The 56,778-nt window shown below is 71.9% G+C and carries 53 protein-coding genes and 1 pseudogene (1 of these 54 only partly in view); 28 read left to right on the top strand and 26 right to left on the bottom strand.

What is annotated here, in order from left to right; genetic code table 11:
• Both AC5P09_RS28125 and AC5P09_RS28130 read left to right on the top strand, forming a co-directional pair.
• A pseudogene (locus tag AC5P09_RS28125) lies at positions 1-330 on the top strand (heavy metal translocating P-type ATPase); the annotation flags it as partial.
• 342 nt (positions 331-672) lie between these two features.
• On the top strand, positions 673-1,455 hold the full coding sequence (locus tag AC5P09_RS28130; RefSeq protein ID WP_493876556.1) for a TSUP family transporter: 783 nt from the start codon (positions 673-675) through the stop codon (positions 1,453-1,455).
• A 147-nt stretch (positions 1,456-1,602) separates the two neighbouring features.
• Here the strand turns inward: AC5P09_RS28130 and AC5P09_RS28135 are convergent, their stop codons facing one another.
• Positions 1,603-2,136, bottom strand: a complete 534-nt coding sequence (locus AC5P09_RS28135; protein ID WP_493876557.1) for a TetR/AcrR family transcriptional regulator — start codon at positions 2,134-2,136, stop codon at positions 1,603-1,605.
• Positions 2,137-2,278: 142 nt separating this feature from the next.
• Here AC5P09_RS28135 and AC5P09_RS28140 point away from each other — a divergent pair, with 142 nt between their 5' ends.
• The 6 genes from AC5P09_RS28140 to AC5P09_RS28165 all read left to right on the top strand — a co-directional run bounded on the left by AC5P09_RS28140 (position 2,279) and on the right by AC5P09_RS28165 (position 9,449).
• Positions 2,279-3,694: an MFS transporter gene (locus AC5P09_RS28140; protein ID WP_493876558.1), complete on the top strand. Its 1,416-nt coding sequence runs from the start codon at positions 2,279-2,281 to the stop codon at positions 3,692-3,694.
• A gap of 627 nt (positions 3,695-4,321) precedes the next feature.
• Entirely contained in the window at positions 4,322-5,908 is a 1,587-nt protein-coding gene (locus tag AC5P09_RS28145) for an ABC transporter substrate-binding protein (RefSeq protein ID WP_493876559.1), read from the top strand.
• A 26-nt stretch (positions 5,909-5,934) separates the two neighbouring features.
• A complete protein-coding gene (locus tag AC5P09_RS28150) occupies positions 5,935-6,903 on the top strand; it encodes an ABC transporter permease (protein WP_493876637.1) in 969 nt (322 codons plus the stop codon).
• A gap of 5 nt (positions 6,904-6,908) precedes the next feature.
• Positions 6,909-7,805: an ABC transporter permease gene (locus AC5P09_RS28155; protein WP_493876560.1), complete on the top strand. Its 897-nt coding sequence runs from the start codon at positions 6,909-6,911 to the stop codon at positions 7,803-7,805.
• A gap of 56 nt (positions 7,806-7,861) precedes the next feature.
• A complete protein-coding gene (locus AC5P09_RS28160; RefSeq protein WP_493876561.1) occupies positions 7,862-8,785 on the top strand; it encodes an ABC transporter ATP-binding protein in 924 nt (307 codons plus the stop codon).
• Positions 8,778-9,449 carry an ABC transporter ATP-binding protein gene (locus tag AC5P09_RS28165; RefSeq protein ID WP_493876562.1) on the top strand — a complete coding sequence of 224 codons (672 nt, stop codon included), beginning with the start codon at positions 8,778-8,780 and terminating at the stop codon, positions 9,447-9,449. Before AC5P09_RS28160 ends, AC5P09_RS28165 begins: the two co-directional genes overlap by 8 nt.
• Before the next feature lie 174 nt (positions 9,450-9,623).
• On the opposite strand, the gene AC5P09_RS28170 is transcribed toward AC5P09_RS28165, so the two are convergent.
• The 6 genes from AC5P09_RS28170 to AC5P09_RS28195 form a co-directional block, all read right to left on the bottom strand.
• On the bottom strand, positions 9,624-9,959 hold the full coding sequence (locus AC5P09_RS28170; protein ID WP_493876563.1) for a hypothetical protein: 336 nt from the start codon (positions 9,957-9,959) through the stop codon (positions 9,624-9,626).
• 195 nt (positions 9,960-10,154) lie between these two features.
• Positions 10,155-11,825, bottom strand: coding sequence for an SWIM zinc finger family protein (locus AC5P09_RS28175; protein WP_493876564.1), 1,671 nt, complete (start codon positions 11,823-11,825; stop codon positions 10,155-10,157).
• Between the two features lie 866 nt (positions 11,826-12,691).
• Entirely contained in the window at positions 12,692-15,559 is a 2,868-nt protein-coding gene (locus AC5P09_RS28180) for an SCO1167/SCO6262 family helicase (RefSeq protein WP_493876638.1), read from the bottom strand.
• A 108-nt stretch (positions 15,560-15,667) separates the two neighbouring features.
• Positions 15,668-16,246, bottom strand: a complete 579-nt coding sequence (locus AC5P09_RS28185) for a sugar kinase (RefSeq protein ID WP_493876565.1) — start codon at positions 16,244-16,246, stop codon at positions 15,668-15,670.
• Positions 16,243-17,391, bottom strand: coding sequence for an ROK family glucokinase (locus tag AC5P09_RS28190; protein ID WP_493876566.1), 1,149 nt, complete (start codon positions 17,389-17,391; stop codon positions 16,243-16,245). The genes AC5P09_RS28185 and AC5P09_RS28190 overlap by 4 nt, the downstream gene beginning before the upstream one ends.
• A 147-nt stretch (positions 17,392-17,538) precedes the next feature.
• Positions 17,539-18,276 (bottom strand): GntR family transcriptional regulator, encoded by a 738-nt coding sequence (locus AC5P09_RS28195; RefSeq protein WP_266453009.1) that lies wholly within the window; start codon positions 18,274-18,276, stop codon positions 17,539-17,541.
• A 130-nt stretch (positions 18,277-18,406) separates the two neighbouring features.
• Here AC5P09_RS28195 and AC5P09_RS28200 point away from each other — a divergent pair, with 130 nt between their 5' ends.
• Positions 18,407-19,429, top strand: coding sequence for a Gfo/Idh/MocA family protein (locus AC5P09_RS28200; protein ID WP_493876567.1), 1,023 nt, complete (start codon positions 18,407-18,409; stop codon positions 19,427-19,429).
• Positions 19,430-19,466: 37 nt separating this feature from the next.
• Here AC5P09_RS28200 and AC5P09_RS28205 read toward each other — a convergent pair whose 3' ends face one another.
• Complete coding sequence (locus AC5P09_RS28205; protein WP_493876568.1) at positions 19,467-20,147, bottom strand: response regulator transcription factor; 681 nt, start codon at positions 20,145-20,147, stop codon at positions 19,467-19,469.
• Positions 20,148-20,234: 87 nt separating this feature from the next.
• Positions 20,235-21,494, bottom strand: a complete 1,260-nt coding sequence (locus tag AC5P09_RS28210; protein ID WP_493876569.1) for a sensor histidine kinase — start codon at positions 21,492-21,494, stop codon at positions 20,235-20,237.
• A 169-nt stretch (positions 21,495-21,663) separates the two neighbouring features.
• Here AC5P09_RS28210 and AC5P09_RS28215 point away from each other — a divergent pair, with 169 nt between their 5' ends.
• Entirely contained in the window at positions 21,664-21,858 is a 195-nt protein-coding gene (locus AC5P09_RS28215) for a hypothetical protein (protein WP_493876570.1), read from the top strand.
• Between the two features lie 7 nt (positions 21,859-21,865).
• Here the strand turns inward: AC5P09_RS28215 and AC5P09_RS28220 are convergent, their stop codons facing one another.
• Positions 21,866-22,261 carry a guanyl-specific ribonuclease gene (locus AC5P09_RS28220; RefSeq protein WP_493876571.1) on the bottom strand — a complete coding sequence of 132 codons (396 nt, stop codon included), beginning with the start codon at positions 22,259-22,261 and terminating at the stop codon, positions 21,866-21,868.
• 85 nt (positions 22,262-22,346) lie between these two features.
• Entirely contained in the window at positions 22,347-22,970 is a 624-nt protein-coding gene (locus tag AC5P09_RS28225) for a dihydrofolate reductase family protein (protein ID WP_493876572.1), read from the bottom strand.
• Positions 22,971-23,225: 255 nt separating this feature from the next.
• On the opposite strand from AC5P09_RS28225, the gene AC5P09_RS28230 reads away from it, so the two are divergent.
• Positions 23,226-23,975, top strand: a complete 750-nt coding sequence (locus AC5P09_RS28230; RefSeq protein ID WP_493876573.1) for an SDR family oxidoreductase — start codon at positions 23,226-23,228, stop codon at positions 23,973-23,975.
• A 410-nt stretch (positions 23,976-24,385) separates the two neighbouring features.
• Here the strand turns inward: AC5P09_RS28230 and alc are convergent, their stop codons facing one another.
• Both alc and allB read right to left on the bottom strand, forming a co-directional pair.
• Positions 24,386-25,516, bottom strand: coding sequence for an allantoicase (gene alc / locus AC5P09_RS28235; protein ID WP_493876574.1), 1,131 nt, complete (start codon positions 25,514-25,516; stop codon positions 24,386-24,388).
• An 81-nt stretch (positions 25,517-25,597) separates the two neighbouring features.
• A complete protein-coding gene (gene allB / locus AC5P09_RS28240; RefSeq protein ID WP_493876575.1) occupies positions 25,598-26,935 on the bottom strand; it encodes an allantoinase AllB in 1,338 nt (445 codons plus the stop codon).
• A gap of 281 nt (positions 26,936-27,216) precedes the next feature.
• Here allB and AC5P09_RS28245 point away from each other — a divergent pair, with 281 nt between their 5' ends.
• A complete protein-coding gene (locus tag AC5P09_RS28245) occupies positions 27,217-28,011 on the top strand; it encodes an IclR family transcriptional regulator (RefSeq protein WP_266449875.1) in 795 nt (264 codons plus the stop codon).
• Positions 28,008-28,718 carry a DUF6304 family protein gene (locus AC5P09_RS28250; protein ID WP_493876576.1) on the top strand — a complete coding sequence of 237 codons (711 nt, stop codon included), beginning with the start codon at positions 28,008-28,010 and terminating at the stop codon, positions 28,716-28,718. The genes AC5P09_RS28245 and AC5P09_RS28250 overlap by 4 nt, the downstream gene beginning before the upstream one ends.
• Here the strand turns inward: AC5P09_RS28250 and AC5P09_RS28255 are convergent.
• Positions 28,715-29,017, bottom strand: a complete 303-nt coding sequence (locus AC5P09_RS28255; RefSeq protein WP_493876577.1) for a DUF5955 family protein — start codon at positions 29,015-29,017, stop codon at positions 28,715-28,717. The genes AC5P09_RS28250 and AC5P09_RS28255 overlap by 4 nt on opposite strands.
• A 216-nt stretch (positions 29,018-29,233) precedes the next feature.
• On the opposite strand from AC5P09_RS28255, the gene AC5P09_RS28260 reads away from it, so the two are divergent.
• Complete coding sequence (locus AC5P09_RS28260; RefSeq protein ID WP_493876578.1) at positions 29,234-29,833, top strand: nucleotidyltransferase family protein; 600 nt, start codon at positions 29,234-29,236, stop codon at positions 29,831-29,833.
• A gap of 189 nt (positions 29,834-30,022) precedes the next feature.
• Positions 30,023-31,654 (top strand): malate synthase A, encoded by a 1,632-nt coding sequence (aceB, locus tag AC5P09_RS28265; protein WP_493876579.1) that lies wholly within the window; start codon positions 30,023-30,025, stop codon positions 31,652-31,654.
• A gap of 4 nt (positions 31,655-31,658) precedes the next feature.
• On the opposite strand, the gene AC5P09_RS28270 is transcribed toward aceB, so the two are convergent.
• The 3 genes from AC5P09_RS28270 to AC5P09_RS28280 are packed head-to-tail and all read right to left on the bottom strand — an operon-like array spanning position 31,659 to position 34,400.
• A complete protein-coding gene (locus AC5P09_RS28270; RefSeq protein ID WP_266449870.1) occupies positions 31,659-31,928 on the bottom strand; it encodes an Rdx family protein in 270 nt (89 codons plus the stop codon).
• Entirely contained in the window at positions 31,925-32,839 is a 915-nt protein-coding gene (locus AC5P09_RS28275; RefSeq protein WP_493876580.1) for a HipA family kinase, read from the bottom strand. Before AC5P09_RS28275 ends, AC5P09_RS28270 begins: the two co-directional genes overlap by 4 nt.
• Before the next feature lie 22 nt (positions 32,840-32,861).
• A complete protein-coding gene (locus AC5P09_RS28280) occupies positions 32,862-34,400 on the bottom strand; it encodes an IucA/IucC family protein (protein WP_493876581.1) in 1,539 nt (512 codons plus the stop codon).
• A 114-nt stretch (positions 34,401-34,514) separates the two neighbouring features.
• Here AC5P09_RS28280 and AC5P09_RS28285 point away from each other — a divergent pair, with 114 nt between their 5' ends.
• From AC5P09_RS28285 to AC5P09_RS28295, 3 genes are read left to right on the top strand one after another with little or no spacing between them, the layout of a single operon-like run.
• Positions 34,515-36,020 carry an IucA/IucC family protein gene (locus tag AC5P09_RS28285; RefSeq protein ID WP_493876582.1) on the top strand — a complete coding sequence of 502 codons (1,506 nt, stop codon included), beginning with the start codon at positions 34,515-34,517 and terminating at the stop codon, positions 36,018-36,020.
• 45 nt (positions 36,021-36,065) lie between these two features.
• The gene (locus tag AC5P09_RS28290; RefSeq protein WP_493876583.1) at positions 36,066-37,334 is read left to right on the top strand and encodes a VWA domain-containing protein; all 1,269 of its coding nucleotides are present in this window, start codon (positions 36,066-36,068) and stop codon (positions 37,332-37,334) included.
• A complete protein-coding gene (locus AC5P09_RS28295) occupies positions 37,334-38,143 on the top strand; it encodes a hypothetical protein (protein WP_493876584.1) in 810 nt (269 codons plus the stop codon). The genes AC5P09_RS28290 and AC5P09_RS28295 overlap by 1 nt, the downstream gene beginning before the upstream one ends.
• Positions 38,144-38,236: 93 nt before the next feature.
• Here the strand turns inward: AC5P09_RS28295 and AC5P09_RS28300 are convergent, their stop codons facing one another.
• Entirely contained in the window at positions 38,237-38,875 is a 639-nt protein-coding gene (locus AC5P09_RS28300) for a winged helix-turn-helix transcriptional regulator (RefSeq protein ID WP_493876585.1), read from the bottom strand.
• Between the two features lie 86 nt (positions 38,876-38,961).
• On the opposite strand from AC5P09_RS28300, the gene AC5P09_RS28305 reads away from it, so the two are divergent.
• The 6 genes from AC5P09_RS28305 (at position 38,962) to AC5P09_RS28330 (ending at position 45,758) form a co-directional block, all read left to right on the top strand.
• Positions 38,962-40,170, top strand: coding sequence for a pyridoxal phosphate-dependent aminotransferase (locus AC5P09_RS28305; RefSeq protein WP_493876586.1), 1,209 nt, complete (start codon positions 38,962-38,964; stop codon positions 40,168-40,170).
• Between the two features lie 173 nt (positions 40,171-40,343).
• Positions 40,344-41,579, top strand: a complete 1,236-nt coding sequence (locus AC5P09_RS28310) for a glycosyltransferase (protein WP_493876587.1) — start codon at positions 40,344-40,346, stop codon at positions 41,577-41,579.
• 67 nt (positions 41,580-41,646) lie between these two features.
• A complete protein-coding gene (gene helR / locus AC5P09_RS28315) occupies positions 41,647-43,851 on the top strand; it encodes an RNA polymerase recycling motor ATPase HelR (RefSeq protein ID WP_493876588.1) in 2,205 nt (734 codons plus the stop codon).
• A gap of 103 nt (positions 43,852-43,954) precedes the next feature.
• The gene (locus AC5P09_RS28320; protein WP_345567459.1) at positions 43,955-44,554 is read left to right on the top strand and encodes a histidine phosphatase family protein; all 600 of its coding nucleotides are present in this window, start codon (positions 43,955-43,957) and stop codon (positions 44,552-44,554) included.
• Between the two features lie 82 nt (positions 44,555-44,636).
• The gene (locus AC5P09_RS28325; RefSeq protein WP_493876589.1) at positions 44,637-45,269 is read left to right on the top strand and encodes a hypothetical protein; all 633 of its coding nucleotides are present in this window, start codon (positions 44,637-44,639) and stop codon (positions 45,267-45,269) included.
• A gap of 66 nt (positions 45,270-45,335) precedes the next feature.
• Positions 45,336-45,758 (top strand): acyl-CoA thioesterase, encoded by a 423-nt coding sequence (locus AC5P09_RS28330; protein ID WP_493876590.1) that lies wholly within the window; start codon positions 45,336-45,338, stop codon positions 45,756-45,758.
• Positions 45,759-45,840: 82 nt separating this feature from the next.
• Here AC5P09_RS28330 and AC5P09_RS28335 read toward each other — a convergent pair whose 3' ends face one another.
• Entirely contained in the window at positions 45,841-46,695 is an 855-nt protein-coding gene (locus AC5P09_RS28335; RefSeq protein WP_493876591.1) for an NAD(P)H-binding protein, read from the bottom strand.
• 96 nt (positions 46,696-46,791) lie between these two features.
• On the opposite strand from AC5P09_RS28335, the gene AC5P09_RS28340 reads away from it, so the two are divergent.
• Positions 46,792-47,589 carry a helix-turn-helix domain-containing protein gene (locus AC5P09_RS28340; RefSeq protein ID WP_493876592.1) on the top strand — a complete coding sequence of 266 codons (798 nt, stop codon included), beginning with the start codon at positions 46,792-46,794 and terminating at the stop codon, positions 47,587-47,589.
• A 6-nt stretch (positions 47,590-47,595) separates the two neighbouring features.
• Here the strand turns inward: AC5P09_RS28340 and AC5P09_RS28345 are convergent, their stop codons facing one another.
• The 7 genes from AC5P09_RS28345 to AC5P09_RS28375 form a co-directional block, all read right to left on the bottom strand.
• Entirely contained in the window at positions 47,596-48,978 is a 1,383-nt protein-coding gene (locus tag AC5P09_RS28345) for a nucleobase:cation symporter-2 family protein (protein ID WP_493876593.1), read from the bottom strand.
• A 225-nt stretch (positions 48,979-49,203) separates the two neighbouring features.
• Positions 49,204-50,583, bottom strand: coding sequence for an 8-oxoguanine deaminase (locus tag AC5P09_RS28350; RefSeq protein ID WP_493876594.1), 1,380 nt, complete (start codon positions 50,581-50,583; stop codon positions 49,204-49,206).
• A 134-nt stretch (positions 50,584-50,717) separates the two neighbouring features.
• Positions 50,718-51,647: a factor-independent urate hydroxylase gene (gene pucL / locus AC5P09_RS28355; protein ID WP_493876595.1), complete on the bottom strand. Its 930-nt coding sequence runs from the start codon at positions 51,645-51,647 to the stop codon at positions 50,718-50,720.
• Positions 51,648-51,653: 6 nt separating this feature from the next.
• Positions 51,654-52,052, bottom strand: a complete 399-nt coding sequence (gene uraH, locus AC5P09_RS28360; protein WP_493876596.1) for a hydroxyisourate hydrolase — start codon at positions 52,050-52,052, stop codon at positions 51,654-51,656.
• A 15-nt stretch (positions 52,053-52,067) separates the two neighbouring features.
• The gene (gene uraD / locus AC5P09_RS28365) at positions 52,068-52,577 is read right to left on the bottom strand and encodes a 2-oxo-4-hydroxy-4-carboxy-5-ureidoimidazoline decarboxylase (RefSeq protein ID WP_493876597.1); all 510 of its coding nucleotides are present in this window, start codon (positions 52,575-52,577) and stop codon (positions 52,068-52,070) included.
• 144 nt (positions 52,578-52,721) lie between these two features.
• Positions 52,722-53,090, bottom strand: coding sequence for a helix-turn-helix domain-containing protein (locus tag AC5P09_RS28370; RefSeq protein WP_493876598.1), 369 nt, complete (start codon positions 53,088-53,090; stop codon positions 52,722-52,724).
• Positions 53,087-53,383 carry a YkoF family thiamine-binding protein gene (locus AC5P09_RS28375; RefSeq protein ID WP_493876599.1) on the bottom strand — a complete coding sequence of 99 codons (297 nt, stop codon included), beginning with the start codon at positions 53,381-53,383 and terminating at the stop codon, positions 53,087-53,089. The genes AC5P09_RS28370 and AC5P09_RS28375 overlap by 4 nt, the downstream gene beginning before the upstream one ends.
• Positions 53,384-53,567: 184 nt before the next feature.
• Between AC5P09_RS28375 and AC5P09_RS28380 the strand changes: the two genes are divergently transcribed.
• The 3 genes from AC5P09_RS28380 to AC5P09_RS28390 all read left to right on the top strand — a co-directional run.
• Positions 53,568-54,542 (top strand): lytic transglycosylase domain-containing protein, encoded by a 975-nt coding sequence (locus AC5P09_RS28380; protein WP_493876600.1) that lies wholly within the window; start codon positions 53,568-53,570, stop codon positions 54,540-54,542.
• 548 nt (positions 54,543-55,090) lie between these two features.
• Positions 55,091-56,167 (top strand): RNA polymerase sigma factor, encoded by a 1,077-nt coding sequence (locus AC5P09_RS28385; protein WP_493876601.1) that lies wholly within the window; start codon positions 55,091-55,093, stop codon positions 56,165-56,167.
• 109 nt (positions 56,168-56,276) lie between these two features.
• Positions 56,277-56,778 carry the 5' portion of an ABC transporter ATP-binding protein gene (locus tag AC5P09_RS28390; RefSeq protein WP_493876602.1) on the top strand. 446 nt of this gene lie beyond the right edge of the window, so the window shows 502 of its 948 coding nt (coding positions 1-502); the start codon lies at positions 56,277-56,279; its stop codon lies off the right edge, out of view.

Below are 56,778 nucleotides of genomic sequence, written 5' to 3' on the forward strand. Positions count from 1 at the left end.
GCCATGGTCGGCGACGGCGTCAACGACGCGGCCGCACTGGCCACCGCCGACCTGGGCCTGGCCATGGGCACCGGCACCGACGCGGCCATCGAGGCGGGCGACCTGACCCTCGTACGCGGCGACCTGCGCGTGGCCGCCGACGCCATCCGCCTGTCCCGCCGGACCCTGGCCACCATCAAGGGCAACCTCTTCTGGGCCTTCGGCTACAACGTCGCAGCCCTGCCACTCGCCGCCCTCGGCATGCTCAACCCGATGATCGCGGGGGCGACGATGGCCTTCTCATCGGTGTTCGTCGTCACCAACAGCCTGCGGTTGCGGTCCTTCAGATAGAAACGCCGAGAGGAGCATAATCAGCGGCCCGAAGAGGCTGACCAGGAGTGCACCTGTGCACCGTTGCGAGGTTGACTCCCACGGCACTCCTTGAGGCACTGGCACCCCACGTCAGCCACAAGGGCGGTTGCCAGGGCCTGTCCGAGGTCGTGTGTTCGCCCGCGTGCCCTACGAGGCGACCATTCGCCAGGTGCATAACCCCTTGTCGTACACCGTCATTTGCAACGTCTTGATGCGTGATTGCAGCCAACCTCACGCGCCGGTACGAGTGCTCGGCCACATCTCGTGGTGGTGGCAGTCCATGCGGCGATACTGGCCGGACGTTCGAAGCAGGGGGATGAAGTGGCGTGGTCAACAGGACTGCCCGGTCTGGCCGTCGGCCTGTTGATCGCGGCGGTGACCGCGCCGGTGGGAGTCTCCGGAGCGGTGTTCCTGCTGCCCGTACAACTGAGTGTGCTCGGCGTGCCCAGCCCGGCGGTCACCCCCACCAACCTGCTGTTCAACGTGGTGGCCGGACCGGGTGCGCTGCTGCGCTACCGCCGTACGGGCCTGCTGAACAGCCCGCTGACCCGCCGCCTGGTGGCCGGCACCCTGCCCGGCGTGGTCGTCGGCGCCGTGGTGCGGGTCTTCGCCGTCCCAGGGCCGGCCGCCTTCCGCCTCCTGGTCGCCGGCCTGCTGATGCCATTGGGCCTCTGGCTCATCAACCGCACCCTCCGCCCCGCCCGGCCCAATCCGAGAGCGGAACCGTCTCCTCGCACGATCACCGGCCTGGCCCTGGCCGTCGGGATCGTCGGCGGAATCTACGGAATCGGCGGCGGCTCCATCCTCGGCCCCATCCTGGTCGGCCGCGGCATGCCTGTCGCCCAGGTCGCCCCGGCCGCCCTCGCCTCCACCTTCGCCACGTCCCTGGCCGGCGCTGCCGCCTTCGCGCTGCTGTCCGTGACGAGCTCCAGCGATGTCTCCCCCGACTGGTACCTCGGCCTGGCCTGCGGCCTCGGCGGACTCATCGGCGGTTACCTCGGCGCATACCTCCAGCCCCGCCTGCCGGAGACCGCCCTGCGCCTACTGCTCGGCGTCCTCGCGGCCGCCCTCGGCGCCGTCTACGCCGTGCAGTCATTGGGCTGAAGCAGCGCCATTGCCCGACACCATGCCACGCGGCCGTCCTCAGTCTCGCCCTGACCGCTCGCTCCGACAGCGAGCGAGCGAGCGACGGCACGGACGCTCCACAACCGGGTGCCGGAACCGGCCTCATGGTGAGCAGTGCGTGTCGCTTCAGGCATGGGGGGTGTAGGCCGCCAGAACGATCTCGGTGACGAAACGGGGGGCATCCTCCGGATCCAGCGCTCCGTTGGCCACGTCTGCCGCTGTGCCTTTGAGAACGTGATGGAGGGCGCTCGCCAACCAGCTCGCGGGGAGGTCGTCACGGAAAACGCCTTCCGCCTGGCCGCGAGTGATCAGGTCGCGGACACGCTGCTCGGGCCTGGCGTGAAGGGCGTGAATCCGCCCTGAGGGCAGCACCGCCTGCGCCGCTTCGAGGACAGCACTCGCCTGCGCGATCAGGAGCCAACTCGACCTGATGAGGGCGTCCAGCGCGGTGCGTGGATCACCCGTGAGGTCGAGGCCCTCCAGCACCTCGTCGCCTTGGGCGAGCAGGCGTGTCAGCGCCGCCTCGACCAGGCTGTCCCGGGAAGGGAAGTGGCCGTAGAGGGTGACTCGGCCCACCCCTGCGGCGTGTGCGATCTGGACCACGCTCGCGTCGGAGTTGCGGCTGAGGCAGTCGATCGCCGCGTCGAGGATCTTCTCCACATTCTGTTGGGCATCGGCTCTGCGGGTGGCTCCGGGAACTGAGCGAGACATGCAACCCCTAACTCAAACAGTGGTGTACGGGTTAGAGTAGCGCCTACAACTCGAACACTACTGTTTGACTTACCGTGAAGGGGTGACCGTCATGACCGAATCGATGGCCTCCACCAGCTCCACCGTCAGTCCCAACCCACGCCGTTGGAAGATCCTGGGACTCGTGGGCGTCGCGCAGCTGATGCTGATCCTGGATGTCACCGTTGTCGCCATCGCTCTGCCGCACATGGGCGCGGACCTCGGCCTGGAGCGCGAGGCGCTCACCTGGGTCGTGAGCGGCTACACCCTCGCGTTCGGCGGCCTGCTCCTGCTCGGAGGCCGCGCCGCCGACCTGTTCGGGGCCCGGCGCCTGGTCCTGGTGGCTCTGCTGCTGTTCGCCGGCGCCTCGCTGCTGGCGGGCCTGGCCACCTCCGGCCCAATTCTGCTGGGGGGACGCGTGGTGCAGGGCCTTGCGGCGGCCATGCTCTCCCCTGCCGCCCTGTCACTCATCGTCACCCTGTTCGACGGCGAGGAGCGGAACAAGGCGCTGGGAATCTGGTCGTCACTGGGCGGCACCGGAGCGGCGTTGGGCGTGCTCCTGGGAGGGCTGCTCACCGCGGGCCCCGGGTGGCCGTGGGTGTTCTTCATCAACGTCCCCGTGGGCGTGGTGGTCTTCGTCGCCCTGCGCACACAGCTCCCGCCGCAGCCGCGCGCGGCCACGCGGGGCCGGCTCGACGTGGTGGGCGCGGTGCTGGTGACCGCCGCCACGGGCACCCTGACCTACGCCTTGATCAGGGCCGGCGACAAGGGATGGGTGACGATGGCGACAGCCGGTCTGGTCGCCGCCGCGGCTCTCCTCTACGGGGCCTTCGTCGTCCGTCAGCGCCGGGCGGCGTCTCCGCTGATGGACGTCAGGCTTCTGGTCCGCCGGCCGGTCGCGACGGGAACGCTGCTGATCCTCGTGGCCACCGCTTTGATGATCATGGTGTTCTTCCTCGGTACGTTCTCCCTGCAGGACCACCGTGGACACGGGGCGCTCGCCACCGGCCTGCTCTTCCTGCCCGTCGCGCTGGCGACGATGGCCGGGGCGACCGCGGCGGGCCGCGTGATCGGGAGCACCGGACCCCGGGCACTGGGGGTGTCCGGTCTCCTCCTCGCCGCCGCCGGCATGTCGATCCCCGCGCTCTGGGACAGCACCCCCGCTCTGGTGACCGGCATCGCAGTGGCTGCCGCCGGCACCGGAGTGCTCTTCGTCGTCGCTTCCGCCACCGCGCTGGGGCAGATCGAACCGCACGAGGCCGGCCTCGCATCCGGAATCGTGAGCACCTTCCACGAGTTCGGCGCCTCGCTGGGCGCCGCCGTCGTCTCCAGCATGGCCGCGGCGAGCATCGCCGGAACCGACGAGGCGGGCTTCTCACGCGGCTTCGCCACCGGCGCCGTCGTGGCTGCCGCAGCAGCGGTCCTGGCACTGGTCCTGACGCCGGGCCGCGCTCCCCGTGAGCGCGCCCAACAGCCGGACCCGGTGTGACGTGACGGGCTGAGCAAACGCCGTAAGCCCCGCCCTGCTGCATTGCAGCAGGGCGGGGCTCCGACTGTTCGCGGCGCGGCTGAGGTGCCGACGGTAGGAAGAGCCATCCCTCGGGAGGGATCCCGGCCTCTCCGGAGTTGCCGATCGCCCCGTCGAGGCTCCTGGATTACGCGGCTCGGCACCAGTGTCGCCGCCACGGCACAGGCCGCCTGATGCACACGGATCCGCCTCTTCACAGGCGAGGAGCTGCCTGGCGCACGCCGTGTACGCCGACGCCTTCTGCGCCCCGCCCCGGCAAACTCGGACGTTACCGGCCTTCGCCACGGCCTGGACCACCCACGCGCCCTTCCCCACGGACCACTGCCACCCCCAGGCCGCCGTGTCCGTGCGCCGAGGGCCGTCGCCTTCTACCGCCGCCAGGGCTGCCGAGCGCGGCGGAACCGTCGCTCCGAGAACTGACAGAGCCGCACGGCTGACCTCCTGACCAGCAACCGCCATATCCATGCGATGAGCCGCACAGGCAAAGCTCGCCGATCGGCAACGGACTGATGCGCGGGCCGCCTGGGTAATCCTCCAATCGCACATAAGATGCAACAGCAATATCCAAGCAATAAGAGCGTGAGGCTGATGAGGACCCGTCGAATACGAAGTGCCGCCATCGCGGCAGCGGTTGTGGTGGCCGGAGGGGCCGCCTGTTCCGCACCCAGCGGCGGCAGTGACGGCGAGGCCGCCGACTCCGTCGTGATCGGAGTGGCCTCCGAGCCCGACACCCTCAGCCCGCTGCTCGGCTACGGCAAGGACGGCAATTCCAAGGTCTTCGACGGACTCCTCGCCCGCGACGCGGACCTGAAGCTGGGACCCGCACTGGCCACGGCCCTGCCCGAGGTCGACGAAGACGGACTCACCTACACGTACACCCTGCGCGAGGGCGTGAAGTTCAGCGACGGCGAGCCGCTGACGGCCGACGACGTGGTCTTCACCTACCGGACCGTCCTGGACGAGAAGACCAACAACACCTCCCGGAGCGAGCTGGACGCCGTCAAGGAGGTCCGGGCGAGCGGTGAGGACGAGATCGTCTTCACGCTCAAGTACCCCTACGCGCCCTTCGCCGGGCGCACGGTCCTGCCCATCGTCCCCGAGCACGTCGCCGGCGAGCAGGACCCCAACACGGGCTCGTTCAGCACCAAGCCGGTCGGCACGGGCCCGTACATCCTCTCCACCTGGAGCAAGGGCGAGAAGCTCACCTTCAAGGCCAACCCGCACTACTGGGGCGGCGCGCCGAAGATGAAGACGTTCACCATGGCGGTCATCGCGGACGACAACGTGCGCGCCACCCGGCTGCGCTCCGGCGACCTCGACGGCGCGGTCCTCCCGCCCAACCTCGCCGCCACCTTCAAGAACGACGACGGGGTGAAGACGTACGACGCGAAGTCCTACGACTTCCGCACCGTCACCCTCCCCACCGCCGACAAGGTCACCGGGGACCGTGCGATCCGGCAGGCACTCGACGCCGCCGTCGACCGCGAGGCCATGGTGGACAAGGTCCTCGACGGCGCGGGCAGGCCGGCGTACGGACCGCTGCCCGTCGACGACCCCTGGTTCGCGAAGGGCATCGAGCGTACCCAGGACCTCGGAAAGGCCAAGCAGATCCTGGACCAAGCCGGCTGGCAGACCGGCGAGGACGGCATCCGCGCCAAGGACGGCCAACGGGCCACGTTCACCCTCCTCTACCCCTCGGGCGACAAGGTCCGCCAGGACCACGCCCTCGCCTACGCCTCCGACGCCAAGAAGGCCGGCATCGACGTGAAGGCGGAGAGCGCCACCTGGGAGGTCATCGAACCGCGGATGAAGAACACCGCGGTCCTCGCGGGCTTCGGCAGCACCGGCGACCCCGACTTCGGCCTGTACACCCTGTTGCACTCCTCCCTCGCCGGCGATGGCTTCAACAACATGGCCCGCTACGACAACCCGACCGTGGACCAGGCACTCGACACCGGCCGCCGCAGCTCGGACACGGCGACCCGAAAGGCGGCCTACGACACGCTCCAGCGCGCCCTGGCGAAGGACCCCGGCTACACGTTCCTCACCCACATCGACCACCTGTACGTGCTCGGCGACCGCTGGGACGAACTGACCACCCAGCTCGAACCGCACGAGCACGGCTTCGCCAGCGGCCCCTGGTGGAACATCGAGGACTGGCAGCCGAAGAAATGACCGGAACATCCCTGCCCTGGGGAGCGATGGCACGCCTGGCGGGACGGCGGACCCTGTTCGCCGTCCCCGTCCTGCTCGTCGTCACCTTCGGTGTCTTCGCCATCGCCGCCGCCTCCCCCTTCGACCCCGTCAGGGCGTACGCGGGCACAGCCGCCCTCGGCGCCGACCAGGAGACCCTGGACCGGCTGCGGGACAACCTCGGCGTGGGCCAGCCGTTCACCGCCCGCTGGTGGGACTGGCTGGGCTCCGCTCTCGGCGGCGACCTGGGCCAGTCCAGCGTGCTGCGGCAGCCGGTGGCGCAGGTCATCGGCGAACGCCTCGTGTGGTCCTCGCTGTTGTGCGCGGTCGCGTTCCTCGTCGCCGTGCTGGCAGGCACCCTGCTGGGGGTACTGGCCGCCCGCCGCCCCGGATCGTGGCTCGACCGGATCGTCAGCTCGCTCGCCTACGCCCTGGAGGCAGCGCCGGTCTTCTGGATCGCTCTGCTGGCCATCTGGCTGTTCGCTCTCCAGCTGGACATCCTGCCGGCGGGCGGCCTCACGGACACGGCCAGCGAGCACATCACCCCAGGGCAGGTGGCGAGCCATCTGGTCCTGCCCGCCGGCGTCCTCGCCCTCTCCCAACTCCCCTGGTTCACCCTCTACGTGCGGCAGGGTGTCGGCGACGCCCTGGCGGAGGACCCGGTACGCGGCGCCCGCGCGAGGGGCTTGAGCGAGCGCACCGTCCTGCTCGGGCACGCCCTGCGCTCCGGCCTGCTTCCGGTCCTTACCCTGGTCGGCTCCCGCGTCCCCGAACTCATCACGGGCGCCCTGCTCGTGGAGAGCGTCTTCAGCTGGCCGGGCATCGCGGCGGCCACCGTCGAGGCGGCCACCGCCGTCGACTTCCCCCTGCTCGCCGCGCTGACGGCGCTGGCCACCGCCGCCGTCCTCGTCGGCAACCTGCTCGCCGACCTCCTCTACGGACTGTTCGACCCGAGGGTGAAGCTCAGTGAAATGTGACTCCCATGGCTGAGGCCGCAGTCGAGACCGAGAAGCGGTCCAGGACGGCGTGGCGCTCCCCCGGCGCGAGCCGCCGCTCCACCCGCACACTGCGGGTGCGCACCTCGGTGGTCCTGGTGACGGTGACCGTGCTCGCCGTGCTGCTCGTGCCGCCCTTCGTCCAGCTCGACCAGCAGGCTGTCGACTTGGCGGCCAAGCTGCAACCGCCGTCCTGGGCGCACCCGTTCGGCACCGATGACGTCGGCCGGGACCTGCTGTTGCGCTGTGTCTACGGGCTGCGGGTCTCACTGCTCGTCGGTCTGGCCGCCGCGCTCACGGCAACGCTGATCGGGACCGCCATCGGGGCCACCGCCGGAGCGCTGGGCGGCTGGGCGGACCGTGGCCTCATGCGGGTGGTCGACGCCTTCTCCTCCGTACCCCACCTACTGCTGGGCATCTTCATCGTCGCGATGTTCCGGCCGGGCGTCTGGCCGGTGGTGGTCTCGGTCGCGCTCACCCACTGGCTGTCGACCGCCCGGATCGTCCGCGCCGAGGTCCTCTCCCTGCGCTCCCGGCCGTACATCGACGCAGCCGTCTCCGGCGGCGCGTCCCGGTGGCGGGTCGCGGTACGGCACCTGCTGCCCGGTGTGCTGCCCCAGGCCGTCCTCGCCGCCGTACTGATGGTGCCGCACGCCATGTGGCACGAATCAGCCCTGTCCTTCCTCGGACTCGGACTGCCCACCCACACCGCGAGCCTCGGCACCCTCATCCAGAGCGCACGGGGCTCGCTCCTGTCCGGACAGTGGTGGCCGACCCTCTTCCCCGGCCTCTTCATCATCGTCCCCACCCTCGCCATCGCCGGCCTCGCCGGAGCCTGGCGGGAGCGGATCAACCCGCGCCGCCGATCGGAGCTGATGCTGTGACTCTCACCAAGCGACAGCCCGTGCTCTCGGTACATGGACTGTCCGTACGATTCCTGATGCCCGGCGGACGCCGCATCGCCGCCGTCACCGACGCCCACTTCGACGTGGCAGCCGGCGAGTGCCTCGCCCTGATCGGCGAGAGCGGCTGTGGCAAGTCCGTCCTCGCCTCCGCCCTCCTCGGCCTGCTCCCTGCCAACGCCCAGACCGCCGGCGAGGCCCTCCTCGGCGACCTCGACCTGCTCGCCGCCGACGAACGCACCCTCGCCCGCACCGTACGGGGCCGCCGGATCGGCCTCATCCCGCAGAGCCCAGCCGCGCACCTGACCCCCGTCCGCACCATCCGCTCCCAGCTGGAGGAAACCGTCACCGCACTGACCGGCGTACGAGGCCGCCCAGCCGTGCGTGCCGCTGCCGAAGCGGCGGCCGAACGCACCGCGTTCCCCGCCGACCACCTGGACTGCCACCCCCATGAGCTCTCCGGCGGCCTCGCCCAGCGCGCCGCCACCGCCCTCGCCCTGGTCGGCAACGCACCTCTCCTGCTGGCCGACGAACCGACCACCGGACTCGACCGCGACCTCGTGGAGCACACGGTCGACGAACTACGACGCCACATCGACGACGCCGACGCCGACCGAGCCCTGCTGATGATCACCCACGACCTTGCCGCCGCCGAACGCATCGCCGACCGCGTCGCCGTCATGTACGCGGGCCGCATCGTCGAAATCACCGACGCAGCCGCCTTCTTCGGCACCCCCGGCCCCCGCCACCCCTACAGCCGCGGCCTCCTCCAGGCCCTCCCCGACCGTGCCTTCACACCCATCCCCGGCATGCCTCCGGAACTCGGCGACCTGCCCGACGGCTGCGCCTTCGCGCCGCGCTGCGATTGGGTCACCGACGCCTGCGCCACACTGCCGAGCCTGGCTGGCGCCGTCACCGTCGCATGCCACCACCGGCACGTACCCAAGGACGCCCGTGCTTGAACTGCGCGCCATCACCGCCGGATACGACAGAAGCACTCCCGTCGTGCGTAACGCTTCCCTCACGGTCGAGCCGGGCGAAGCCGTCGGCCTGCTCGGCCCCAGCGGCTGCGGCAAGTCGACCCTGGTCCGCGTCGCCGCCCTGCTCCACCGCCCAGAGTCCGGAACTCTGACCCTCGACGGCACCCGCGTACACCGCTGGCGACACCGCGCCCCACGCGAACTCCGCACCGCCATCGGCGTCGTGTTCCAGCAGCCCAGACTCTCCGCGGATCCCCGACTACGGCTCACCGACCTGATCGCCGAACCACTCCGCGCCACCGGCCGCCGCGACGCACTACCCGAGCGGGTGACCGAGCTCGCCACAACCGTCGGCCTGACCCCGGACCTGCTGGACAGACGCCCCCACGAAGTCAGCGACGGCCAACTCCAACGCGCCTGCCTCGCCCGCGCCCTCGTGCTGCGCCCGCGCTGGCTGATATGCGACGAGATGACCGCCATGCTCGACGCCTCCACCACGGCCGCCCTCGTCGCCGTCGTCGAGGACTACCGCCATACCACCGGCGCGGGCCTGCTAGCCGTCGGCCACGACCACACGCTCCTGCACCGCTGGTGCGACCGCACAGTGCACTGGGAGACGCTCCGCGATTCACCGTCGATCGCCTGATGGGCGCAACGTACACGAGCGGACACGTCGGCTTCGACGCCTCCGGAGGGCGAGAGGCCCTACGCGTCGCGTTCCAGGTCCGGGCGCTGCCTGAAACCGGTACCTCCACACTCCTTGCGGCAAGAGCGCCGCAGTGGGGCCGACCGGCAGGTGTGATGAAACTGCATCAGCTCATCAGAACGGCGCTTCCGTGGTACCGCCAGACGGCATTGCACCTGTCAGCGGCACACCTGCGGGAAGCGGCAGGTTGCTCACCACGAACTGGTTCAGGATGTCGTCGCGATCCATGAACATGATCTGGCTCCGCTTCGCGGCATCCAAAGCGTTGCCAAGCCAGTTACGGGCAGCCTTGGTGATCTCCCCGCCAGCCACGATGAACGCATGGTCGACGAGGACGCGCCGATTGGTCTCAGGGTCGAAAATCTCGTGCGCCAGCATCATCAAAGCCTGATTGTGGATCTCCGGACCGTCGAAGCGGTACTGGAGGGCAGGGGTCTTCGCCTCACTCACCGCTCCACGCTAACCGCCTCTTCTTACGGGCCGACCGCTGGGCCCCAACTCCCCACACCTGCCTCCCGCACATCAGCGGGGAACTCTCACGCGGCCTTCACAGGAGGGCGGGTGTGGATCGCTGTTCCGCCCCTTCGTGCCGTGCGGAAACAGTACGGAGGCGGTGCGGAGGCAATGCGGAGGCATTGGTCGGGGTCACAGGTCGCTCGGTGTGCCGAGGCCCGTGAGGGCGCCGACCGGGTCCAGGTCGGGGGTGCCGCGGGGCCACCAGTCGTCGTGGCCCGGCTCGGACTCGTAGGCGTACCACAGGCCGTCGCGGCCGAGGCGGAGCTGGACATGGCCGCGGGGGTGGGTGAGGTGGCTGTGCCAGGGGCGGAAGGCGGGGAGGTCGGCGGCGAGGAGGAGGGGGCGGGCACGGTCGAAACGGCCGGCCGGCGGGTCCCAGGGCTCTTCGAGGACGGCGAGGCCCTCCAGCCCGCCCTGCCGCCAGGCGGCGACCGCGCGGGCCAGTTCGGACGGGGTACGGCCGGCGGCGGAGGCGAGTGCCGCGTAGAGGGCGCGGGTGCCGGCGGTGAGTCCGGAGCCGGGGCGGGCCGCGGCGAGCCGTACCGCGTCCTGCCACAGGGTCAGTTCGCCGACCGGGTCCCGGCCGGTGGCGAGCAGCGCGTGGGCGCGGGCCGCCGCGTCGGTCGCCAACTGGTCCAGCGCGAAGGGGTCCGGGCCGCCCGGGGCCGCGGGATACACCGGGGGCTGCTCGGGATGCGGGGGCGGGGGCAGGGGCGTCGGGAGGGGCGGGAGCCTGCGGGGCGCGAGAGCGTCACTGGCCCGTACGCCGGGCAGCGGAGCCGGTCCCTGGTCCTGTGCGGCACGGGCCGCGCGGGTGGCGCTCAGCCGGGACAGGGCGTCGAGCAGGTCCCGTTCGCCGCGGCCGCGCAGCAGGAGCAGCACGAAGGGGTCGGCGTCGAGCAGTCGGGCGGTCTGGTAGCAGAGCGCGGCGGCGTGCTTGCAGGGGTGACCGCGGTCCGGGCAACTGCACTGCGGTTCGAGGTCGCCGGGGCCCGGGAGCAGCCGCACGCCGCTCTCGGCGAGCGCCTGGGGCATCTCCTTGTCCAGCAGCGCGGCGATGTGTCCCGGCCGCTCGGCGGCACTGTCCAGGAACCGCTCCCAGTCGGCGTCGTCGAGCGTGCGCAGTCGCACCTGCACGCGGTACGGCCGGGGGCGGCTGCCCTGCACGTACGCGAGCACCAGGCCGGGAGTCACCGTGATGGCGTCCACGTTCCCCTGCTCGGCGTATCCCCTGCCGCGCGCCAGCCGCTTGGCATCCAGCGCCCCCTCTTCCAGCGCGGCGACCCACGCGTTGCCCCACCAGGTCTCGGCGAATCCGGTGCCGTCCGAGGGGCGGGGCGCGAAGGCGGGGAAGGTGCGACGCAGGTCGCCGTCACGGCCGGGGGCGGCCATGGAAGGGGGGCGGTGGGGTGGTGGTGCGGGCGGGGTCGCGGGGTTGGGGGCGGGGAGCGGCGGGGGCGGGGTGGGCCTCGTCGTGCCGTCGGCAGAGTCCGCCGGGCTCATGGCGGTTGAGGGCGAGGGCGATCCTGCGCTGTCGGTGCCCTCTTCCGTGAAGTCGCTGTCTCCCGGCTCCTCGGCCGGCATCCGGAAAGCGTCGGCCAGCAACTCCCGTACGTCACGTGCCCGGCGGTCGGCGGCCCGGCCGGACGCGGCGCCCCGAGCCGGGGAGGCGGCGGGCGGGGTGCTGCGGCCCGCTCGTCGTGCGGTCTCCTTCTCCTGGGTCACGGCGTCCGCCCGAGCCCGCCGCGCCGTGTCGCGGGCCGCACGCAGCGCCTCGCGCGCGACGTCCGCGGGACGCATGCCCCAACCGTCCGCTTCGCCACCGGCAGACGTCTCCTGCGCCGAGCTGCCTGAAGTACCGCCGTCGGCACCGGCGAACGGGTCCCGGGCCGGCACATCGGCCTCGCTGTCGGACGCGCTGCCGGTGCCCGCCTCCGGCGTTGCCCTGTCGTCGACTCGGTCTGCGTCATCGGCGTCCGCGGTCCCACCGCGCCTGGCGGCGATCGCCCTCCGAAGCGCCTCGCGGGCCACGTCACCCGGCCGCGCCTGAGCCGCCGGAGCCTGGTCGGGAGCCGCCTGCGCCCCAGGCACCGTCTGCGTCCCCGGACCCGCCTCCCTCCCGGGCACCGTCTCCGCCCCAGGCACCGTCTGCGTCCCCGGACCCGCCTCCGCCCCAGGCACCGTCTCCGCCCCGGGCACCGTCTGCGTCCCCGGCACCGTCTGCGTCCCCGGACCCGCCTCCGGCCCAGGCACCGTCTGCCTCCCGGGACCCGCCTCCCTCCCGGGCACCGTCTGCCTCCCGGGCACCGTCTCCGCCCCGGGCACCGTCTGCGTCCCGGGACCCGCCTCCGGCCCAGGCACCGTCTGCGTCCCCGGACCCGCCTCCGCCCCAGGCACCGTCTCCGCCCCAGGCACCGTCTGCGTCCCCGGACCCGCCTCCGGCCCAGGCACCGTCTGCGCCCCAGGCACTCCGGCGTCCGCCGGCGCCGCAGCGTCCTGCTCCCCAGCCCTCCCGTGTTCCCCCGCCTCCTCGGGTGCCGTACCTTCCTCGGGCAGCCCGGCCTCCCCCGGCGCCCGTCGCCGCTCGGCATCCGCCGCCCCGCGGTCGGCGGCGCGCTCCCGGGCCTCTTGGAGTGCGCGCCGTGCCCGGTCGGCGGGAGTGGGGGTCATTGGGGCCTCCGGAGGGAGACCAGGTCGGTGAGTTCGCGGTCGGTCAGTTCCGTGAGGGCCGACTCGCCGGAGCCGAGGATCGCGTCGGCGAGGGCGCGCTTGGCCTCCAGCATCTCGGCGATGCGGTCCTCGACCGTGCCCTCGGTGATGAGGCGGTGGACCTGGACGGGCTGGGTCTGGCCGATGCGGTAGGCGCGGTCGGTGGCCTGTTCCTCGACGGCCGGGTTCCACCAGCGGTCGAAGTGGACGACATGGCCCGCGCGGGTGAGGTTCAGGCCGGTGCCGGCCGCCTTCAAGGACAGCACCAGGACCGGGGTCTCCCCGTTCTGGAAGCGGTCCACCATGCGTTCGCGCTCGGGCACCGGTGTGCCGCCGTGCAGGAGGTCCACCGGGACCGCGCGGGCGGTCAGGTGGGAGGTGATCAGGCGGGCCATGCCGACGTACTGCGTGAAGACGATCGCCGACCCGTCCTCGGCGAGGAGCGTGTCCAACAGCTCGTCCAGCAGGGCCATCTTGCCGGAGCGGGCGGCCAGTCGGTCGGTGGCCGTCGTCGGGACGTCCTCTTTCAGGTAGAGCGCGGGGTGGTCGCAGATCTGTTTCAGCGCGCCCAGCAGCTTCAGCACCAGACCCCGGCGGCCGATGCCCTGCGCGGTCTCGATGGCCAGCATCGACTCGCGCACCACCGCCTCGTACAGCGCGGCCTGTTCGCGGGTGAGGGGGACCGGGTGGTCCGTCTCCGTCTTGGGCGGCAGCTCCGGGACGATGCCGGGGTCGGACTTCTTGCGGCGCAGCAGGAAGGGCCGGACGAGGCGGGCCAGCCGGGCGACCGCCTCGTCGTCCTCGCCGTTCTCCACCGCGCGCGCGTGGCGGGCGCGGAAGGACTTCAGGGGGCCGAGGAGTCCCGGTGTCGTCCAGTCCAGCAGGGCCCAGAGCTCCGACAGGTTGTTCTCCACCGGTGTGCCGGTGAGGGCCACGCGGGCGGGGGACGGGATCGTGCGCAGGGCCTTCGCCGTGGCCGAGTACGGGTTCTTGACGTGCTGGGCCTCGTCCGCGACGACCATGCCCCACCGCTGCTCGGCCAGTCGCGGGGCCGCCGACCGCATGGTGCCGTACGTCGTGAGCACGAAGCCGCCGTCGAGGTCGTCCAGGGTGCGCTCGGGGCCGTGGAAGCGGCGGACGGGGACGCCGGGTGCGAACCGGGTGATCTCCCGCTGCCAGTTGCCGAGCAGGGAGGCCGGGCAGACCACCAGTGTGGGTTCGGCGCGGGCTCGGCGCAGGTGCAGGGCGATGAGGGTGATCGTCTTGCCGAGTCCCATGTCGTCGGCGAGGCAGCCGCCGAGGCCGAGGGAGGTCATGAGGTCCAGCCAGGCCAGGCCGCGGAGTTGGTAGTCACGCAGGGTGGCGTGCAGGCCGGGCGGCGGCTCGGCGGGCCGGACCCCGGCCGTCAGGCGGTCGCGCAGGGTGGCCAGGGCGCCGGCCGGGACCGCTTCGACCGTCTCGCCGTCGACTTCCGTACTGCCGGTGAGGGCGACGGACAGCGCGTCGACCGGGTCGAGCAGGCCCAGTTCGCGCTTGCGGGCCTTGCGGACGAGGGCGGGGTCGACCAGCACCCACTGGTCCCGCAGGCGGACGACGGGGCGGTGGGCCTCGGCGAGCGCGTCCATCTCGCCCTCGCTGAGCGGGTCGCCGCCGAGCGCCAACTGCCAGCGGAACTGGAGCAGTTCCTCGCTCTCGAAGAAGCCGGTGCCGTCGGTCGCCGAGCCGGGTGCGGGCCGGACCACCGCGGCGGCGGTCAGGTCCTGCGCCAGGTCCCGGGGCCAGTGCACGGCCACTCCGGCCGCCGCGAGCCGGGTCGCGGCCACGCCGAGCAGATCGCCCAACTCCTCGTCGGACAGGGCCAGTACGTCGGGCACGTCCTGCTCGGCGAGGCGGTCCAGGGGCGGCCACACGCGGGCCGCGCGGCGCACGGCGAGGGCCGCGTCCACGCGCGCGCGGGGGCCGAAGGCGGCGTCCGCGTCGCCCGCCCACAGGGCCGCCGCGTCGACCACGAGGGTGGGGTCGGCGAGGCTGTGCACCTGGACGATCGCCGCGCCCGCGTGGCGCGCCCCGTCGCCGCTGTCGTCGAACAGGTTGTACGCCGCCAGGTCCAGGCGGAGTGAGATGCGCACGCCCGCGTCCATGCCGGCGGCGACCTCGGCCGCCCAGTCGGCGGCGCCGGGCAGGCGCTGCGGCTCGCGCGCGGCGAAGGGCTTGCCGGAGGCGTACGCGGCGGCCGGGGTGCGGGGCAGGGTGTCCGCGACCGCGTCCAGGAAGGAGCGCATCAGCGCTTCCGGTTCCGGCAGCCGGATCACGCCCGGGCCGGGCAGCGGGACCGCGTGCCCTTCGCAGGGCAGGGCGGCCGCCACCGCGCGCAGGTGGGCGATGTCGTCCGGGTCGAGGGGGCCGGCCCGCCAGGCGTCGTGGCCGGTGGCTGTCAGGCCGGGCAGCAGCCGGCCGCGGGCGGTGAGCCGCAGCGCGTGCAGCGCGGCGGCGCCCCAGCAGGCGGTGGCGGGGTGGGCGGCGGGGTCGCGCCGGGCGCGGACGAGCAGCGGCAGGGCCTCGCCGAGGGGGAGCGAGAGCGCGGGGGCGGTCCTGCGGCGTACTCCGGCGCCGTGTCGTCGTACGACGGTGAGTTCGGTGTCGGGGGCGGGCAGCTGTCCGTCTTCCGGGTCCCAGAAGGCGATCCGGCCCTCGCGCGGGAGGGGCGCGGGCAGGAACACGGCCGCGAGGCGGAGGGGGACGGACTCCGCCGCTCGCCCTTCCGTCAGGAGCGCCCCGTCCGTCGGGAGCGCTCGGCCCGCGCTGCCCGGCGCCGTCGTCGCCATGCCGCTCATACGTCCTGTCACCTCCCGCCCGTGTGTCGGATCAGTCGTCTTCGACTCTACGGGCGGGGTCTGACAATCGGCCCCGCCGACCGGCCGGGGCCCGTCGGCCTAGGGAACCGTGCGCGAGACGACGTAGACCATGGGGCTGGCCGGGACGGACAGGTTGACGACGATGTCCTGGCTGGGGGCCGGGTTCTTCTGCGTGTGGACGAGGCCCCACCACGGACCGGGGCCCTTGAAGGACCAGCCGATGATGCTCTGGTCACGCGTACTGATGGTGATCTCGCCCTGTTCGAGGTCCTCCCGGTTGACGCCCACACCGGTGAGGAAGGCGTCGAGGCCGGCGTCGCTGGTCCGGAACTGGACGTAGAGGCGGCTGGTCTTCCAGTTGTTGGTCTCGTAGTAGGCGACGTGGTCCGCCGGGTGCGGGACCGGCACCTGGTAGAGGCGGCGCTGGACCTTGGACGGCCAGCCCTCGCTGAGGCCGGTGGCCGAGTACTTCGCCTCCTTGTCCTTGCCGCTGTTGCGGCTCTGGTTGGCGGAGATCACGAGGTAGCCGGCCGGCACGCCGATGAGCAGCACGATGATGATCAGCGTGAGCGCCCGGCGGCGGATCCGGTGGCGTCGGTCCTCCGGCGGCCGGGGTTCGTCCGAGGCCGCGGCCGAGCGCGGCAGCGACGCCGTCACGCGGTGTCCTGGGACGTACGGCGGGCCTCCGCGTACCGCTCGTAACGCTCGTAGCGCTCCACCCGGCGCCGCTTGGCGCGGCGGAAGCGGCGGGCGACCAGGCGGGAGAGGTCGGCGGCGCCGACCATGCCGGCCTCGGGGCCGAGCTGGGCACGGACGATCCGGGCCTCGGGGCGGTAGCCGCGGCCGGTGAGCTGCCGCTTGAAGGCGTCGCGCGCGGGCCCGATCAGCAGGTCGTCGGCGGCCGAGACGCCACCGCCGATCACGAAGCAGGACGGGTCGAGGGCGGCGGCCAGGTTGGCGATGCCGACGCCGAGCCACTGGCCGATGTCCTGGAGCAGCTCGATGCACATCGCGTCGCCCTCGCGGGCCAGTTCGGTGATCATCGGGCCGGTGATGTCGGCGATGTTGCCCTTGACGTGCTCGATGATCCCGTACGCCACCGGGGAGTCGGCCGCGGCCAGTTCCCGCGCCTCTCTGACCAGCGCGTTGCCGGAGCTGTACTGCTCCCAGCAGCCGCGGTTGCCGCACGGGCAGCGGTGGCCGCCGGGCACGACCTGCATATGGCCGAACTCGCCGGCGACGCCGTACTTGCCGCGCTTGACCTGGCCGTCCTCGAGGATCGCGCCGCCGATGCCGGTACCGAGCGTGATCATGACGAGGTGGTCCTCGCCGCGGCCCGCGCCGAAGCGCCACTCCGCCCAGGCGGCGGTGTTGGCGTCGTTGTCGACGAGGACGGGCACGGAGAGCCTGCTCGTGATGCGGTCCCTGAGGGGCTCGTTGCGCCAGGACAGGTGGGGCGCGAAGAGGACGCGGTTGCGGTCGGCGTCGACCCAGCCGGCCGCGCCGATGCCGACCGCGTGCACGTCGTGGCGGTCGGAGAGGTCCAGGACCAGTTCGACGATCGTGTCCTCCACGACCTTCGGGCTCTTGGACTTGTCCGGGGTCTCCGTGCGGAGCTTCTCCAGGATGTTGCCGTCGGCGTCGACGACGCCCGCCATCACCTTTGTGCCGCCGATGTCGATCCCGACGGTGGGCACGCGGGGTGCGGTCAGGTGCGAGCGGCGCTCCCTGGTGCCGACCGTGCGGAGCGCCGGCGCGCGGCGGGAGCCGATGGGGGCGCTGAAGTTGCCGTAGGTGCTCATCGGGGCCGATTCTGCCTCACCGTAGGGGTGGATGCCGTACAGGGTGGCAATGGATCGGTTCCTGTTCGTGTGCCGTGCGGGTAAGGGTGATGTGGGTTGTGGGCCGGTCGCATTGTCCTGACATTGCGACGAACCGGAACGCCGGCTTCAGGGGCGTACGAGCAGCTGGAACTCGAAGGAGTAGCGGCTCGGCCGGTAGGTGTGGCTGCCGAACTCGACCGCGCGGCCGGTGTCGTCGAAGGTCGTGCGCTGCATGGTGAGCAGCGGGGCGCCCTCCTCCTCGGCGAGCCGCTCGGCCTCGGCGGCGGTGGCCGCGCGGGCGCCGATGGACTGGCGGGCGCTGTGCAGCGTGATCCCGGCGGCCCGCATCATGCGGTACAGGCCGGTGGCCTCCAGCTGCTCGGTGTCCAGGTCGAGCAGTCCGGGCGGCAGGTGGTTGGAGAGGTACGCCATCGGCTCGCCGTGCGCGAGGCGCAGCCGTTCCACCCGGTGTACGTCGCTGTCCTCGGCCACACCGAGGGCAGCCGCGATCTCGGCGGTCGCCGGGACGACGGTGTTGACCAGGACCTTTGTCGCCGGGCGCTGGCCTGCCGCCTCCAGGTCGTCGTAGAGGCTGCTGAGCTCCAGGGGGCGCTTGACTTGGCTGTGCACGACCTGCGTGCCGACTCCGCGACGGCGCACCAGCAGGCCCTTGTCGACGAGCGACTGGATGGCCTGGCGGACGGTGGGCCGGGACAGGCCGAGGCGGGCGGCGAGCTCTATCTCGTTGCCCAGCAGACTGCCGGGGGTGAGTGCGCCGTGCTCGATGGCGGCCTCCAACTGCTGGGACAGCTGGAAGTACAGCGGCACCGGGCTGCTGCGATCCACACTGAGCTCGAGCGTCACGGACGGATGCACTTCTGGTTTCGGCACGGGGCCGAGCGTAGCTCTGTGGATGGTTGACGGGAAGTTGTGTAGTTCGATTGTCCGGACATACGCATTGACAGCGTGGCGGGTCGGACCGCAGTTTGGTCCCATGCGCATCGGAGTCATCGGTACGGGCCGCATCGGCACCATCCATGCGAACACCCTCAGCCGACACCGGGAGGTCGGCTCACTGATCCTCACGGATGTGGACCCCACGCGGGCCCAGGATCTCGCGCACCGACTGGGCGAGACGGCGGCGCCGGGCGTGGACGAGATCTTCAAGTGGGGCGTGGACGCGGTGGTCATCACGACGGCGACGTCGGCGCACGCCGAACTGATCGGTCGGGCAGCACGCTCGGGGCTTCCCGTGTTCTGCGAGAAGCCGATCGCGCTGGATCTGGCGGGCACATTACAGGCGATCGGTGAGGTCGAGGCAGCCGGAACGATCCTGCAGATGGGGTTCCAGCGCCGCTTCGACGCGGGCTACACGGGCGCGCGGGACGCGGTGCGCTCGGGGCGGCTCGGGAGGCTGCACACCGTGCGGGCGCTGACCTCCGACCAGGCGCCGCCGCCGGCGGCGTACCTGCCGCAGTCCGGCGGGCTCTACCGGGACACCCTGATCCCCGACTTCGACGTCCTGCGCTGGGTGACCGGGCGCGAGATCGTCGACGTGTACGCGGCCGGGTCCGACGCGGGTCCCGCCATGTTCCGCGAGGCGGGCGACGTCGACACGGGTGCGGCGCTGCTCACGCTCGACGACGGCACGCTCGCCACGGCCACCGCGACGCGGCTGAACGGGGCGGGGTACGACGTGCGCATGGAGCTGGCCGGGGAGCTGGACCAGATCGTGGTCGGGCTGGACGACCGTACGCCCATCGCGTCCACCGAGCCGACGGGGCCGCCGGCCGCGGACAAGCCGTGGACGGGGTTCCTGGAGCGGTTCGGGCCGGCGTACGAGGCGGAGCTGTGTGCGTTTGTCGACGTCGTACGGGGTGAGCGGGCGAACCCTTGTGACGGGCGCGAGGCCTTGCAGGCGCTGCGAGTCGCCGAGGCGTGTGAGGTGTCCCGGCGGGAGCGGCGGGGTGTGTGGCTGGCGGAGATCGCGGGCGCGGCCGGCGCCGCGGCCATGTGAAGGGGCTCCGCCCCTTCGCGCTGTCCGGTCAGCACATCTAGGGCCCGCTCTCCTCGGCTTCGTCGAGCAGTCCCGCGTCGTACGCCAGCAGCGCGATCTGCACCCGGTTGTTGAGGTCGAGCTTGGCGAGGATGCGGGAGACGTGGGTCTTGACCGTGGCGACGCTCATGTAGAGCGCCGCCGCGATCTCGGCGTTGGAAAGGCCACGGCCGACGGTGACGGCGACCTCGCGTTCGCGGTCGTTGAGGGCGGCGATCCGGGCACGCGCGCGCGTGCGGCGCGTGTCGGCGGCGGTTCCTGCCGCGTGCTGCATCAACTGGCGGGTCACGGTGGGCGACAGCACGGGGTCACCGGCCGCGACCCGGCGCACCGCGTCGAGGATCTCGGCGGGCGGGGTGTCCTTGAGGACGAATCCGGCGGCGCCCGCGCGCAGGGCCCACAGCACCTGCTCGTCCGCGTGGAAGGTGGTCAGGACCACGACCTGCGGGGCCTCGGGCCGGCCGCGCAGCCGCTCGGTGGCGGTCAGCCCGTCCACCGACGGCATCCGGATGTCCATGAGGACGACGTCCGGGCGGGTGCGGTCGACCATCTCCTCGACCTCGCTGCCGTCGGCCGCCTCGCCGACGATCTCGATGTCGTCGGCGCCGCCCATCATGAAGGACAGGCCGGCCCGGACCAGCGGGTCGTCGTCGACGAGGAGCAGTCTGATCGCAGTCATGGGCTCACGTAATCATGGTTGTGCGGCGGGCGAATCACCGTTGTGCCGCGCGAGTTGGGGCGGCGGCCGCACCGCCCGCCGTGTGAGTCACCTCCATGGCAGCCACGCCCGCACCCGGAAGCCCCCGTTCGCCTCCGGCCCGTGCTCCAGGCGGCCGCCGGCCAGGGTGGCGCGTTCGGTCAGGCCGATCAGGCCCTGGCCGGAGCCGGGGACGTGGGGGACCTCGCCGTCGGGCGGCGGGTTGCGGACGGACATCGTCAGGCCCTCAACCGGGGCGCCGCTGACGGACACCGTGACCTCCGCGCCGGGGGCGTGCTTGCGGGCGTTGGTGAGGCCCTCCTGGGCGATGCGGTAGACGGTGCGGCCGACCGAGGCCGGGACGGTGTCGGCGTCGGTGACGCGGCTGTCGAGGGTGACCTTCATGCCGGCCTCGCGGGACTCGGCGACCAGCATGTCCAGGGCGGCGAGCGTCGGCTGAGGGCGGCCTGCGTCGTCGGAGTCGCCCGTGCGTAGGACGCCGATGATCTCCCGCAGGTCCTGCAGGGCCTCGTGCGCGCTCTCCCGGATGACGCCGGCCGCCCGGGCGACCTCCTCGTGGGGCGCGTCCGGGCGGAACTCCAGGGCGCCGGCGTGCACGCTCAGCAGCGTCAGCCGGTGCGCGAGCACGTCGTGCATCTCCCGGGCGATGGCCTCGCGGGCGAGCCGCTGCGCCTGCTCCGCGCGCAGCCGTGCCTCCGTCTCGGCGCGCCGGGCGCGGTCGCGCAGGCTCAGCATCAGCTGCCGCTGGGACCGTACGAGCAGGCCCCAGCCGACCACGGCGGCGGTCATGGGCAGGAAGATGGCGATCCCCAAGCCGAACTGCAGCTCGGGGTCGGGGCGCAGCCAGAGGTAGACCGGGATCAGCGCTAGGTTGATGCCGCCCACCCAGGCCACGTACCGGAAGGGGCGGTGCACGGCGAGCGTGAACAGGGCGATCATGCAGGCACCGCCCGCGGTGTCCGAGACCATCCCAAGGGGGATCGTCGCCACGGCCAGTCCTACCGGCCAGCGGCGGCGCAGCCAGATCGCGGCGCAGGCGAGCGCGCCGAGCCACTGGTCGAAGACGGCGAGGGCGTGCGGGACGTTCGGATTGGAGGTCACGGCGTCCGCGCCGACCAGGCCCACGAGGACGGCGATCAGGAAGCAGGAGAAGTCGACGATCCAGTCGCGCGCGGTGCGCCGGGGGCGTCTGCCGGGCCGCCGCGTGTCCGGGTCGAACTCGTGGATCACTGCGGACGGCAACAGCCAGCGCCGCCCGGGGAAGGCGGGCGTTTCGGGCACCGTCACGTCGTCGCTCACGGTCGACAAATCTATGCGCTGGCAGCCCGCGCCACTGCCCCGCGCACCGGATCGTCGACCAAAGTCGCGGCACCGGAGACTTTCGGCGCGGCAGGCCCGGCGGGACGGGGACTTCCGTCGGACGTGCCTCGCCCCGCGGCCGATGTGGGTGGGGGGTCCGCGGGGCGAGGGTCTTTCTATGAAGCAGCTGCTGGAGCTACTGGGTTTTGTTGCCCTGGTGCAGGGCGTGATGGGCCTCTTGCACGAGTTCACCGACTGGCACGTGGGGCTCGTGCAACGAGTCGGTCTCCTCGACGGCTACGAGATCTACGCGAGCGTCACCTTGGTCGTGCTGGCGTTCGCGCTGTTCGCCGTCGCCGAGAGCCAGAAATGACGCCGGCTCAGCAGCCGTAGTCGACCAGGTCGAACGAGGCGTAGTGGTCGGCCGTGTAGTAGTCCTCCTGGTTCTCCACGCCGGTGACGATGCGGCGAGCGCCGCGCGTGGACGAACCAGGCGTGATGACCGTGTACTCGTGGTAGTAGCCGGTCGGCTGGCCGGGCAGGATGCCTTCCCGGTTCTGGAAGACGGTCCCGTCCTGCGAGTACGGGTAGGGACCGCCCTGCTCGATCAGGTCGAGCGTGTCGTGGGCCTGGGAGGGCAGGTCGCCGTAACAGATGCTGCCGACCGCCGTGGCGGCCGCGTTCGCCGAGGTGGCGGTGACGGTGCCGCCCACGAGGAGGGCGGACATGAGAGCTGCTGCGGCGCCGATCCGGGTGGCGCGTGGGGGGAATCTCATGGCTCCATGATGACGCGCGTAGACGATGGCATGTCAATGACAACTCCGAGGATTTTCCCGTCAAGTCCGATGAGTTTTCGGGAAGTTAACCTGCGGGGAGCTCGTAGGAGCCGTACTCCGGGCGGCCCGTCACGTCGTACGTCTGGATGGACACGCCCGCCCCCGTGACCTGCCCGTCGGTGTGCCGGAAGGCGGTCGGTACGGCGCCCTCGGCGAACAGGCGGCGGCCGGCGCCCAGCGCGACCGGGAAGGTCAGCAGGTGGACGGTGTCGACGAGGTCGAGGGCGAGCAGGGACCGGGCGAGGGCGCCGCTGCCGTGCACCTGGAGCTCGCCGTCGGTGCGCTCCTTGAGGGCGGTGACCTCCTTGGCCAGGTCGCCGCCGATCACGGTGGTGCCGGCCCAGCCGGGGTCGGTGAGGGTCGCGGAGGCGACGTACTTCGGCAGGGCGTTCAGCTTCGAGGCGACCGGGTCGGCCGGGTCGGTGTTCTTCGGCCAGTACGCGGCGAAGATCTCGTACGTGCGGCGGCCGAGGAGGAAGGCGCCGACGCGTCCGAAGACCCCGTCGACGAACCGGCCGAAGTCGTCGTCCCAGTACGGGACGGTCCAGCCGCCCTGCCGGAAGCCGTCGCGGGTGTCCTCCTTGGGGCCGCCGGGGGCCTGGTGGACGCCGTCGAGGGTTACAAAGGAGGTGAGGACGAGCTTGCCCATGGCGGGTGCCTCTTCTCTTGGGGGCTGTTCCGGGTGGTCTGTTCTGGGTGGTCTGTTCTGGGTGGTCTGTTCTGGGTGGTCTGTTCTGGGTGGTCTGTTCTGGGTGGACCTGTTTCAGGTGGGGTCTGTTTCATCAGGGCAGACCCCACCGGCACCCGCAACTCATCGGCGCCGGCGGAGATCGGTGTCCGTTCGCCGCCAGCGTCCGGGGGCGCCGGCGGCTGGGATGGGGCCATGACTACTTCCAACGGATCCATGACTACTTCCAACGGATTCCTGAACGGCAAGGTGGCCCTCGTGACCGGCGGCAGCCGTGGCATCGGTGCGGCGACGGCTCTGCGGCTGGCCCGGGAGGGCGCGGACGTCGCTCTCACGTACGTGAACGACAAGTCGGCGGCCGAGGACGTCGTACGGTCCGTCGAGGCGCTGGGGCGCCGGGCCGTCGCCCTGCGGGCGGACTCCGCGGACGCGGAGGAGGCGGCGGGGGCGGCGGCGCGTACGGCGGAGGCGCTCGGGGGGCGGCTCGACGTGCTGGTGAACAATGCGGGCGTGGGCCTGCTCGGGCCCCTGGAGAACCTCTCGCTCGCGGAGGTGGACCGGGTCCTGGCCGTCAACGTGCGCGGTGTCTTCCTGACCTCGCAGGCGGCCGCCTCACGGATGGGTCCCGGCGGCCGGATCATCACCATCGGTACCTGCATGACCCAGCGCGTGCCGGGGCCCGGCGGCACGCTCTACGCGATGAGCAAGTCGGCCCTGACCGGTCTGACGAAGGCCCTCGCCCGAGAGCTGGGCGGGCGTGGTATCACGGCGAACATCGTGCATCCCGGGCCGATCGACACGGACATGAATCCGGCGGACGGGCCGTTTGCGGCGGGGCAGGCGGGGATGACGGCACTGGGGCGATTCGGCCGTGCCGAGGAGGTGGCGTCCACGGTCACCCATCTGGCGGGGGCGGACTACGTCACGGGCGCGGAGTTCTCGGTGGACGGGGGGCATGCGGCGTGACGCGGGGGCCGGGGGCGAGTTCCTCGCCCCCGCCGCCCCTACCCGTCCCATCCCCAGGGGCTCCGCCCCTTCGACCCCGGCCGGGACTGCGCCCCCTGCACCCCTCGCGGGGAGGCTGCCCCTACCGACCCCCGCAGGGGCTCGGCTCCGCCCCGACGACCCCGGCCGGGACTACGTCCCCTGCAACCTCGCGGGACTCCACCCCCGCACCCCTCTGGGTCTTCGCCCCAGCCCCCCGTCGCCCTGAAGGGCCTCCTCCTCCAACGCCTGACGGGCTGAAGGACGCGGGCCGGCGGTGGATGTGTACGCCGGACCGGTTGAGGGTGGTACCGCACCCCTCAAAGCGACCGAGTCGGGTGGTGGGCGGGCAAAGGTCGGGGTTCAGGGGGGGGAGCCCGCTGGTGAGGGCGTCAGGTGCCGAGTTCCTGGTGGCGGGCGGTCAGGGTCGACGCGCCCCACTGCGTCAGCGAGCCGAACAGCCGCAGGCGGGAGATGCCGCCGTCCGGGAAGATGTCCACGCGCGCGTGCGTGCCGACGGCAGGTGTCGGGAGGACGAAGCGGTGGTTGGTGTCGGGCTGGAGGCGGGTGCGCGGGAGGATCTCGGTCCAGGCGCCGTCCTCGCCGTCCCGTACGGACACCGACGCCCAGCCCGCGCTGTTGCCCTTCAGGTACGCCGTGTCGATCTCCAGCGCGCGGATCTGGGACTGCGCGGCCAGGCGGTAGCGGATCCAGTCGTTGCCCTGGTCGCGGCGGCGGCGGGTCTCCCAGCCGTCGTCCATCTTGCGGGAGCGGCCCGGCTGGATGGTGTTGGTGGCGGGCGAGTAGAAGAGGTTGGAGGCGTCCTCGGCCTGGCCGCCGTTCTCCAGGGCGACCACGTCGAAGGTGCCGAGGACCTCCAGCCACTTCGGGTCCGGCACGACCTCGCCGTACACCCGCAGGCGCGCGATGCCGCCGTCGGGGTGCTGGTTGACGCGCAGGTGTGTGAAGCGCTGTTCGACCGACACCGTGAAGCCGTTCGCCGCGTGGCCGCCCACCGCCGTGCGGGGCACGAGCGTCGTCCACTTCACGTCACCGGACAGCAACTCCTCCGGTGAAGGGGAGCCCGGCACCGACGTGGCCTCGACCGACACCGCCTGCGGGTAGTTGCCGCGGAAGTGGGCCGTGTCGACGACGATGCCGCGGACGACGCCGGGCGCGCCGAGGCGGACCAGCGCCCAGTCGTGGTCCTCGGCCGTCGGCCATGGATGGTCGGCGGAGGCCCCGCGGCGTCGCCTGGTCTCCCAGCCGTCCATGATCTTGCCCTTGTGCCCGAAGTGCTCGGGGTCGAACTCCGCGGGCCCGGGCACCAGCAGGTTCTCCCGCTGGGCGAAGAACTCGTCGTTGGCGGCGATCACTCCGGCGCCGAGCTGCCGGTCGGCGAGGTTGGCGTACTGGACGAAGGGGAAGTCGGCGGTGCGGTAGTCCGCGTACGGGTCACCGCCTCCGTAGGGGTTCGCGTCGCCGGTGAAACGAGCCGATGGAAATTCGGGCTGCGCCGTCACGAGGTGTGCCTTTCGGAGTCGGCCGCTGCGGGTGCGGGTGCGGGTGCGAGTGCGAGTGCGGGTGCGTTTACATGCAGTGGATCAGGGGGTTCTGGTGAGCAGTTGGCCCTTCGGAGTCGTGAACTCGCCGTCCTCGACGATGCGTTCGCCGCGCAGCCACGTGGACTTCACGACACCGGACAGGGTCTTGCCCGCGTACGCCGTGACACGGTTGCGGTGCTGGAGGGCCGCCGGGTCCACGGTGAACGTCTCGTCGGGTGCGAGGACGGCGAAGTCGGCGTCGCGGCCCGCCTCGATGGCGCCCTTCTGACGCAGGCCCACCAGGTCGGCCGTACGCGTGGACATCCAGCGGACCACGTCCTCCAGGCCGTGGCCGCGCTTGCGCGCCTCCGTCCACACCGCCGCGAGGCTCAGCTGGAGGCCGGAGATGCCGCCCCACGCCGTCGCGAAGTCGTCCGTCTTCAGGTCCGCCGTCGAGGGCGAGTGGTCGGTGACCACGCAGTCGATCGTGCCGTCCGCCAGCGCCTGCCAGAGCAGGTCCTGGTTGGCCAACTCGCGGATCGGCGGGCAGCACTTGAACTCGCTGGCGCCGTCGGGGACTTCCTCGGCGGTGAGGGTGAGGTAGTGCGGGCAGGTCTCGACCGTGACGCGGACGCCCTCCGCCTTGGCGGCCGCGATCAGCGGCAGCGCGTCGCTCGACGACAGGTGCAGCACGTGCACGCGCGCGTCGAGGCGCTTCGCCTGGGCGATGAGCTGGGCGATCGCCGTGTCCTCGGCGTCCCGCGGGCGGGAGGCCAGGAAGTCGGCGTACTTGGGGCCGCTGTGCGGCGGGGCGGCGTCCAGGTGGTGCGGGTCCTCGGCGTGCACGATCAGCAGGCCGCCGAAGGAGGCGATCTCGGCGAGGGACTGGGCCAGTTGGTCCTGACCGAGGTGTGGGAACTCGTCCACGCCGGAGGGCGACAGGAAGGCCTTGAAGCCGAAGACGCCGGCCTCGTGCAGCGGGCGCAGGTCCTTGACGTTGTCGGGCAGGGCGCCGCCCCAGAAGCCGACGTCGATGTGGGCCTTGTCGGCGGCGACGTCCTTCTTCGTACGGAGGTTGTCGACCGTCGTGGTGGGCGGGAGGGAGTTGAGCGGCATGTCGACGAGGGTGGTGATGCCGCCGGCGGCCGCGGCGCGGGTGGCGGTCCAGAAGCCCTCCCACTCGGTGCGGCCGGGGTCGTTGACGTGCACGTGCGTGTCGACCAGGCCGGGCAGCAGGACGTGGTCGCCGACGTCCTCCAGGCGGGCACCGGCCGGCACCTCGGCGTCGTACGGCAGGACGGCCGTGATCGTCCCGGCAAAGACCGCGACCGAAGCGGCGCGGGTCCCTTCCGGGGTGATGACGCGCGTCGAGCGCAGTACCAGTTCTACGTCGGACACCCGGACCCCTCTCGCTCTGCCTGTGGTGACGTTTTACTTCCGGGAAACGGGATTTACTTCCACGTAACGGAATTCAACGTTCTGTTGAAGGAGTCTTCACTCCAGCCCACGCGCCGTCAAGGGCACACCCCTCCAGGGGACCACAGAGGCGCACACTCTGGACGTTTCCACAAGACGGAATTAGTATTCCGGTGGACAGAACGTAGCTACGCACCATCAGGGAGTCAACCGACCGACGGGTAGGCTTCTGCTCTTCCCGCCTGTCCCGAAAGGAACGCGCCGTGCCGACGTCCAGCGCCAGCACCACCGACTCCGCGAAGTCCGCCAGCGGCGGAGTCCAGTCCCTCGAGCGCGCCTTCGATCTGCTGGAACGGATGGCGGACGCGGGTGGCGAGGTGGGTCTGAGCGAGCTCTCCGCGAGCAGCGGCCTGCCCCTGCCGACCATCCACCGTCTGATGCGCACGCTGGTGGTCTGCGGATACGTACGCCAGCAGCCCAACCGCCGTTACGCGCTGGGCCCGCGCCTGATCCGCCTCGGCGAGTCCGCCTCCCGCCTGCTCGGCACCTGGGCGCGCCCTTACCTCGCCCGCCTGGTCGAGGAGACCGGCGAGACCGCGAACATGGCGCTGCTGGACGGCGACGAGATCGTCTACGTGGCGCAGGTGCCGTCGAAGCACTCGATGCGCATGTTCACCGAGGTCGGCCGGCGCGTCCTGCCGCACTCCACGGGCGTAGGCAAGGCCCTGCTCGCCAACACGCCGGACGCCGAGGTGCGCGCCCTGCTGGCCCGCACCGGCATGCCGGCCGCGACGGAGAAGACGATCACCACGCCGGACGCCTACCTCGCGGCGCTGGAGGACGTGCGGCGTCAGGGATACGCGGTCGACGACAACGAGCAGGAGATCGGCGTCCGCTGCCTGGCGGTGTCCGTGCCCAACTCCCCCACCTCGGCGGCCATTTCCATCTCGGGCCCGGCGGGCCGGGTCACTCAGGCGGTGACGGAGCGGATCGTGCCGGTGCTCCAGCAGGTGGCGGTGGAACTGTCCCAGGCGCTGGCGAGCCAGAACCCGGCATGACGGCCTTACAGCGCTGGCCGGGCCGGTACACCGACCGGCACGGCTCGGAGCAGGTCGTCTTCGAGTCGGACGGCCGGGAACTGATCCGCACCACGATCAGGGGCGTCCGCTTCGAGGGCGACACGATGGACGATCTCGGCGCGCTGGGCGGTGAGTTGCCCGAGGCGATGTTCGCCTTCTTCGACGGGGCGCTGTGCTCCTGCCTGCTGGAGTGGGAACTGCCGATGCCCGTCGCGGTCGAGGGGCGCGGCATGCTGACGGGCGTGCTGCACTGCGCCCTGCGGCTGGGCGGACCGGCGGGCCCCGGCCGTGACCTGGACCGGGAGCCCCTGACCGTCACCTTGCGCCTCGACGGACACGAGTACCGCACCGCCGAAGACCACGCCGACTTCGAGGACGCCCTGCACGACCTCCAGCGCGGACTGCCGCACGGCTCGCGGATCAAGGCGTGCATCGCGTGCGCCTGGTCCGACTACAACCCGGTCGGCCACAGCCTGATGGCCGGGCTGGCCTGCTTCCGGGACGCCAAGGACATCTACCGGCGGGTGGACGGCAAGCACGGACCGTGGGGCATCTTCACGCACTGGCGCGCGCTCACCGAGTTGGTCCAGGAGACCTGGCTCTGCGACCAGTTCGAGCACCGGACCTCGGACCAGGGCTACCGAGGCGCGTTCCCTTACCTCGGGTGGGCGGCGGACGGCTCCTAGAGGGCCTGGCCCCGCCGGCCCGGCGGTTCGCCGAACAGGTCCACGGCCGCCCTGACGTCCGCCAGCCCCCGGGACAGCGCGCTCACCGAGCCGATCGCGCCCGCGATCAGCAGCAGGGACCTGCGCAGCCGTGGCACGTCGGGCGCCCCCTCGATCGTCATGGCGGCCAGCGCCGCGAGTTCGTCCTCGGCGATGCCACGGTCGCGGAACTCGGCTCGGTGCGCGGCGAGTTCGCGGCGCAGCCGGGACACCGCGGTCCGCAGTTCCGCCACTCTCAGGTCCTCGTCGCTGCCGCTCACCGGTCTCTGCCCCAAGCCCTGCAACACAGCCCTCCCCGTCGCACGCCGTTGTGCGCCTGCACGCGCTTCGAACCCTCCGCGCCGTCCCGCGCGCTGGTCGGGCGCCGGGAGACGCGGGTCAGTAAACGCCACCCCACGCCGGGTGCGCCACTCCTCTGACCGAAATTCAGCCCATGGAAGCCGGGCGCTTCCCGGAACGTCGGGTATGCAGGACGCATGACGCAGAACGCACAGCAGGTGGCCGGGCTGCTCCTCGCCGCGGGAGGCGGGCGCCGGCTCGGCGGCCACCCCAAGGCACTGCTCGAACACCGGGGGCGACCGCTGGTCGAGTACGCGGTCGGCGTGCTGCGCGCGGCCGGCTGCGCCCGTGTCCACGTGGTCCTGGGGGCCGAGGCCGCCGCGGTACGGGAGCGGGCGGAGCTCGGTGACTGCGTGCTCGTGGAGAACCCCGGCTGGGCCGACGGCATGGGCTCGTCCCTGCGGGCCGGGCTCGACTCGCTCACCGGCACCGGCGCAGGGGCCGCGCTCGTGTCGCTCGTCGACCAGCCCGGCATCGGGGCGGAGGCGGTCGGCCGTGTACTCACGGCCTGCACGTCACGGGAGTCGCTGGTCTCGGCCGCCTACGACGGCGTACGCGGCCACCCGGTCCTCTTCGGCGCCGCCCACTGGGCGGGGATCGCCGCGGCTGCGACCGGCGACCGAGGGGCACGCGCCTATCTGAAGGCGCACGAGGAGGCGATCACGCTCGTCGAGTGCGGGGACGTGGCCGAGCCGTACGACATCGACACGGCCGCGGACCTGAAGCACCTTGAGTGATTGGGGTGGCACTGAGCGCCACCTTCCCTCGACTCGGAGAATCTCGACATCAACAAACCATTGAAGTTCCACAATGAGGAAACTAGTATCCACTGTTCAGAAGCGCCCGCCTGCTCCCTGGGCGTCCACCGCCGTACCGTGGTCGACTGGCACCCGGTGCCACGCTCGCTGAAGGAAGTGACAGCTCTTATGTCCGCACCAGCGCCGTCCCCGCTGGCCATCGTCGACGCCGAGCCCCTGCCCCGGCAGGAGGAGGTCCTCACCGACGCGGCCCTCGCCTTCGTGGCCGAGCTGCACCGCCGGTTCACGCCCCGGCGTGACGAACTCCTCGCCCGCCGCGCGGAGCGCCGCGCCGAGATCGCCCGCACTTCCACGCTCGACTTCCTCCCGGAGACCGCCGCCATCCGCGCCGACGACTCCTGGAAGGTGGCCCCCTCCCCGGCGGCCCTGGACGACCGCCGGGTCGAGATCACCGGCCCCACCGACCGCAAGATGACCATCAACGCCCTGAACTCGGGCGCCAAGGTCTGGCTCGCGGACTTCGAGGACGCCTCTGCGCCGACCTGGGAGAACGTCGTCCTCGGTCAGATCAACCTGGCCGACGCCTTCACCCGGAACATCGACTTCACGGATCCCGGGTCCGGGAAGACGTACGCCCTCAAGGACGACAGCGAGCTCGCCACCGTCGTCATGCGCCCGCGTGGCTGGCACCTGACCGAACGGCATCTTCAGCTGGACGGGCAGCAGGTCCCGGGCGCGCTCGTCGACTTCGGCCTCTACTTCTTCCACAACGCCCAGCGGCTGCTCGACCTCGGCAAGGGCCCGTACTTCTACCTCCCGAAGACCGAGTCGCACCTCGAAGCCCGCCTGTGGAACGACGTGTTCGTCTTCGCGCAGGACTACCTCGGCATCCCGCAGGGCACCGTCCGCGCCACCGTACTGATCGAGACGATCACGGCCGCGTACGAGATGGAGGAGATCCTCTACGAACTGCGCGACCACGCCTCCGGGTTGAACGCCGGGCGTTGGGACTACCTGTTCTCCATCGTCAAGAACTTCCGTGACGGCGGCGCCAAGTTCGTCCTCCCGGACCGCAACGCCGTGACGATGACGGCCCCGTTCATGCGCGCGTACACCGAACTCCTCGTCCGCACCTGTCACAAGCGCGGCGCGCACGCGATCGGCGGCATGGCGGCGTTCATCCCCTCCCGGCGCGACGAAGAGGTCAACAAGGTCGCGTTCGAGAAGGTCAAGGCCGACAAGGACCGCGAGGCGAACGACGGCTTCGACGGGTCGTGGGTGGCCCACCCGGACCTGGTCCCGATCGCCATGGAGTCCTTCGACCGGGTCCTCGGCGACAAGCCGAACCAGAAGGACCGCCTGCGCGAGGACGTGGACGTCAAGGCTGCCGACCTGATCGCCGTCGACTCCCTGGACGCCAGGCCGACGTACGACGGTCTCGTCAACGCCGTCCAGGTGGGCATCCGTTACATCGAGGCCTGGCTGCGCGGCCTCGGAGCGGTCGCCATCTTCAACCTGATGGAGGACGCGGCGACCGCCGAGATCTCCCGCTCGCAGATCTGGCAGTGGATCAACGCGGGCGTCGAGTTCGAGCACGCCGGAGAAACGGTGAAGGCCACGCCCGAGCTGGCCCGCAAGGTCGCCGCCGAGGAACTGCGGAACATCAAGAGCGAACTCGGCGAGGAGGCCTTCGCCGCCGGTCACTGGCAGCAGGCCCACGACCTGCTCCTGGAGGTCGCGCTCGACGAGAACTACGCGGACTTCCTGACGCTGCCGGCGTACGAGCAGCTGCGAGGCTAGATCCTCACTTGTCCGAGTGGCCCAGGGACTTTTCCGGGGCCACTCGGTCGCGTACGGCCTGCTTGACCGCCGTGGGCTCGGGGAAGCCCTGGTCCCGGCGGTCCCAGACGACCTCGTCGTTCACGCGGACGACGAAGACGCCGCCCTTGCCGGGCTTCAGCGCCAGTTCCGTCAGTTCGGCCTCGAACGTCGTGAGCAACTCCTGAGCCAGCCATGCCGCACGCGGCAGCCACCGGCACTGGGTGCAGTACTCGATCTCGACACGACCACTCATCCGAGGTGCACCGACCAATCCTGTTGGGCCGCGGGCTTGCCGTGCAGGTCGGGGACCTGCTTGAGCCACGCGGGGCGTCCTTGCTGGTTCCTCGCCGCCCGGAGGGCCTCCTCGGCGGCGAGTTCCTCCCGGGTGGGAAAGTCGGTGGGGAGCCAGGCCGCGGACGCCCGCACGCGCGCGTGGAGGTAGTCGACGTACGCCCCGCGGACGTCGTCCGGGGTCGCGAAGCCCTCCTCGGCGGCCAGCCACGAGTCCGGGACGGCCGCCGTGACCTCGCGCAGCAGATCGAGCGTCACCCGGGGCGCCAGCTCCGCGTCGGCCGCCCGCACGTCCGGCGCGTAGTGGCCAAGGGCGTGGTGCCGGAAGTCGTACGCCTTCGCGGGGTCCGAGCCGTCCCAGCGGTGGTGGAAGACGAGTGCGGCCCCGTGGTCGATCAGCCACAGGCGCGGCGGTACGGTCCCGAAGGTGGGCCAGATCATGAGGTTGGAGCTGTGGACCGTACGGTCCACGTTGACCGTCAGGGCGTCCAGCCAGACGACCTCGCCGGCCTCCAGCGGGTCGACGGGGAAGGTCTTGGCGACCTCCGGCGTGAAGTCCTTGGCGTTCGGCAGGTAGTCCATGCCGAGGTTGAGTCCCGAGCTCGCGCCGTGGAGTTCGCGCACTTCCTGGTGCGGTTCGTGGTCGGCGATCGCCGGGTCGAAGTGGACGAGGACCAGCTCGGGGAAGCGCAGGCCGAGGGCGCGGGCCAGTTCGCCCACGATCACCTCGGCGACCAGCGCCTTGCGGCCCTGTGCGGAGCCGGTGAACTTGACGACGTACGTCCCGAGGTCGTCGGCCTCGACGACTCCGGGCACGGAGCCGCCGGACCGCAACGGGTTCACGTATCGAACAGCAGTCACATCGCGCAGCACACCGGCCAGGGTATGTCAGCGCTCATCCCGCGAGGGGGTTGGGCAGTGGCAGGTAGCGGGCGTCGGCGCCGTCCGCGCCGGTCCAGCGCAGCAGGAGGTTGGTCTTGCCGGGCAGGGTGGGCGAGGCGAGCAGGGCGGCGGTCTCGGGGAGGTCGTGCCGGGACAGTTCGCGGCGGACGGCGGGCCAGGGGTCGAGGCCGGGGTGGCGTTCGGCGAGGGCCGCTGCGACCTCGCAGAGGTGGTTGACGACCAGGCAGTACACCAGCCGTTCCCAGCCCGCGGCCCGGGACACGTCCGGCAGCAGTTTCACGCCCTCGGAGTCCCGGAACAGCGCCTGCACGGGTGTTCCGTCGGTATCGACGGCGATCAGCGTGTTCTGCAGGTGTGCTTCGAGTACGACGCCGTGGTCGGCGAAGGCCGCCAGGGCCGGCGGCACGACCTGGGCCAGGTAGGCCTCCCACCATGCCGCCGGGTCCTTCGCAGCGTCGAGCGGGCTGCCGTCGAAGCCCTCCACGAGTGCGGCGGCCAGCAGCGGGGTCGCACCGGGCACCACCCGGTCGCGCAGTCCGTCGCGGACCAGGACGGCGAGTTCCTCGAAGGCGAAGTCCGCGGTGCGGTAGCCGTGGTCGCCGAGCCAGGCCGCCGGCCCGTCGATCGCCGTGAAGGCACGAACCGCGGCCGTGTCGGTCCGGCGCAGTCTCAGCAGGTCGTGGCGCCAGAGCCGGCGGATGTCGTTCGTGATGCGGACGTCGAGGCTGAACTTCAGGCAGAGGTCGCGTTCGGGCGCGTACAGCGTGCGGATCGCGGCCGTCGGCCAGGCGTCGAAGGCGGTCGTGCCCAGGTGGATCAGCCGCCCGTCGGCGAAGGCCGGGGCGAGGTCGCGGGCGACGAGGTCGAGCTGCCAGGGGTGGGCGGGCAGCAGCCGGTAGCCGGCCGGGGCCTCGCCGAGCGTGTCGAGCGCCGAGGTGTCGCCCTCCTCGACGACCGTGTCCGCGCGCAGCCCGAGCAGCGTGAGCGGGAAGCGGGCGTGCGCCTCGGGGGCGTAGGGCAGCCACCCGGCGACGGGGCCGCCGCCGCGGGCCTTGGGGGCGGGGTGGTGGGGGTGGCCGGTGATGAGGGACTGCTCGGAGAGCAGGTACGGGTCCTCGGGCGGCGTCGCCCGGGCGCGGGCGGTGAGCAGCGCGGCCACCGCGTCCCGGCTGTCGATCATCTCGGCGGGCAGCTCGTGGTTGGACAGGCCGGTGTGGCGGACCAGTTCCTCGGCGACGAGTTTGACGAGTTCAGGATGGGAGACGGGCTGCCAGCCGGCCGCCGTGTACACCTCGGGTCCGGCGGGCCGCCGTTCTCCGCGCACGCGCAGCAGTCTGCCCCCCGGCAGCCGGTACACCCGATGGTCGTCGGCTTCACCGGGTTCGCCGGTTCGCGGGAGCGGCTCGGCCACCTCCCGCACCAGGCAGTTCAGGAGGGGCGCCGCCGCATACGCGTCGGCGCGGTCCGCCACGTCGTCGCGCGGTGCGGCGTCGTCGGCGGCGGGCGGGGGGATGAGATCCACGCGTTCCACTCGTTCTCTACGGTCCGTTCGGGCGGAGACGATCAGTATGTCTGTCGTCACCGCCTGTCGTGACATCCCCGTCGTACCCGATTCGTACCCGATTCGTACCCGAGGAGCCCGCCCGTGCACCGTCCCTTCACCGCCGAGGCCGAGGCCGAGGTCGCCGGCGAGCTGGCCGCCGTACGCCCCGACCTCGTGCCGCGGTACACGGCCGAGCTGCCCGGTGCCCGTGCGGCCGTGCTGACCCGGCTGTGGCGTGCGCTCACCCATGAACCGCTGCCGTGGCTCGCGGGGCGCACGGCCGACCGGGACGGGCTCACCCTGCGTCTTTCGGACGACCGCCGACTGCACGGCCCGCACCCCGACCCGTACGCCACCTCCGGGTACGTCACCGAGGTGCGGCTCGACCGTCTGGCGTACGACGATCCGGCGCGGCTGATGACCGATCTCGCCGTGCCGCACGGTTCGGGTTTCGCCGCCGAACTCGGGCACAGTGTCGCGTCGTTGGCGCTGTCGCGGGCCGGGGCGCCGGCCCACGCGTCGCAGTGGCCGCTGGTCGACTGGGAGTGGGAGCAGCGGGTGGTCGACGGGCATCCGTTCCACCCGGGCTGCCGTTCCCGGCCCGGCTTCTCGGTGGCCGAGCAGCTCGCCTACGGGCCCGAGCACCGGCCGGTCGTGCGGCTCGGGCTGCTGCCGGTTCCGGCGGGCGAGTGCCTGGTGACGGGTGAGTGGCCGGGCGGGATGCGGGACGGGGCGCGGTTGTTGGTGCCAGTGCATCCGTGGCAGGCCGAGCATGTGCTCAAGCGCCGGTGCGAGGAAGGGCTCCCGGCGCACCCGTTGATGTCCCTGCGGACCCTCGCGCTGCCGGACGGGCCCCACGTCAAGACCGCGCTGAGCGCCCGGCTGACCTCCTCGGTGCGGGACATCTCCGTCTACTCGATCACCCTGTCCGCGACCCTCTCGGCGTTCGCGGAGTCGCTGGCGGCCCGCATGGACGGCCTGCTGCACGTCACCCGCACGCTGGGCGCGGTCACGGCCAACTCCCCCGACCTGGCGGCGGTGTTGCGCGAGTCTCCGCAGGACTTCGCGGTGCCGGAGCACGGCGAACGGGTGCTGCCGGTGGCCGCTCTCGCCACCACCGGCCTGCCCGACTCCCCCGCCTGGCTCGCCGACTTCACCCGCCTCGCCCTCACGGTCGGCTTGCGGCTCCTGGAGTTGGGCGTGGCCCTGGAGGCGCACGGCCAGAATCTCCTCGTCGTCCTGTCCGCGACCGGCGCCCCGCTGCGCCTGGTCTACCGCGACCTCGCCGACATCCGCGTCAGCCCGGCCCGGCTGACCCGGCACGGAATCCCGGTCCCGGAACTGACCGGGCGGATCGTCACGGACGACGAGACCACCCTGCGCCGCAAGCTGTTCGGCTCGCTGGTGGCCGGAGCGCTGGCCGGTACGGCGGGCTCGGGGGCGGCGTTGCGGGGGGCGCTGGGGACGGCCGTACGGGATCTGCCGCGCACGCCCGATCTCGCCGCACTGCTCGAAGAGCCGCTGCCCGCCAAGGCGTTGACGCTGATGCGGCTGTCGCCGGGGACGCCCGGCGACCAGTGGACGCACCTGCCGAGTCCGCTGCTCTGAACGGCCGTTTTGGAGCCCGGCACCCCTGATCAATAAGATCCGCCGATGATCACAAGTAAACGGCTGGCAGCAGGAGTGTGCGCCCTGCTCGCCGCCCTGACGGCCGGGATCGCGTTCCCGGTCGCGGCCTTCGCCGGCGAACCAACCGGCGGGGCCACGCCCCAGGTCGACCTCGTCCTCGACGTCAGCGGTTCCATGCGGACCCGGGACATCGACGGCGGGACGCGGATGGCGGCCGCGAAGCAGGCGTTCAACGAGGTGCTGGACGCCACGCCCGAGGACGTCGACCTCGGCATCCGGACCCTCGGTGCCAACTACCCCGGCGACGACCAGAAGACGGGCTGCAAGGACACCGCGCAGCTCTACCCGGTCGGCCCGCTGGACCGTACCGAGGCCAAGACGGCGGTGGCGACCCTCGCCCCCACCGGCTGGACGCCGATCGGCCCCGCCCTCCTCAAGGCGGCCGGCGACTTCGACGGCGACGGTTCCAAGCGGATCGTGCTGATCAGCGACGGCGAGGACACCTGCGCCCCGCTCGACCCGTGCGAGGTGGCCCGCGAGATCGCCGCCAAGGGCATCGGGCTGACCATCGACACCCTCGGCCTGGTCCCGAACGCCAAGATGCGGCAGCAGCTCAGCTGTATCGCGGAGGCGACCGGCGGGACGTACACCTCAGTGGAGCACACCGACGAACTCACCGACCGGGTCAACCAGTTGGTGGACCGGGCGGCCGATCCGGTGGTGACGCCGGTGGCCGTGTCGGGTGCCGCCGCGTGTGCCCAGGCGCCGACCGTGAAGTCCGGTCTGTACACCGACCGCGAGGAGTTCGGGCAGCAGCGCTGGTACCGGGTGGACGTCGAGCCCGGCCAGGAGCTGCGCGCCTCGGTGAGCGTGGGGGCCGACCGGGCCGTGAACCCCTCCTACGGGGTGCTGGTGCGGGCGGTCACGGTGCACGGCCGGGAGATCGTGCGCGGCGAGGCGGCGGGCGACGGCCGTACCGACGTCGTCTCGACGGGGCTGCGGTACCCCAAGGCGGAGAGCGACGACGACAACGCGGCCGCGGCCTCGGAGACAGTGTGTCTCCAGGTCACCAACTCCTTCTCGGTGGCCTCCGGTGTGAAGACCACGCCGGGCCTGCCGCTGGAGCTGACCGTCGACGTGGTGGACAGTCCCGCGCCGGCCAGCGACGTGGCCTCCTTCGGCCTCGGGCGCGGCTGGTGGCTGCTCGGCGCGCTGGTCCTGACCGGCTTCCTCGCCGGTCTGGTCTGGGGCTGGGTGTCACGCTGGCGGGTCGCGGTCTGGAGGACCAACTGATGCGGATCACACGTGCGTTGAGCGCTTCCCTGCTGATGCTCGGCCTGGCGGCCTCCCCGGCCGTGGCCGACTCCACGCCGTCTCCTTCGGCTTCGGCCTCGGCGGACAGCGGGGCGCCCACCCAGGCGGGCACTTCCTTCCGTACGGCGACCGAGGTCGAGCAGGGGCAGACGGCCACCGCGAACGGCTCCGCGGGCGACTACCTGTACTGGTCGTTCCCCGCGGACGCCGGCCGGCGGCCCACCGTGCAGGCGACGGTGAAGCTGCCTGAGGCGCACGCCGCCGAGACCTGGCAGATCGACGTGTACGACGGTCTGCGGCGCCGCCAGGCCTGCCAGTACGGGACCCAGACGCGCACCGCGGCGGCGGACACCGCCTCCGTGGAGCTGGCCTGCGTCCTGCGCACGGTCCGCGCCTGGTCGGAGCCGTGGGCGAACGACCCGCTGCCCGGGACGTACTACGTCCGGCTCACCGTCGTCGACCTGACGACGGCCGACCTGGGCCTGCCCGTCGAGACGGAGCTCCGGATCGACTCCAAGGACATCGGCGGTTCGGCCGCGGTGGACGGCTCGCTGGCCGAGCCGCTGGTGCCGGGTATCGCGGTCAAGTCCGCCGCGGAGGAGGACGGTTCGTCCGCCTCCGCCGTGCTGTCCAGCATCGAGCCGGACGACGGCTGGTCCTCCGGCTGGTGGTCCGACCGGTGGGTGTGGACCGGGCTCGGCGGCGTACTGGCCGCGCTCGCGGGGGTCGGCGGGTACTCGCTGACGCGCGGGGCGGGACGGCCGACACGGGTGCCTCCGGGCGCCTGACGGGTCGTCAAGAGACCGTCGAGCCAGCCGCCAGGCTGCCTGGACGGGTCGCGCGAGGCCCGCTGTGCTTCGGCACGGCGGGCCTTGTCGCTGTCAGGCCTCGCGCAGTGCCTTCGCGAGCGTGCCCTCACCCGTCACCTCGATACGCCCCGCCCGCACCGCGTCCGGCACGCTCAACTCCCCCCGGCCGAGCGCCAGGCACGTCCCGGTGTCCAGGACCAGCCGGGCGTCGGGCTCGGCGGGAGCGGGCCCGTCGCCGTACACGGGACCCTCCTCGGCACCGACGTACAGATGGAAGTCGCCCTCCTCCAGCCGCACTTCGACGAGCCCCTCGCCTGCCCCTCCTTGCCGCAGGCATCGCAGCAGCGGCAGCGCGAACCAGTGCGCGCGTACGGCGTCCGTGGGCCGCCGCTCGCCCAGCTCGGCCTGCCCCCACCGGCCCAGGGCCTGGAGCACCGGCAGCAACTCCCGTCCCCGTCCGGTCAGTTCGTACACGTACACCGCACCGGGCGGCGGCAGCCGACGCCGGGTCGCGAGGCCGTCCCGTTCCATGTCCTTCAGCCGCGAGGCGAGTACGTCCGTGCTGACACCCGGCAGGTCGGCGTGCAGGTCGGTGTAGCGGCGCGGACCGGCGAGCAGCTCCCGGACGATCAGAAGCGTCCAGCGGTCCCCGACGACGTCGAGCGCCCGGGCGGCGGAACAGTACTGGTCGTAGCTTCGGCGTGGTGACATGCGACGCAGTCTAGACATGTCGTTGGACTTTCCAAGCTCGAACTTGGTAAAACCAAGCAACACCACAACCGGAGGGGCGTAAGCGCATGGAGTTCCGGCAGTCGAGCAAGCTGAGCGAGGTCTGTTACGAGATCCGCGGCCCGGTGATCGAGCACGCCGACGCGCTGGAGGAGGCGGGCCACAGCGTGCTGCGGCTGAACACCGGCAACCCCGCGCTGTTCGGCTTCGAGGCGCCGGAGGAGATCCTCCAGGACATGATCCGGATGCTGCCGCAGGCGCACGGCTACACCGACTCCCGCGGCATCCTCTCCGCCCGCCGCGCGGTCGCCCAGCGCTACCAGACACTGGGCCTGGAGGTCGGCGTCGACGACGTCTTCCTCGGCAACGGAGTCTCCGAGCTGGTCTCGATGGCCGTACAGGCACTGCTCGAGGACGGCGACGAAATCCTCATCCCGGCCCCGGACTTCCCCCTCTGGACGGCGGTGACGACCCTCGCCGGCGGCAAGGCGGTGCACTACCTCTGCGACGAACAGGCCGACTGGTACCCCGACTTGGACGACATGGCGGCGAAGATCACGGACCGCACCAGGGCCGTGGTCATCATCAACCCCAACAACCCCACCGGCGCCGTCTACCCGAAGGAGATCATCGAGGGCATCCTCGATCTCGCCCGCCGGCACGGCCTGATGGTGTTCGCGGACGAGATCTACGACCAGATCCTGTACGACGACGCCGTGCACCACTCAACCGCGGCCCTCGCCCCCGATCTGGTCGTCCTGACCTTCTGCGGCCTGTCGAAGACGTACCGGGTGGCCGGCTTCCGCTCGGGCTGGATGGTCGTCACCGGTCCCCGGCAGCACGCCCGCAACTACCTGGAGGGCCTGACGATGCTGGCCTCCATGCGGCTGTGCGCCAACGCGCCCGCGCAGTACGCCATCCAGGCCGCGCTCGGCGGCCGGCAGTCCATCCGCGAGCTGACCACGCCGGGCGGACGCCTGCACGAACAGCGGAACGTGGCCTGGGAGAAGCTCAACGAGATCCCCGGTGTCTCGTGTGTGAAGCCGAAGGGCGCGCTGTACGCGTTCCCGCGTCTCGATCCCAAGGTGCACAAGATCCACGACGACGAGAAGTTCGTCCTGGACCTGCTGCTGCGGGAGAAGATCCAGGTGGTGCAGGGAACCGGCTTCAACTGGCCGAGCCCCGACCACTTCCGCATCCTGACCCTGCCGCACGCGGACGACCTGGAGGCGGCGATCGGGCGGATCGGGCGGTTCCTGAGCGGGTACCGGCAGTAGCGGTTCCCCAGCGGTTCCCAGCGGTTCTCCGGGGGGCAAAAAACAAAGGCAAGGAGGTTTCCCACTCCTTGCCACTCTCAACTTATAGCGCACCGGGGGGCTTGCCGCAAGGCCCCGGTCGTGCCGCAGAATCGTCCGGCCGAAGCCCGGATCTGCGGAAATGAGAGTCGCGTATGCGTGTGGTGTTGTCGACCTATGGGTCGCGCGGGGACGTCCAGCCGATGGCGGGACTCGCCGTGCGGTTGCGGGAACTCGGCGCTGAGGTGCGGGTGTGCGGACCGGCGGACGAGGAGTTCGCGGAGCTGCTGGCCGGTGTCGGCGTACCGCTGCTGCCCTTCGGCCCGTCGGCGCGCGCGCTGACGAAGGCGGCGCCGCCGCCGTCATCGCTGCCCCAGCGCGCGGCCGAGGTGATCGCCAGCCAGTTGGACGTGGTCACCGCGGCAGCCGAGGGATGTGACGTCGTGGTGGCGACCGGCATGATCTCGGCCGCGGCCGGCGCGCGGTCGGTGGCCGAGAAACTGGGCATCCCCTCCGTGTCCGTGACCTTCCAGCAGCTCACCCTGCCGTCGCCGCGGCGCCGACCGCTGGCGTATCCGGGCCGGCCGTTGCCGCCGGAGGTGACCGACAACAGGGTGCTGTGGGACCTGGACGCCCAGAGCATCAACGCCCTGTTCGGTGAGGCGCTCAACACCAACCGGGCGTCGATCGGCCTGCCCCCGGTGGACAACGTCCGTGACTACGTCATCGGCGACCGGCCGTGGCTGGCGACGGACCCGACCCTGGACCCGTGGCAGGAGACGCCGGACCTCGACGTCGTGCAGACCGGCGCGTGGGTCCTGCCGGACGAACGCCCGCTCCCGGCCGAGCTGTTGGCGTTCCTGGACGCCGGTGCACCACCGGTGTACGTGGGCTTCGGCAGCATGCCGATGCACGCATCGACGGATGCCGCCCGGACGGCCATCGAGGCGGTCCGTGCGCAGGGCCGCCGCGCACTCGTCTCCCAGGGCTGGGCCGACCTCGGCCTGATCGACCACCTCGCCGACTGCTTCGCCGTCGGCGAGGTCAACCATCAGGCACTGTTCGGCCGGGTGGCCGCCGTCGTGCACCACGGCGGCGCGGGTACGACGACGACGGCCGCCCGGGCCGGCGCGCCCCAGGTGGTGGTGCCCCAGATCGCGGACCAGCCGTACTGGGCCGGCCGGGTGGCCGACCTGGGCATCGGCGCGGCACACCAGGGTCCGGTTCCGACCTTCGAGTCCCTGTCCGCCGCGCTCGAAACGGCCCTGGCCCCCGAAACCGCCGCCCGGGCGAAGGCCGTGGCCGGCACCGTCCGCGCCGACGGGGCGACGGTGGCCGCGAAGCTGCTGCTCGACGCCGTCAGCCGGGAGAAGCCACCCGTGTCCGCGTGAAGCACGCCAGTCCGGACGCCCTGCCGCACGCCGTGATCGCGAGCGACCCCAGATCGGAGCCGATGACGTGAAACCGCTGACCACCAGCGTGTTCGACCTTCCCGACCACCTCTCCCCCAAGGCCGACCCGACACTGATCGCCGGCGACGAGCAGCACTTCGCGGCCATCGCGGAGTGCCTCGAGCAGACGATCGCCGAACTGTCCGACAGTCTCGACGCCCAGCGCAGGGCGCCCGGCGGCATGGGCCGGCAGGCGATGGACCGGGACACGGAGATCCACCGGCTGACCGCTCGCCTGCGCGCACTGCGCCGCTTCGGTCTGGACCTGTGCCTCGGGCACATGGTCGGTGCGGACGACCCCGAGCCGGTGTACATCGGACGACTCGGTCTGACGGACAGCGCGGGCCGTCGGCTGCTGCTCGACTGGCGCTCGCCCGCGGCCGAGCCGTTCTTCGGGGCCACTCACGCCAACCCGATGGGTCTGGCCAGCCGCCGCAGGTATCGCTGGACCCTCCCCCACTCTCGGCTTCGCTCGAGCGGGGGGACCCCCACCCGGATCAGCGACTACTGGGACGAGGTGTTCACCGCGGACGGGTTCGCCGGGCACGCCGCGCTCGACGACCAGTCCGCCTTCATCGCCAGCCTGGGCAGCAACCGGTCGCCCCGGATGCGGGACGTGCTCGGCACCATCCAGGCCGACCAGGACGCCATCATCCGCGCGGGTTCCCGCGGCGCCCTCGTCGTCGACGGCGGACCGGGTACGGGCAAGACCGTCGTCGCCCTGCACCGCTCCGCCTACCTCCTCCACTCCGACCCCCGCCTCGGCCATCGTCGGGGCGGTGTGCTGTTCGTCGGTCCGCACCGGCCCTACCTGGCCTACGTCGCCGACGTCCTCCCCAGCCTCGGAGAGGAGGGCGTGCAGACCTGCACCCTGCGGGACCTCGTCACCGAGGGAGCCTCGGCGGCGGTCGAGACCGACCCGGAGGTGGCGCTCCTGAAGTCGTCCGCGGACCTGGTGAAGGCGATCGAGAGGGCCGTCAGGTTCTACGAGGAGCCGCCCACCGAGGCGATGACGGTCACGACCCCGTGGTCCGACATCCCGCTGGGCGCCGACGACTGGGCCGTGGCGTTCGAATCGGCACCCGGTACTCCGCACAACGAGGCACGCGACCAGGTCTGGGAGGAACTGCTCACGATCCTGGTGGACAAGCACGACGGCGACGTCTCGGACGACCTGCTCCGCAGGGCGCTGCGGCAGAACCGGAAGCTCCTCACGACCTTCGACCGCGCATGGCCGCTCCTCGATGCGGCCGACCTCGTCGGGGACCTGTGGTCGGTACCCGCCTACCTGCGGATGTGCGCTCCCTGGCTCGGCCGCGAGGAGGTACGGAAGCTGCAGCGGGAGAGCCCCCAGGCCTGGACGGTGTCCGACCTGCCGCTCCTGGACGCGGCCCGGCAGCGGCTCGGCGACCCGGAGGCGGCCCGGCGAAAGCGCCGGCACGAGGCCGTCCTCGCCGCCCAGCGCGAACGCATGGCGCAGGTCGTCGACAACCTGCTGGAGGCCGCGGCCGACTCCGGGGCCGACGGTGACGACGGCGAAGGCCTGGTGACGATGCTGCGCGGCGCGGACGCCCGGGTCAGCCTGGTCGACGAGTCCGAACTGCCCACCGCCGACCCGGATCTGCTCGCCGGCCCGTTCGCGCACATCGTCGTGGACGAGGCCCAGGAACTGACCGACGCTCAGTGGCAGATGCTGCTGCTCCGGTGCCCGTCCCGGAGCTTCACCATCGTCGGGGACCGTGCCCAGGCCAGGCACGGGTTCACCGAGTCGTGGCAGGAACGGCTGGAGCGGATCGGCTTCGACCGGATCAGCCTGGCCTCCCTGAGCATCAACTACCGGACGCCGGAGGAAATCATGGCGGAGGCCGAGCCGGTCATCCGGGCCGTGCTGCCGGACGCCAACGTGCCGACCTCCATCCGCAGCAGCGGCGTCCCCGTCGTCCACGGGCCCGCTTCGGATCTGAGCTCGATCCTCGACACCTGGCTCGCCGCACACGCCGAGGGGATCGCCTGCGTCATCGGCGATCCCACCTTCCGGCCGCCGTCGTCCCGCGTCCGGTCGCTGACCCCGGAGCTGTCGAAGGGGCTCGAGTTCGACCTGGTCGTCCTCGTCGACCCGGAGGCGTTCGGCGAGGGCATCGAAGCAGCGGTCGACCGGTATGTCGCGATGACCCGGGCCACCCAGCGACTCGTCATCCTCACGAGCTCGTGACGTCCTCACGAGCTCCTGACCCCGGCCGGACGAACGCCCGCGCGTGGAGTGCCGTCCGGCCGTCCGGCCGCACACGGCGTGTGCTGCTCGTAGCCTGTGACGCATGGGTGATCTCTTCCTCGTCCGGCACGGCGAGACCGAGTGGTCGCGGTCCGGGCGGCACACCGGATCGACGGACGTCCCGCTGACCGAGCGCGGGCGGCAGGAGGCGCGCGGCCTGGTGCCGCTGATCCGGTCGCACCGGATCGGGGCCGCGTTCGTCAGCCCGCTGCAACGGGCCAGGGAGACCGCCGAGCTCATCGGGCTGCACGATGTACGGGTCGACACGGACCTGCGCGAATGGGACTACGGCGGATACGAGGGCGTCACCACCGTGGAGATCCGGCGCACCCGGCCGGACTGGTTCCTGTTCACGGACGGGGTCGCGCCCGGGCCGCCCGACCATCCCGGAGAGACTCCGGAGCAGGTGGGTGAACGGGCCGACCGGATGCTGGCCAAGGTGGACGCGGCGCTCGCCAACACCGAGGGCGTCGTGGTGCTGGTGGCGCACGGTCACTTCCTGCGGGTCCTCACGGCCCGGCGGCTGGGGCTGCCGCCGTCGGCCGGGGCGCTGTTCCAGCTGGCGACCGGGACCCTGTGCCGGCTGAGCACCGAGCACGGGCGGCCGGTGATCGCCGGGTGGAATGTCAGACCGGGGTCGTAGTCTTCGAAGGGGCTGATCGTGCGGCCGGTCGCGGCGGTGCGGGAGCCCTTCGAGCAGGCTGTTCGCCGGGGAGGAGCACGCCGTGACCAGACCGCCCACCGCCGCGCAGCGGCGTGTCATCGACGCCGCCGATCCGGTCACCGGCCGGCTGAAGGGCACGGAGTCGCAGCTCGCGGCACTGGTCAAGCGAGGGCTCGCCTTCCGGCATCCGCGGCCGCCGCACGACCACTTCCTGACGCCGGCGGGGCACCGCATACGGGAGGCGCCGCCGGAGACCGTCGCCGCCGAGCCCGCGATCCGGTCGCCGCGGACCGCCGATGTCTTCGCCGCCCGCATCGGCAGTGACGAGGAGGCGGACAGCGGGCCCGGTCGGGTCCGCGAGGTGCACAGCGCCTGGCAGGGGCTGCTGGAGCTGCGCCGGATGACCAACCGGGACGGTGCGACGGACCGGCCGTGCGACTGGGAGCGCGCGCATCTGGTGCAGGCCGCCGCGCTCGCCCTGGAGGCGGCGGGTCACCGTCCGGCGGGGCGGGAGTCGGCGGGCTACCGGGTGCGCGCGACCCCGCAGCCGGAGGCCGTCGCCGTGCACGCGCCGGACACCGCGCTGCTGCGGGCCTGCGCGGCCACGCTGGAGAAAGCGGGCTGGCAGGTCGGCGAGCACACGGAGCCGCGGACGAGAGACCGGTATCTGCTGGCGTCCCCACGCCGGACGTGATGAGCATGCCAAGATCGACGGATCAGAGATCAAGGATCAGAGCGTCCACGACGAGAAGGGAAAGCCGTGACCGAACCGTTTTCCGTCCCGGTGACCGTCCGCGGATACGAGACGGACGTCCAGGGTCACCTCAACCAGAGTGTCTACCTCAACTACGCGGAGCACGCCCGCTGGTCGCTGCTCCAGGCCGCCGGGATCAGCCAGGCGGGCCTCATCGGCAAGGGCGTGGGCCCGGTGTCCCTGGAGACGACCATCCGCTACCGCCGGGAACTCCTGGCGGGCGACGAGGTCGAGGTGACCTGCCGCTTCGACTGGGGCGAGGGCAAGACGTTCCGGATCGAGCAGACCATCCGGAAGACCGACGGCACGGTGGCGGCCGAGATCACCGCGGTCGGCGGGCTGATGAACCTCGAGGAGCGCAGGCTGGTGGCGGAGCCGGGGGAGCACTTCAAGGAGCTGGCGTCGGATCCGAGCCTGTTCGGGCTGTAGGGACCGCGGGCAGGCTCACACCGACCGTGACTGACGAAGCCGGTTCTGGCGGCGGGGAGCCCGCTCCCGCCGCCTCCGTCCGTCAGGCCCCGGCGAAGACTCCCTTGTGGTCCTCGACCCACTCCCGGTAGGACCGCGCCGGACGCCCCAACGCCTCCCGTACGTCGTCCGTGACGAGTTCGTTGCCGCCCTCGCGGGCGAAGAGGAGGCCGCCCAGGACGCTCTCCGCGGCCGCCGCGTCCAGTCCCGAGGCCGTCAGCTGTTCACGGATCCGGTCCGGCGAGAGGTCGAGCGTCTCCACCGGGCGTCCCACGACGGCGGCGATCGCGGCGGCCTGGTCGTGGACGGTGATCGCCTCGGGGCCGGTCAGCGTGTACGTCCGCCCGGAGTGCCGGGAGTCGGTCAGCGCCTCGACGGCCGCCTCGGACACGTCACGCGGGTCGACCACTCCCTGCCGGCCGTTTCCGGTCATGTTGGGCACGGGCCGACCCGCGTGGACCGACTCCGCCCAGCCGAGGGTGTTCGAGGCGAAGGACGACGGCCGCAGGATCGTCCACTCCGACCCGCCGGCCCGCAGGGCCTCCTCGCCGGGAAGATGCCAGGTGCCGAAGGGGCCGTAGTCCGGGTCGCCGGTACCGATGGAGGAGAGATTCACGATCCGGCGGACGCCCGCCGTCCGCGCCGCCGCGACCAGCCGGGCGTCCCGTCCGCCGTCCGCCGGTCCGAGCACGGCCACCAGGAACACGGCCGCCGCCCCGGCCAGCGCCGCCGTCACGGACTTCGTGTCGAGGAAGTCCCCGCGCACCACCTCCACGCCCTCCGGTACCTGTGCCTTGGCCGGGTCACGGGTCATGGCCCGCACCTTCTCGCCGCGCGCCGCGAGCTGTCGTACGACTTCACTGCCGATGGTGCCCGTGGCACCGGTCACTAGGATCATGGCCTCAACGCTGACGGGCGGCCGCTCCTGGTCGCTAGGAAATTCCGGCACGGTTGTGGCGCCCGCAACCGTGCGGCGCGCGCCTACCGTAGGAGCGTGACGAATGCCCTCGCCGACCGCGCCCTACCCGTCCCCGACGCCCTCCGCCCCTGGATCACCGGCATCGAGTCGGTGGGCGCCGGGGAGGAGCTGCCGGCGTCGTTCGCCCATGTGCCGGACGCGGCGACGAAGTTGGTCGTACGGGTCGAAGCGGGCGGCCGTCGCGACGCCCTGGTGGTCGGGCCGCGCACCCGTGCCTCGTACTACGCGGAGGCGGACCGGCGGGTGGCGTCCTGCGTCCAGGTGAGCCTGGCCCCGGGTACGGTACGCCCGTTGCTCGGCACCCCGGCGGCCGATCTCGTCGGGCGGGCCGTGCCGCTGGGCGCGTTGCCGACCGGGGCGGCACGTCAACTGTCCAAGAAACTCGTCGAGTTGGCGCCGGAGGAGATGCTCGCGTATCTCACGGAGCTGCTCCCCGACCCGTTGGCCGCCGACCGTTCGCGCGCCCGGCTGCTGCGGGCCGCCGTCCACGCCCTGTCGACCCGGCCGGACCACGCCCCCGCACAGGTCAAGGACGTGGCCCGGGAACTCGCCGTCAGCGAGCGGCAGTTGCGCAACCTCTTCACGGAGGGCGTCGGTCTCTCCCCCAAGCACTACGCCCGCATCGACCGCCTCCGCCATGTACTGACGGAGGCACCTCGGGCCGACTGGGCCGAACTGGCCGCCGCCACCGGCTACTACGACCAGTCGCACATGACGTCCGACTTCCGCACCCTGATGGGAGTGCCACCGAGGTCGTACTTCACCGGGCGGCTGCCGGACCCCCAGCCCTGCCAGGCGTTCCGGCGGGCCTGACGACGCTCAGTGCGCCCCGGCCGTCCGGGCGCCCGCGAGCTCCTCCCCCGCCTCCATGGGATGGGTCACGTCCTGGGCGTCCCGGTCCCTGCCGAGGTGGTTGAAGACCAGGTTGAGCAGGACCGCGGCCACGCAGCCGGTGGAGATGCCCGAGTCCAGGACGATCTTCGCGGTCTCCGGGAAGGCGTGGTAGAACTCCGGCGCGGTGATCGGGATGATGCCGACGGCGAGGGAGACGGCCACGATCAGGACGTTGTTGTCCCTGTCCAACCCGGCCCGCACGAGGGTCTGGATGCCGCTGGCCGCGACCGAGCCGAAGAGGACGACGCCCGCCCCGCCGAGCACCGGGCGCGGTACGACCGCGATCAGCGAGGCGGCGACCGGGCACAGGCCCATCAGCACCAGGAAGCCGCCGCCGGTGGCGACGACGTACCGGCTGCGGATGCGCGTCATGGCGACCAGGCCGATGTTCTGCGCGAAGGCGCTGCACATGAAGCCGTTGAAGAGCGGGCTGATCGCCGAGCCGAGGGTGTCGGCGCGCAGTCCGGCCGCGATGGTCTTCTCGTCCGCCGGCCGCTCGACGATCTCGCCCAGCGCCAGCATGTCCGCGGTCGATTCGGTCATCGAGACCACCATCACCACGCACATGGAGAGGATCGCGGCGAGCTGGAACTGCGGTGCCCCGAAGTGGAACGGGGTCGGGAAGCCGACGATGTCCGCGTCCGCGACCGGACCGAAGTCCGTGACGCCGAACGGGACAGCAACGAGCGTGCCGACGACCAGGCCGAGCAGGACGGCGATCTGCTTGACGAAGCCGCGGGTGAAGCGGCGAAGAAGCAACACGATCAGGAGAGTTGCGCCCGCCAGGCCGAGATAGGTGATCGAGCCGTAGTCGTCGGCCGCGGGATCGGGACCCTGCGCCCAGCCGAAGGCGACCGGCAGCAGCGAGACGCCGATCAGCGTGATCACCGTGCCGGTGACGACCGGCGGGAAGAAGCGGACCGCCTTGCTGAAGAACGGGGCCGCTATGAAGCCGAGGAGTCCGGCGACGATGACCGCGCCGAAGATGATCGGCAGGGCGTCGGACTTGTCCTCGGTGGCGGCGACGACCGCGGTCATGGGGGCGACCCCGGCGAAGGTGACGCCGTTGACGAAGGGCAGCCGGGCGCCGATCTTCCAGATGCCGAGCGTCTGGAGGAAGGTGGCGAGGCCCGCCGTGAACAGACAGGCGCCGGTGAGGAAGGTGAGTTCGGTGCCGGTCAGGCCGATGGCCGCGCCGACGATCAGGGGCGGGGCGACGACTCCCGCGTACATGGCGGCAACGTGTTGCAGGCCCGTGGTGGCCATCTTGAGTGCGGGCAGTTTCTCGTCGACGGGGTGGGCGGTCACGGCGGCTCCTCCGGGCGGGTGACACGTCGGCTCTGACGCGGGTTTCATGGAGGTGGTGCGCGGTCGTGCGGGACCGAGGGGGACGGAGCCCCTCACAGGGGGCAACGGAGGCCGTTCCGGGGCGCACACGTCCATGGGCGCCCCGGAGACGGCCGCCATGGACCCCGCTCGGGTCCACGGCCACCGGTCGAGGGCCGTCCCCCTCGACCGGAGATCTTCACCTGGTCAGCCCTGCGCGGCGATCCGCGCCAGGCGCTGGGCCTCGGCCCGCGTGGAGCGGGCGATCGCGTCCTCGTCGGCGGTGAGCAGCCGGTTGTTCTCGACGATCTGGCGGCCGTTCACGAAGGAGGCGCTGACCGGGGCCGCCGCGCCGAAGACCAGCGCGGTCACCGGGTCGGCGATGGAGGCGTGGGCCAGCGTGTCGAGCTTCCACAGCACCAGGTCGGCGAGCTTGCCGGGCTCCAGGGAGCCGATCTCGGTTGCGCGGCCCAGGACTTGGGCGCCGCCGTACGTCCCCAGGCGCAGGGCCTGACGGGCGTTCAGGGCGGCCTCGCGGTGGGCGCCGAGGCGGTTGACGAGGAGGGCGTTGCGCAGTTCGGTGTGGAGTTCGCCGGACTCGTTGGAGGCCGTGCCGTCGACGCCGAGGCCGACCGGGACGCCGGCGGCCAGCATGTCGGGGACGCGGGCGATACCTGCGGCCAGTCGCGCGTTGGACGAGGGGCAGTGGGCGACACCGGTCTTCGTACGGGCGAAGGCGGCGATGTCGGAGTCGTTCATGTGGACGCAGTGCGCCATCCACACGTCCTCGCCGAGCCAGCCGGTGGACTCGAAGTAGTCGGTCGGGCCCATGCCGAACAGTTCCTTGCAGAACTGCTCCTCCTCCACGGTCTCCGAGCCGTGGGTGTGCAGTCGTACGCCGAGACGCCGGGCCAACTCGGCTCCCTGCTTGAGCAGTTCGGTCGACACGGAGAACGGCGAGCAGGGTGCCACGGCCACCTGGGTCATCGCGTCGAAGGATGTGTCATGGTGCTGCCGCACGGTCTCCTCGGTCGCGGCGAGGGCGCCTTCAAGGGTCTCGACGGCGAAGTCCGGGGGCAGGCCGCCGTCCTTCTCGCTGCGGTCCATGGAGCCGCGGGCGAGGGTGAAGCGGACGCCCATCTCGCGGGCGACGCCGATGATCGCGCCGGACAGGTCGCCGGAGCCGTGCGGGAAGACGTAGTGGTGGTCCATGGCGGTGGTGACACCGCCGCGGGCCATCATCGCGAGGGAGCCCTCGGCGGCCGCCCGGACCATCTGCTCGTCGATGCGCGCCCAGGTCGGGTACAGCGCGACGAGCCAGTTGAAGAGGTTGTGGTCGGTGGCCAGGCCACGGGTGATCCACTGGTAGTAGTGGTGGTGCGTGTTGACCAGGCCCGGAGTCACCAGGTGGCCGGTGGCGTCGATACGGCGGTCGACGTTCTCCAGGCCCTCGGGGGCCCTGCCCGCGCCGAGCGACTCGATGCGGTTGCCGGCGACGACGACGTATCCGCTCGCGTACTCGGTGTCGTGGGCGTCGACGGTCGCGATCGAACAGTTCTCGATGACGATGCGCCGGTCTGCTGCCATGATGCGTCCTTTTCGCTCAGTGGACTGGGGGAAGAGGGCACGGCAGGACCCTGGGAGATTTGAGTGCCGCGGCCGGGAGACGGGCTCTCCGGCCGCGGGTGCCGCAAAGGGGGGTTGCTGAGAGGTTGGTGAGGTCAGAGGTTGGTGACGTCCACGGGGATCTTCGCCTCGCAGCCGTCCCGCAGGACGGTCGCCTCGATCAGGCCGTACGGGCGGTCGGCGGCGAAGTACACCGCACCGTCCTCGGTGGCGTTCTTCAGCCCGAACGGCTCCAGGTCCACCAGGAAGTGGTGCTTGTTCGGGAGCGAGAAGCGGACCTCGTCGATCTCGCTGCGGCTGTCGATGATCCGCGCGCCCATCTGGTACAGGGTCTGCTGGAGCGACAGCGAGTACGTCTCGGCGAAGGCCTGGAGCATGTCCTTCTTCACCTGCTCGTAGGACTGCTCCCAGTGGGGCATCTCCTGCGCGTCGTCGGACCAGTTGAAGCGCCAACGGGCGGAGACCTGGGTGGCCAGGACACGGTCGTACGCCTCGGGAAGCGTCGTGTACTTGTCCTTGACGTAGCCCCAGAACTCGGAGTCGGTCGAGTTCATCACGACGAGGTCCTTGAGGCCCGAGACGACCTCCCACGACTCGCCGTCGTAGGTGATCTGGGTCAGCCGGGTCTCCTGGCCCTTGCGGACGAAGGAGTGTGCTCCCTTCCCGGAATGCTCGATCCGCTCCCAGGCGTATTCCTCGATACGGATGCGGGCCGTCCTGATCGGCTCCTGGCTCGTGACGAAGTGCCGGGCCAGGTGGATGCCGAACTGCTCGGCGGACTCGATGCCGTGCTCCTTGGCGAACGCGTACACCGTGTTCTTGGTGGTGTCCGTCGGCAGCACGTTGGCGTTCGAGCCGGAGTAGTGGACCTCGTCCATGTCGCCGGAGAGCGACACGGACACGTTCAGGTCCTTGATGTGGTGGGTGGCGCCGTCCCGCGTGATCTTCACGACTCGGTTCTCGGCCTTGCCGTACTGGTTCTGTCCCAGGATCGCAGGGCGGGCAGGGCGGGAATTGTCTGTCATGGTCTGCTAGCTCCCTCGGTAAACGGAGTAGCCGAACGGGTTGAGCAGCAGCGGTACGTGGTAGTGCTCGCCGGGCTTGACGGCGAAGGTGATCGCTACCTCTGGAAAAAACGCATCGCTGTCCCGATTCGCGGGGGCGTCCTGCTGCGCATCGGCTTGCTTGTTCTCGGAACGCTCGAAATACGCCTCCACGGCGAAGTCGAGCCGTACGTGTGTGGTGCCCTCCGGCAGCGCCGGCAGGTCCTTGCACCGCCCGTGCGCGTCGGTCGCGGAGCCGCCGAGCGCCTGCCAGTCCGCATGGCGCCCGGGGCGGGCGGAGAGCTGGACGGCGACTCCCTCGGCGGGGCGGCCGACGCTGGTGTCGAGAATGTGCGTCGACACCGAGGCGGTGGTGCTGGTACTCATGGTCAGGCGTCCTCTTCAGTCTTCTCCGACGATGCGGGCGAGCCGGATACGGTTGATCTTGCCCAGCTCGGTGCGGACGATCTCCCTCTCCTGCTCCGGCGCGTTGCCGATCCGCTCCTTGACCGCGTCGCGCATCTGCTCGCCGGTCCGGCCGGTGGCGCAGATCAGGAAGACGTGGCCGAACTTCTCCTGGTACGCCAGGTTCAGCTCCAGCATCTCCGCCTTGAGCTCCTCGGAGACGCCGGCCATGCCGCGTTGTTCCCGCGCCGAGGTCGGGTCGCCCGGCTTCGGGCGGCCGATCGGCGGGTGCCCAGCCATGGCCTCGGCGAGGTCCGCGGCGCTCAGGTCGGCCATCGCGGCGTCACTGGTGGCGTAGAGGTCGTCGGGGGTGGCGTAGGGGCGGGCGGCGAGCAGCCGCTCGGCCCATGCCGTGGAGGCGCACGCCTCGTGGAGCGCGGCGAAGGCCGCGTGCTCCTCCAGGGCGTTGAACCGGGCCAGGCCCGGGGGCGTGGATGTCGACGTCACGGGAGCCTCCGTGGCCGCGGGCGGCCTTCGTACTGAACGGGCTGCCGCTAGCTAACGCCCTCCGGAAGACGACGTCAACAGTTTGTTGAAAATTCCGGGTTACGAAGCTGGGCCGGAACCTGGGCCGGAACCGGAGGGCCCCGCTCAGCCCTCTTTCTCGCGGTTGAGGTAGTTATAGACCGTGAAGCGGCTCACCCCGAGGGCGCTCGCCACGGTCTCCACGCCGTGCCGTACGGAGAAGGCGCCGCGCGCCTCCAGTATGCGCACGACCTCCTGCTTGGCCTTGCGGTCCAGGTCTGCGAGGGGCTTGCCCTTCTTGCGCTCCATGGCGACCAGGATGTGGTCGAGGGAGTCGGCGAGCTGGGGCAGGCGTACGGCGACGACGTCGGCGCCCTCCCAGGCGAGCACGACGTCGTCGGGGCCGGCCTCGTCCGGCGGGAGCAGCTCGCCGCCCATCGCGTCGACCAGCGGCTTCACGGCCGTGATGAAGGGCTCGTCGCCGACGCCGGTCACTTGCCGACCTCCCCGATCCCGCTCTCGCCGATCCCGCTCTCGCCGATCCCGCTCTCGCCGATCACATTGAGCTGGAGCGAGATCCGGGTGGCGCCGGACTCCAGGGTCCGGCGCAGCAGGGCGTCCACGGCGGCCAGTACGACGTCGGCGCCGCCCTCCGCCGTGTTGCCGAAGGGACCGACGTCCACCGCGTCCAGCTCGGCCGCCTCGATGACCTCGCGGGCCACCAGAGCATGCGCCGGTGCCTCGTCGAGGTCGAAGGGCTCGGTCGTGAACTCCACTCTCAATCGCACGCGCACAACCTAACGCGCTGCACGGATTCTCGGGCAGCCCGCCGGATCCGGGATCCGGGATCCGGGCGACGGACCCGCCGCGCTGCCGCGTAGAGCAGACGACGAGAGTCCACCGGGAGGGGAACACGACGCGACAGGGCACAGAGTCAGAGGCGTCAGAGGTACGGCGATCGCGGCGGCGGCGATGGCGGCGCTGACCGCGTCCCAGGCACCGGGGGCGAGTCAGGCACGGGCCCTGGCCCCCGCGCCGCGGACGCCCGCCGCACACGGGCCGAGCGTGTCCGGCGACGCCCCGTACCGCACGGCGCTGCCGCCGCTGCGGACCCGGGAGGAGGCGACGCGGGCGCGGACGGTGGGCGCCGCGCTGCCGGCGAGCGTGTTCCTGGCCTATCGGAGGGCCGAGGCCCGGCTGGCGAGCGAGGCGCCCGGCTGTCACCTGCGATGGCAGCTGCTGGCCGCGATCGGCCAGGTGGAGTCCGGGCAGGCCGGGGGCGGCCGGGTGACCGCGGACGGTACGGCCGTGCCGCAGATCCTCGGACCGCGCCTGGACGGCGGCGCGTTCGCCCTGATCCGGGACACCGACGGCGGCGCCCACGACGGGGACACGGTGTACGACCGCGCGGTCGGTCCGATGCAGTTCATCCCGTCGACCTGGGCCCGCTGGGGCGCGGACGGCAACGGCGACGGGCGGGCCGACCCGGGCAACGTCTTCGACGCGGCGCTCGCCGCCGGTCGCTATCTGTGTGCGGGCGGAGCGGACCTGTCGGTCTTGGGCGACCTGGACGCGGCGATCCTCGGCTACAACCACTCGCAGGCTTATCTGCGCACGGTCAGGGCCTGGTACGCGTACTTCCTGGAAGGCCATCGGGTGGTGCCGGACGGCGCCGCCGAGGCCTCCGCCCGCCCGGAGGCGTCGCGACCGGCCACCACGCCGAAGCCCGCCCCGACACCGTCCGCCCGGCCCGCCTCTCCCACTCGTCCGAGCGCCACCCCGTCCGGCACCCCGTCGGCGCCGGCCTCACCCACGCCTGCCCCACCCCGTCCGGCGGCCGGGACCGAAGTGACGCAGGAGCCGCTGCCGTCCGCGCCCGGGGCGGACATCGAACTGCCCGCCGACGCCCTGCTGCCCGGCAGCGATCCGCTGACCAGGCACGGCTGACCTGCGACAGCCGTCCTGTACCAGCGGGGATCCGAGCGCCACCCCATCCGGCACCCCGTCCCCCGGCCCCACCGACGCCCGCCCCACCCCGTCCGGCGGCCAGGACCGAGGTGACGCAGGAGCCGCTGCCATCCGCGCCCGAGGCGGACATCGAACTGCCCGCCGACGCCCTGCTGCCCGGCAGCGATCCGCTGACCAGGCACGGGTGACCTGCGACAGCCGTCCTGTACCAGCGGGGATCCGAGCGCCACCCCATCCGGCACCCCGTCCCCCCGGCCCCACCGACGCCCGCCCCACCCCGTCCGGCGGCCAGGACCAAAGGGACGCAGGAGCCGCTGCCGTCCGCGCCCAGGGCGGACGCCAAACTGCCCGCCGACGCCCTGCTGCCCGGCGGCGATCCGCTGACCAGCGACAGCTGACCTGCGACAGCCGTCCTGTAACAGCGGGGACTCGATGCCCGCCTCCCCCTCCACAACCGCGGCTACCGGGCGGTAATCTCGCCATCCGCCGGACGGCACGGACCGGCGGGCGAGCGCGAAGGGGCCCTCATGGCGACGGACATGCCTGCCGAGGCGCAGACGGACGACGACCGTTGGCAGCGCATGTGGAGCCATCGCGAGCACCTGCTCAGGGTGGCCCGGCGCAGGTCGATGAGCCTCGAGGACGCCGAGGACGCCGTGCACGAGGCGATGCTGCGTGCCGCGGAGCGCCCCGGCCTGGACGAGGAGCGGCTCGCGGCCTGGCTGACGACGGTGACGATGCGGCTGTGCGTGGACCGCTACCGGCAGGTCAACCGCGAGGCCGAGGTCCGCGCCAGTCCGACGCTGATCGCACCCGGACCGGTGCCCGTCGAAGAGGTGGTGTGCGACCGGGCCGAGGCCAAGTGGCTGGCCGTGCGCAGCGGGGAGCTGCCCGCCCGCCAGGCGGAGGCGCTGCGGCTGAGGTCCGAGGACCTCGACGTCGGGCAGGTCGCCGTCCGGATGGGGCTGAGTTACCGGACCGTCGAGTCGTTGCTGGCCCGGGCCCGGCGGACGCTGCGGAACTCGCTGGCGGCGACGCTCGGCTTCGTCCTGTTCCTCATCGGGCGGGGACAGCCTCGCGCGGGTGGGAAGGCACAGGCCGTGGCGGCCGCCTCGACGGCGGCGACGCTGGCGGTGGCCGGGCTCGTCCTGCCGTACGCGTACGACGCGGACGGACAGGGGTCGGCTCCACGGCCCGCCGTGTCGGGCCCTGCGGAGGCACTGCGGCCCGACGGCTCCGGACGGGCCGAGGCTCCGGACGCGCGGAAGGGCGCGGATGCGACGCCGACTCCCGGGCCGGGGGCGGCACCCCTGTCGGCCGGTGAGGGGTCGCTCGTCCCCCTGTCGGTGCCACCCCTGCCGGAGGTCGCTCTTTCGCCGCTGCCCGAGCTGTCGGCACCGGATGTTCCAGAGATCCCGCGGCTGCCCGGGATACCGAGCGTGTCCGGGATACCGAGCGTGTCCGGCGTCCCGGAGCTGCCGGACACACCCGACGAGGCGGCCGTACCGGTCGAGCCCGCCGTTTCCACGATCCCGGGCTCCGCCGACGTACCGACGCCGCCCCCGCCCTCGATCGACGCGCCCACCCCGAGCCCGCTCCCCTAGACCGGGGCGGACCCGCTCGAAAAAAAATTCCACCCCGCAGCGACGGACGCCCCGTCCCTCCCCGTAGAGCAGATGTCAGAGCTGCTCCAGGGGCCGAAGGGTGGACCGGATGGGTGTCGAGATCTGTGTGGAAGGGCTGACCAAGTCCTTCGGTCACCAGGTCATCTGGCAGGACGTCTCGCTGACCATGCCCGCCGGGGAGGTCTCGGTCATGCTCGGCCCCTCGGGCACGGGCAAGTCGGTGTTCCTCAAGACGCTCGTCGGACTGCTGAAGCCGGAGCGCGGCTCGATCACGATCCAGGGCCGGGACATCACGAAGCTCCGCGAGCACGACCTGTACGAGGTGCGGAAGCTCTTCGGCGTGCTGTTCCAGGACGGCGCGCTGTTCGGCTCGATGAACCTGTACGACAACATCGCCTTCCCGCTGCGCGAGCACACCCGCAAGTCGGAGAGCGAGATCCGGCGCATCGTGCTGGAGAAGATGGACATGGTCGGGCTGATCGGCTCCGAGGACAAGCTGCCCGGCGAGATCTCCGGCGGGATGCGCAAGCGGGCCGGGCTGGCCCGGGCCCTCGTCCTCGACCCGGAGATCATCCTCTTCGACGAGCCCG

The organism is Streptomyces sp. a15 (genome assembly GCF_059026085.1).

Bases quoted from the DNA above. Each gene is read 5' to 3' on its own strand.
- AC5P09_RS28140 (WP_493876558.1), top strand. From the start codon at position 2,279: ATGACCGAATCGATGGCCTCCACCAGCTCCACCGTCAGTCCCAACCCA.
- AC5P09_RS28145 (WP_493876559.1), top strand. From the start codon at position 4,322: ATGAGGACCCGTCGAATACGAAGTGCCGCCATCGCGGCAGCGGTTGTG.
- AC5P09_RS28150 (WP_493876637.1), top strand. From the start codon at position 5,935: ATGGCACGCCTGGCGGGACGGCGGACCCTGTTCGCCGTCCCCGTCCTG.
- AC5P09_RS28155 (WP_493876560.1), top strand. From the start codon at position 6,909: ATGGCTGAGGCCGCAGTCGAGACCGAGAAGCGGTCCAGGACGGCGTGG.
- AC5P09_RS28160 (WP_493876561.1), top strand. From the start codon at position 7,862: ATGCCCGGCGGACGCCGCATCGCCGCCGTCACCGACGCCCACTTCGAC.
- AC5P09_RS28175 (WP_493876564.1), bottom strand. From the start codon at position 11,825: ATGCGTCCCGCGGACGTCGCGCGCGAGGCGCTGCGTGCGGCCCGCGAC.
- AC5P09_RS28180 (WP_493876638.1), bottom strand. From the start codon at position 15,559: ATGGCGACGACGGCGCCGGGCAGCGCGGGCCGAGCGCTCCCGACGGAC.
- AC5P09_RS28190 (WP_493876566.1), bottom strand. From the start codon at position 17,391: ATGAGCACCTACGGCAACTTCAGCGCCCCCATCGGCTCCCGCCGCGCG.
- AC5P09_RS28200 (WP_493876567.1), top strand. From the start codon at position 18,407: ATGCGCATCGGAGTCATCGGTACGGGCCGCATCGGCACCATCCATGCG.
- AC5P09_RS28205 (WP_493876568.1), bottom strand. From the start codon at position 20,147: ATGACTGCGATCAGACTGCTCCTCGTCGACGACGACCCGCTGGTCCGG.
- AC5P09_RS28215 (WP_493876570.1), top strand. From the start codon at position 21,664: ATGAAGCAGCTGCTGGAGCTACTGGGTTTTGTTGCCCTGGTGCAGGGC.
- AC5P09_RS28220 (WP_493876571.1), bottom strand. From the start codon at position 22,261: ATGAGATTCCCCCCACGCGCCACCCGGATCGGCGCCGCAGCAGCTCTC.
- AC5P09_RS28225 (WP_493876572.1), bottom strand. From the start codon at position 22,970: ATGGGCAAGCTCGTCCTCACCTCCTTTGTAACCCTCGACGGCGTCCAC.
- AC5P09_RS28230 (WP_493876573.1), top strand. From the start codon at position 23,226: ATGACTACTTCCAACGGATTCCTGAACGGCAAGGTGGCCCTCGTGACC.
- AC5P09_RS28250 (WP_493876576.1), top strand. From the start codon at position 28,008: ATGACGGCCTTACAGCGCTGGCCGGGCCGGTACACCGACCGGCACGGC.
- AC5P09_RS28260 (WP_493876578.1), top strand. From the start codon at position 29,234: ATGACGCAGAACGCACAGCAGGTGGCCGGGCTGCTCCTCGCCGCGGGA.
- aceB (WP_493876579.1), top strand. From the start codon at position 30,023: ATGTCCGCACCAGCGCCGTCCCCGCTGGCCATCGTCGACGCCGAGCCC.
- AC5P09_RS28270 (WP_266449870.1), bottom strand. From the start codon at position 31,928: ATGAGTGGTCGTGTCGAGATCGAGTACTGCACCCAGTGCCGGTGGCTG.
- AC5P09_RS28290 (WP_493876583.1), top strand. From the start codon at position 36,066: ATGATCACAAGTAAACGGCTGGCAGCAGGAGTGTGCGCCCTGCTCGCC.
- AC5P09_RS28295 (WP_493876584.1), top strand. From the start codon at position 37,334: ATGCGGATCACACGTGCGTTGAGCGCTTCCCTGCTGATGCTCGGCCTG.
- AC5P09_RS28300 (WP_493876585.1), bottom strand. From the start codon at position 38,875: ATGTCACCACGCCGAAGCTACGACCAGTACTGTTCCGCCGCCCGGGCG.
- AC5P09_RS28305 (WP_493876586.1), top strand. From the start codon at position 38,962: ATGGAGTTCCGGCAGTCGAGCAAGCTGAGCGAGGTCTGTTACGAGATC.
- AC5P09_RS28310 (WP_493876587.1), top strand. From the start codon at position 40,344: ATGCGTGTGGTGTTGTCGACCTATGGGTCGCGCGGGGACGTCCAGCCG.
- AC5P09_RS28320 (WP_345567459.1), top strand. From the start codon at position 43,955: ATGGGTGATCTCTTCCTCGTCCGGCACGGCGAGACCGAGTGGTCGCGG.
- AC5P09_RS28335 (WP_493876591.1), bottom strand. From the start codon at position 46,695: ATGATCCTAGTGACCGGTGCCACGGGCACCATCGGCAGTGAAGTCGTA.
- AC5P09_RS28350 (WP_493876594.1), bottom strand. From the start codon at position 50,583: ATGGCAGCAGACCGGCGCATCGTCATCGAGAACTGTTCGATCGCGACC.
- pucL (WP_493876595.1), bottom strand. From the start codon at position 51,647: ATGACAGACAATTCCCGCCCTGCCCGCCCTGCGATCCTGGGACAGAAC.
- uraH (WP_493876596.1), bottom strand. From the start codon at position 52,052: ATGAGTACCAGCACCACCGCCTCGGTGTCGACGCACATTCTCGACACC.
- AC5P09_RS28380 (WP_493876600.1), top strand. From the start codon at position 53,568: ATGGCGGCGCTGACCGCGTCCCAGGCACCGGGGGCGAGTCAGGCACGG.
- AC5P09_RS28385 (WP_493876601.1), top strand. From the start codon at position 55,091: ATGGCGACGGACATGCCTGCCGAGGCGCAGACGGACGACGACCGTTGG.